Origin of the sequence: Porphyromonas sp. COT-108 OH1349 (genome assembly GCF_000768755.1) — a bacterium.
Taxonomy (GTDB): domain Bacteria; phylum Bacteroidota; class Bacteroidia; order Bacteroidales; family Porphyromonadaceae; genus Porphyromonas_A; species Porphyromonas_A canoris.
The window spans coordinates 1-41157 of the sequence record NZ_JRAH01000008.1 but is presented as its reverse complement, the minus strand read 5'-3'; the positions used below and the strand labels follow the sequence as shown (position 1 = coordinate 41157).

Here is a 41157-nt window from a genome sequence, read left to right as displayed (position 1 = left end):
ATGATCTCGTATTCCTCACAGGAGATCCGCTCTCCCGTTTCGTGGGTGCAAAGTTAGAAAGAGTTTTTCATTCTACCAAACTTTACTAACAAAAGATAGACAAACATATCAAACAGCACTCCCAAAACAGCACTTAATCCGCTTGTTTTCAAGACTGAAGAGAATCAAACATTTTATCGAAAACCGCTATTTCCACTCTCCAACAGCTCTCGCCTATATATATAAATAATGTATCCCCCTCTTCGGACACATTTCTCTCCAACCCTGAAGGTCATTTTTATATATTCCATACCGATGCTCTCCCCGATTTTTACGGCTCTCTATTTTGATCGGAGGGGTCGTTTCCGGAGGGGTGGCGGACTTGTTAAACCAGCCCGTTTTATTAACACAAATTTTAATACCTGTTCACCAAAAACGCTAAACGAGCATATTCTTTCGGCTTAACGTGTTTAATTTTTCAATGAACACGTTTACCGATTTCATTAAACACGTTTACCAGATTCGATTAACGTGTTTAGCCAAAATCATTAAAACGCTATACATCAGCATTTTATGTATTTTCATCCTAAAATGTACCCAAAAAGGCAAATTTCTTTATTAGGAAACATTTACAGGTAAAGGTGTTAAATTTCACACCTATTAACGCGAAAAAGCCCCATCAAACGGACTGAGAAAATTTTTTCTCCGAAGATGAGATTTTCCCATATCGCTTTCATTCAAAACATTTTACTCTAAAACGACTTGACAAATTCGCCTTCTCCAAACCCAAAATTGCCTCTTTTTCCCTCCGTTTTCCGCATGACGTTTTTATATAAAAAGACCGATGCGCTCCTCCAAAAGCACATCGGTCTTCTTCCTTGTTCCTAAAATAATTCTGCCGAACTAAACCAGCTGTTTTGAGTCTTGGATAAACTTTGACAAGCCGGGGTGTAGAAACCGGAGACATGACATTTCTTCCGAGCAAAATGGATTTTAGTATCTTTACAAACTAAACAAAAAGAGACTTTCTATCATGAATCAAAAGCGACACAGGCAAGAGATATGGAAAACGTCTTTTGGCTATATGATACCGACATTCGATGGCGATACCATTATTTCTCTTTCTGTTTCGGAGTATGTTACCATTTGGATTAGAGAAAGAATTATTCCCAAATCCGACTCTTTCATTCTGTCTTTAATTCATGAGTCTCCCATTCCAAAGACGGCGAATTTACCCGGGACACCGTTCATGCATAAGGTTTGGAGCGCTCTTTTGGAGATACCATTGGGAGAGACCCGCAGCTACAGCGATATAGCTGAACGTGCAGGACATCCGAAAGCTGTACGAGCAACCGGGACTGCCATAGGGCGTAATCCGATAGCTTTCCTCATCCCATGCCATAGAGTTCTGGCTAAAGATGGTTCGATAGGAGGTTTTGCCTGGGGAGTCAGGATAAAAAGAAAGATTCTAAAGTGGGAAAAAGAAATGAGTAAACAGACTGAAAAATGAGCATATCCATATATCAATTACTTCCAAGAATTTGGGGCAATACGTCTCAAAACAGAGAACCGAACGGAGATATCCGAACTAACGGATGCGGAAAGTTCAATGATATTTCTGCCATCGACTTACAATCCATAAAGGAGCTTGGCATCACGCATATTTGGTACACCGGCATTTTGGAACATGCAACCCAAACATCTTACGCCGAATTCGGCATAGCAGAAGACAATCCATGTATCGTAAAGGGAAAAGCAGGCTCTCCCTATGCGGTAAAAGACTATTACGATGTAGATCCTGACCTTGCAGAAAAAGTTCCTCAACGTATGCAGGAGTTTGAGTCTTTGGTATCCCGGACACATGATGCCGGACTTAAAGTGATAATAGATTTTGTTCCAAATCATGTCGCAAGGCAATATGTATCGGATGCCAAACCGGAAAATTGTTCCGATTTTGGAAAAAAAGATGATACCGATTTGGCATTCTCTCCCCAAAACAACTTTTACTACATTCCGGGGCAGCCACTATCTTTGCAACACATATCGGGAGAAAACGACTCTTCTTATTCTGAATTTCCGGCAAAGGCAACGGGGAATGATTGTTTTGTAAATGCGCCATCTTCCGGAGATTGGTACGAGACAGTAAAGTTGAACTATGGTGTAGACTATGCCAACGGAAGGTGTTCACACTTCTCTCCGATCCCGGATACATGGAGCAAGATGCTGGAAATCCTTCTTTTCTGGAGTAGTAAAGGAGTAGATGGTTTCAGGTGTGACATGGCAGAAATGGTACCTTTAGAGTTCTGGAAATGGTGTATAGAAAGAGTAAAATCAAGGTATCCCAATATCATTTTTATCGCAGAAATCTATTCCGAAAACAGGTATGAAGAGTTTATTCAAGAGGGAGGATTCGACTACCTATACGACAAAGTGGGGTTATACGACTGTCTCATATCCATCCTCAAAAAAGGGGCAAATACATCTTCAATAAAAGATATTGTTTCTCGTCAGCATATCATCTCTTCTCACCTGCTACGATTTATGGAAAATCATGACGAGCAACGGCTTGCTTCCGCTTTCGTATCAAGCTGTGGGGAAAAGGCTTTTCCAGCAATGGTTGTAAGCACATTGGCAGACAGCTCTGCGGTAATGACCTATTTTGTACAAGAGTTGGGAGAACAAGGCATGGACGCAGAAGGATTTAGCGGACAGGATGGTCGCACCACGATATTCGACTATTGGAGTCTCCCTAAACTCCAGAAATGGAAAGCTGACAGAGATGGTGAAGATCAGAATACAGACAAGATATTGAGAGAGAAGTATAAGATCCTTCTCAATGCGAAGACGGATAGAAAGGTTTTCAGCTCTCCTCATTACTATGATTTGAATCATATTTTGCCTCTTCCGGCGCAAGAGAAAAACGAAGTGGCTCTATTCTTGAGATGGGATCAGTCCAATCCCCCAAAGATAGCCATTGTAGCGGCAAACTTTTCCCATTCTCCTATAAGCACAAAGTACGAAATACCTAAGGATGCACTGGATATGATGGGGCTTCAAAACCGGTCAATCTGGAGCGTAGAAATGCTGCTTAGCGGTAAGAAAACAACTTATTCCATATCTGAATCCATATACCTGCCTTTACAATTGCAACCTTATGAGGCAAATATCATTGTGATGTCTCGCATTATGGATAAAAACTAACTATCTTTGTAAGGATATAGAATAGAGTTAATAACAAACAGACGAAATAATAGAAAAACATATGAGCACTCCGGAACATACAGAAGCTCCATTGATGCTATATAATACCCTTATAAGAGATAAAGAACGCTTTGTGCCATCTCACTTTCCACACGTTGGAATGTACGTTTGCGGTCCGACCGTTTATGGCGATGCGCATCTCGGACATGCGAGACCGGCTGTTACTTTCGACCTCCTGTTTCGTTATCTGAAGCATATCGGCTATAAGGTGAGGTATGTCCGTAATATTACGGATGTGGGTCATTTGGAGCATGATGCCGATGAGGGAGAAGACAAAATAGCGAAGAAGGCACGATTGGAACAGATAGAACCGATGGAGGTTGTGCAATACTATCTCACCCAATACCATAGAGTAATGGATGCTTTGAATGTTCTTCCTCCAAGTATAGAGCCTTTGGCAAGTGGGCATATTATGGAGCAGATAGACCTTACTCAGGAGATCTTGAACAACGGATTTGCTTATGAGAGTGAAGGTTCTATCTATTTCGATGTAGAGAAATATCATAAGACTTACAAATATGGAGTTCTGTCTCGACGTAACATCGAGGATATGATGTCTAATACTCGTGAACTGGACGGGCAGGGAGAGAAAAGACAGAGTATAGATTTCGCTCTCTGGAAAAAGGCTCAACCGGAACACATCATGAGATGGAAAGCTCCATGGAGTATCGGATTCCCCGGATGGCATTGCGAGTGTACCGCTATGGGACGCAAATATCTGGGGGAAACTTTCGATATACATGGGGGTGGAATGGACTTGATATTCCCTCACCATGAGTGTGAGATAGCCCAAGCTGTTGCTGCACAAGGCAAGCCGATGGTTCGCTACTGGGTACACAATAATATGGTTACCATAAATGGGCAGAAAATGGGCAAAAGTCTTGGCAACTTCATTACTCTTGAGCAGTTTTTTGCTGGTTCTCACGAGCTGCTTGAACAGCCATACGATGCAATGACCATTCGTTTCTTCATGCTGCAAGCCCATTACAGAAGCACTGTGGACTTTAGCAATGAAGCCCTTCAAGCCTCCTCGAAAGGATTGGAACGCCTGTTGGACGCTTATCTTGCTTTGGAGTCTCTTAAAGCAATAAGCAGTAAGAGTGTGGATCTTCCCAGCTACAAGGAGCTTTGTTATGAGGCTCTTAACGATGACTTGAACAGTCCGGTCGTCATTGCTCACCTGTTTGATGCAACAAAGGTAATCAATACAGCAAAAGCAGAGCCCGGCAAATCTTTAACCGCAGAGCAGATAGAGTCTCTCAAAGAGCTGTTTGATACTTTCCTCTTTGATATGCTTGGAATGAAGAAGCCGGGAAGTGAGGTTTCAAAGGCACATACGGATGCTTTTGCCGGAGCTATGGAACTTTTGCTCCAAATACGGGCAAAAGCGAAGTCTGAAAAGGACTGGGCAACTTCCGATAAGATACGAGACGAGCTGGCTAAGCTGGGATTTGAGATCAAGGATACTAAAGACGGGGCAGAATGGAAGCTCCCCGGAATGTAGCAGATACAGATGAACAATATTACGTCTTCGGAATTTGATATCCGTCGTTCAGCAAGTCCAATGGGAAGAGACGATGCAGACCATGCGTTGAGACCTCTTTCTTTTGAAGGCTTTAAGGGACAGGATAATGTGGTTGAGAATCTGAAGGTCTTTGTCATGGCGGCAAAGATGCGGAATGAAGCTCTCGACCATGTTTTGCTGCACGGGCCTCCCGGATTGGGAAAGACAACACTTTCCCAGATTATCGCCAACGAACTTGGTGTAGGTTTCAAAGTAACATCAGGTCCGGTACTCGATAAACCCGGAGATTTGGCAGGTGTGCTTACCTCCTTGGAGGCTCACGATGTCCTGTTTATTGATGAAATACATCGGCTCTCCCCTATCGTTGAGGAGTATTTATACTCCGCCATGGAAGATTACCGGATAGATATCATGATAGATAAAGGCCCCGGAGCACGGAGTATTCAGATAGACCTTAATCCGTTTACTCTCATTGGAGCTACTACAAGGAGCGGACTTCTAACTGCTCCCCTAAGAGCAAGATTCGGGATAAATATGCACTTGGAGTATTATGATACCAATACTCTTTGTGGTATAGTGGAAAGGAGTGCCAATATCCTTGATGTGCCTTGTGATCATGAAGCTGCAATAGAGATAGCATCCCGTAGCAGATGTACTCCACGTATTGCCAATGCTTTGCTGCGTAGGGTAAGGGATTTTGCTCAAGTTCGTGGGACAGGTGCGATAGATAAAGAGATTGCTCACATTGCTCTTGAAGCACTCAATATAGACAAGCACGGACTTGATCATATAGACCACAAAATACTCACATGTATTATGGATAAGTTTTCCGGTGGTCCTGTGGGACTTACCACGATAGCTACTGCAATAGGCGAAGATCCGGGAACGGTTGAAGAGGTGTACGAGCCTTTTCTCATAAAAGAAGGATTCCTAAAACGGACACCTCGTGGACGAGAAGTTACCAAAATGGCATACGGACATTTTGGTCGTATAGTCTCGCCTAAAGAGATGCCCCTATTTAACGAATTATAGAAAGAAAGATTCTATGAGCAGCCTCGGTATGAAGTCTTTGGTTAAGGATACCGTAATATATGGTATGACCAATATCATCGGGCGTTTTCTTAATTGGTTATTGGCTCCATTCTATATACGCGTCCTCTCCACTACGGCAGAATATGGTATGGTAACCAATTTATACGCATGGATAAGCGTTATCTTGGTTGTTCTTACTTATGGCATGGAAACGGGGCTTTTCCGTTTCATGCAGACTTATCCGAGACAACAGGAAGTCTATGCAACTGCCTTTAAGAGTGTTTTTGGAACGACCATATTCTTCACGATTCTTTCTCTGATCTTTGTTCAAGACATTGCAGGAGTCTTGGGATACGCATCACACACGGATTTTATTGCGATTTTCTGTGTGATAGCAGCGATGGATGCTATCTTATCTATCCCTTTTGCTTATTTGAGACAGCAGCACAGACCTAAGCTTTTTGCTTTCTACAAGCTGGCTTTTATAGCTTTCAATATCTTTTTCAACCTGTTTTTCTTTTTGGCTTGTCCATATCTTTTGGAGCATAATCCGGGTCTTGTAGATTGGTTTTATCGTCCGGAATATGGGGTGGGATACATCTTTGTATCTAATCTTCTCTCCACATCATTGCAAACACTGCTGATGCTTCCTATACTTAGACCTGCAATAAAAGGTTTTAATAAGATACTTTGGAAAGGGATGATACATTACTGCTTCCCTTTAATGCTGTTAGGTTTGGCCGGGAACTTTAATAAAATGGCCGGTCCGATACTGCTTCCCTACATGATAGAGGATAGAGATATTGCCATGACACAGCTCGGGATATACGGAGGGTGTCTTAAGATATGCGTTGTCATGGTGATGTTTATTCAGGCTTTTCGCTTTGCTTACGACCCTTTTGTCTTCTCAAAGATGAAGAAGAAAGACGAGTATGGGGCTTACAGAGTAGCTATGAACTTCTTCGTTCTATTCACTTCTTGTATTTTTCTGGGGGTTACTTTCTATATCGATATATTCAAGCATATCGTTACACCCCAATACTATGAAGGGCTTAGAATTGTTCCTCTTGTTCTTTTAGGTGAACTCTTTTTTGGAGTATACTATAATCTTTCCATTTGGTATAAGCTTAGTGATAAAACATATTTCGGAGCCATCTTCTCCTTTATCGGACTTATTGTAACCGTCGGTATCATAGTCTTATTTACTCCAATGTATGGGTATATGGCTTGTGCGTGGGCATCATTGGCTTGTAATACACTGATGATGATTCTTTCCTATCTGATAGGACGAAAAGTTTACAGGATAGAGTATGACGTAAAAAAGCTACTCATTATCGGCTTAGTCTGTACCGCCATCTATCTCATAGGTTTCTCTTTCCCGGGTGAAACCAATAATATCTTCGTTCTGTCTGTAAGGACTATTCTCTTATTAGCCTATGCTGCAATAGGTTTAACTCTCGAATATAAACAAGTTCAAAAAGTCTTATAATAACGATTGACATGAACACTGAAAAGCAGTCTTTTATACAATATATACGCTCATACTTTGACATAAAGGGAGAAAGAGAAAATGAATACGAAACCATAGAGTCTCTCAAAAATGATGTAGACTTTAAGGGAACAAAAATGTGGATTCTAATCTGTGCTATTTTTATAGCTTCATTGGGGCTTAACACCAATTCTACCGCTGTGATTATAGGAGCCATGCTTATTTCTCCTTTAATGGGACCAATAGTCGGTTTAGGACTGGGATTAGGTATTTCTGACTTTGATCTTGTTAGAAGAAGCATCAGGAACTTCCTTATGGCTACTGTGTTTAGCATTCTGACTTCTACAATCTTCTTTTTTATTTCTCCCATCTCTTCAGTTCAAAGTGAACTTCTTGCAAGGACCCAACCCAATATCTACGATGTTTTGATAGCTTTTGTAGGAGGTATTGCAGGGCTAATAGCAGGTGCAACAAAATCGAAAGGGAATGTTATCCCCGGAGTTGCCATTGCGACAGCTCTTATGCCTCCACTCTGTACTGCCGGATATGGTATCGGGACAGGTCAGCTAAATTTCTTTTTCGGAGCATTTTACCTCTATATCATAAATACTGTTTTCATCGGTCTTGCTACTTTTTTGGGTGTGAGGATTATGAACTATCCTCGCAAAACGTTTGTAGATAAAGCAAGAGAAACTCGAGTAAACAGGATGGTTCTAAGCATCGTAATATGTACCATTGTTCCAAGTGTGGTTTTAGGATACCAACTCATTCAGCGGAACTATTATGAAGAGTCGCAAGTGAAGTTTATAAAAAATGAATTTCAGTTTGATGGCACTTACCTTCTAAGCTATGAATCCTCTAAGAAGAAGGATGGAAATGTTCTTTCTGTGTCTCTCTTGGGAAATGAGCTTTCGGAACAAACCATTGCAGAACTTCGTGATAAACTGAGTGAGTATGGACTTCGTAATACAACTCTCGTCGTACGTCAAGGATTTGGTAAGGCTGATATGGCAGGTCTCAAGAGTAGTATCATAGATGACGTAAAGCAAGATAACTCTTCTGTAATAAAATATCAACAACTTAGAATAGACTCTTTAGAATATCAACTTGCTTCTGCAGAGCAGTTGGCTAAAGATATTGATCAAATATCACGAGATCTCCGAACACTTTATCCGGAAGTTACCAGGGCAACATTCGGTAAAATGTATCATATCAGCTTGGACTCCTTAAAAAGATCTCAAATAGTAAGAATAGGTCTCTATACAAATGGCAACAAAATTTCTGATGAGAATAGACAAAGACTAAAAAGCTGGCTCAATGAAAGATTGCCCGGAGCAGAAATAGAGATCTCATCTAAAGAATAACAAACGTAAAAACTATTTTCTAACTACTTAATACTAACTCAGCATGAAAAGAACATTTCTTCTCTTAGCGGCTCTATTCCTTTTAGCTCCTGCTGCAAAAGCAGACAAGGGTATGTGGATTCTGAAAGAGCTGAACAAAGAGAATCGAGACAGAATGCGTCAGCTTGGTTTTACCATGGCATTCGACAAGCTTTACAATGAAAACGCTCCTGCGCTACACAATTCGGTGGTAATATTCGGTCGTGGATGTACCGGTATTACTGTATCTAATCAGGGGCTAATATTTACAAACCATCACTGTGGGTACTCTTCCATTCAGCAACTCAGCTCGGTAGAACATGATTATCTTCGGGATGGATTTGTTTCTCATGCCCTAAATCAAGAACTTCCTGTTCCGGGTCTTACAGTCCAGTATCTTAGAGGAACAGAGGATATTACCGACAAGATCTTGAAAGCAGTTGAAGGCATCACAGATGAGATGGCTCGTATCAAAGCTATTCAAGCGGAGATTGCAAAAATTGAAAAGGAGGTAGAAAAGGAGCCAAACACTACGGCAAAAGTATATCCTTTCTACAACAACAATAAGTACTATCTCATATCATACGATGTTTTCAAGGATGTTCGTATGGTATTTGCTCCACCTTCTTCAATCGGTAAGTTTGGAGGTGATACAGACAACTGGATGTGGCCTCGCCATACAGGAGACTTCTCGGTCTTCAGAGTGTATGCTGATGCCAATAATCGCCCTGCAGCATACAATGCCAACAACAAACCTTTCAAGCCAAAAGCATTTGCAAAGATCTCTTTGTCCGGTGTTAGCGAAAAAGATTATGCCATGACTATTGGCTTTCCGGGAAGAACCAACAGATATCTCAGCTCTTGGGGAGTAGAAAATCTTATTAAGAATGAAAATACTCCGAGAATAGAAGTTCGTGGTTTGAAACAGGATGTTTGGAAAAGCTTCATGGAAAAAGAACAAGCTATCCGTATTCAATACTCAGATAAGTACGCACTCAGTTCAAACTATTGGAAAAACTCTATCGGTATGAATAAAGGACTTCGTCGTCTTAATGTCATAACTGAAAAACAAAAGATAGAAAAAGACTTTGCTCGCTTTGCAGCATCTACTCCTGAACGCAAAGCAAAATATGGATTCGTTTTGGATAGCCTTCGCATTCCTATTGAGAAGATGGGAGAATACACCAGAAATCTACAATATATAAGCGAAGCATACAGTGGTTTTGAAGTGGTTAGATTCGCTATCAAACCGGAAGCTGCTCGCAAGGCCAATCTTGATGCTATGTATAAAGATTTCTCTCCAAAAGTGGCGAAAGCAACGCTGCCTGTCATGCTTAGAGTCGTGAAAGAGAATGTCGCTCCTGAATATCTGCCAAGTATCTACAAAACCATAGATGCAGACTTTGGAGGAGATTTGGATAAGTATACAGCTTTCATCTATGGTAACTCTGTCTTTGTGAGCAAAGAACGTTTCCAACAAGCACTTGCCAATCCAGAGTTTAATGATGAAGCTTATCAAAAAGATCCGGTGGTAGCTCTTCGTACAAGCTTTATAGATGAGATGCATAAACTTTCTGATATGATGGCTCCTTATAGAGGATCTCTTCTTAAAGGGGAAAGACTATTCTTTGCAGGATTGAGAGAAAAAGATCCTAAGAAGGCTCTGCCATCTGATGCCAACTTTACCATGAGAATGAGCTATGGTAGTGTATCCGGATACAAACCTTATGATGCAGGATGGTACGACTACTACACAACATCAGCAGGAATTTTTGAAAAACAAGATCCTTCTGTATCCGAGTTTAGAGTACAGCCTGAAATCTTAGACCTTCTTTCAAAGAAAAGCTTCGGACGCTATGCTGATAAGAAGGGTAATCTCCGACTATGCTTCTTGTCCGATAATGATATAACCGGAGGTAACTCAGGTAGCCCTGTCTTCAATAAAAATGGAGATCTTATCGGTCTTGCTTTTGACGGCAACTGGGAAGCAATGAGTGGTGATATCGAGTTTGAAGCCAATATGCAACGTACTATATCTGTTGATATCCGCTATGTTATGTGGGTAATAGACATGTGGGGCAAGAGTAAATATCTTGTGGATGAAGTCTCTTTTGTGAAATAAAGCATATAAGATTCGTTATCTAAAGACGTTTGTCATCTCTCGGATGGCAGACGTCTTTTCTTTATAAATGATATTTCTCGGCACTTTGTTAGAAGAATGTAACCAGAATAGCTTTTATTGAAACTATCTACTTTTGTAATACAATCTTAGCAAAGTATTCATCTTTTCTTGGATCTTAATGCGAATAAAATGCCTAAATTTGGTGAGTAACTGAAATAAAACAATCAAAATCTATGAATACAAACACCCAAATCATATTGGCTATTTTCAGTGGAAAGGACAGACCAGGAGTTACAGCAGGATTTACTTCTATTCTGGCAAGCCATGAAGCTACAATTCTCGATATTGGTCAGGCAGATATTCACAGTCATCTCAGTTTAGGGATAATGTTTCTTACCGAAGAGCATCGTTCCGGGGATATACTGAAAGATCTTTTGTTTAAAGCCAATGAGATGAACATCCACGTCAACTTTACTCCCGTGAAAATTGAAGACTACAATCACTGGGTTGGCATGCAAGGCAAAAACCGATATATCATCACCATCCTGGCAAAAAGAATTACAGCGGACATGGTAGCTAAGATTACGGATGCTATCGCGCTACAAGGCATGAACATAGATAATATAAAGCGTCTAACAGGTCGTATCCCTCTTGAAGAGAAAGAACGAGTACCGAAAGCTAGTATAGAAATCTCTGTTCGAGGAACACCTAAAGACCTTGGAGCTCTTCAGAAAGAGTTTATGAATATCTCAGCAAATCTTGGTATAGATGTCTCTTTTCAGCAAGAGAGCATGTTCCGAAGAATGCGCCGCCTAATCTGCTTCGATATGGATTCTACTTTGATAGAGACTGAAGTAATAGACGAACTTGCCGATCGTGCCGGTGTTGGAGAGGAAGTCCGAGCAATTACGGAATCAGCCATGCGTGGTGAGATAGATTTCAACGAAAGTTTTATCAGAAGAGTGGCCTTGTTGAAAGGTCTTGATGTATCTGTAATGGCAGATATCGCAGAAAATCTACCTATCACGGAAGGTGTGGACAGAGTAATGAAAATACTAAAAAAGGTCGGATTTAAGATTGCAATACTCTCCGGAGGATTTACTTACTTCGGGCAATACCTTGCCAATAAATATCAGATAGATTATGTCTATGCGAATGAGCTTGAAATAAAAGATGGTAAGCTCACAGGCAGACATCTTGGAGACATTATTGATGGAAAGAGAAAAGCCGAACTAATGAAGCTTATAGCTCAAGTAGAAAAGGTAGATATCAGACAAACAGTAGCGGTGGGAGATGGAGCTAATGACCTCCCGATGATTGCTACAGCCGGTCTCGGTATTGCATTTCATGCTAAACCAAAAGTAAAAGCGACCGCCAAACAGTCTATCTCTACCATAGGATTGGATGGTATCCTCTATTTCTTGGGGTATAAAGATTCTATAATTGATGAAGCAGAGTTTATGTAAATATTCATAGATAAACAGTATAGATATGGCTCTAAAACACTATGTACTCTTTGGATTTCAAACCGAAATATCAGAGGAAAAGAAACGAGGACTACTGAAAGATATTCAGAAAGACTTTCATAATCTACCTGAACAAATAGTGGAACTACAGGATCTTAGGATAGAAATCAATATCAATCCCAATGAACAATACGATTTCATCCTAATTGCCACAGTTGCGGATCTTAGTGCTCTCTCCATCTATGCAAAACATGAAGCTCATCAAATCTTGGTACAGAAGTATATCAAGCCCTACTGCTCCCTTCGAGCCTGTGTAGATACACAAGAATAAATAGAAAACACAAAAAGAAAACGTTCTCTTGCAACATATCACAAGAGAACGTTTTTTGTTATTGCCCCAGGAAAATTTCTCTTTCTTATTCGCCTGCGACACTATTTGCTTTACGAAGAGCCTTGTCGGCCTCCCAACCAAGAGCACTTGCACCAAGTACAGCCGCATCACTCTCTTTAAGCTCTGACGTTAAAAGCTTTGTCTTTCCTTTATATATCTGAAGCATATTAAGCTCCATGTGCCGCTTTATAGGATCCATAAGTAGATCTCCCGCCTTAGTAAGACCACCAAAGAGAATAATCGCTTCAGGTGAAGAAAATGCCACAAAGTCTGCAAATGCCTCTCCAAGAATTGCTCCGGTAGCTTCAAAGATTTCGAGAGAAAGTTTATCTCCTTTCATTGCTGCGTCATATACATCTTTAGAGGTAATATCTTCGATATCGAGCTCTCTTAACAGAGAGTCTTCTTTACGAATTTCAAGATATTCACGAGCAGTTCTTGCAACTCCCGTTGCCGATGTATATGTTTCCAAACAACCTTTGCGTCCACAGCCACAAATACGACCATTACGTCTGATAATGGTATGCCCCAATTCTCCTGCAAAACCATCGTGCCCGTATACAAGTGTTCCATTCACGACAATACCGCTGCCCACACCGGTCCCCAATGTAATCACAATAAAGTTTTTCATTCCACGAGCAACACCATAAGTCATCTCTCCAATGGCTGCTGCATTGGCATCATTGGTTAGGGCTACCGGTATTCCCATCTTTTCAGAGATAATATCTGCAAGCATAATTCTCCCTTTCCACGGAAGATTGGGGGCAAAGTCTATGGAGCCGGTAAAGAAATTTCCATTAGGAGCTCCTATACCTATACCTTTAATCATATCTCTACCTCCGACTTGGTCTATCAAGAGTTGCATTCCTGCAGTTAGGTCTCGGATATAATCATTGATATCTAAGTGTGTGGCAGTCTTTATGGAGCCATTTAGCACAATATTGCCTCTTGCATCTACTATTCCATAAACGGTGTTGGTGCCACCTATATCAACACCGAGCACGTAAGGCTTTATAACATCTTGTTTAATCATATTCTTTTGTGTGTTACGTATAGTTATAACTCTTTGTGGATCATTCTAGAATCGGCTTGAGATTTAGGGAGGATTGTCATATCCGCGATATTGACGTGATCCGGTGCTGTGAGAATAAACAGAATACACTCTGCAATATCTTCGGCATAAAGTGGATCAAAACCGATGTAAACTTTATCCGCCTTATCTTTATCTCCATCGAATCGTACTTGAGAAAACTCTGTATTAACGGCTCCCGGAGCTATGGAAGACACTTTAATATGATAAGGGACCAATTCTTGGCGCATCGCTCTGGTAATAGCCTCTACTCCAAACTTGGTTGCACAATACACCGCGGCACCGGTATAAGCATCTTTCCCGGCAACAGAAGAGAGATTGATTATGTGTCCCGTTCTCTTTTTCTTCATGGCAGAAACGATCGGCTTTGATACGTAAAGAAGCCCCTTTACATTTGTATCTATCATTCTCTCCCAATGATCTATAGAACCTTCATCTACTGTGGAAAGCCCGGCTGCAAGACCTGCATTATTGATCAGGATGTCTATATCTTCCAACTTAAACTCCTTGTTTGAAGAGAGTTTTTCCTCTACATCTTTCTGATTTCGGACATCTAAACTCAACGTAATACATCGAGAAGATGTTTCGGACTCTATTGTCTGCTTCAACTCTTGCAGACGCTCCTCCCTTCTTCCGGCTGCAATGATGGTGCACTCCGGTATTCTTCGAGCCAACAATATGCAGGTAGCTCTGCCGATTCCTGATGTTGCTCCCGTTACAAGTATTGTAGGTTTGTTCATACTTAGATTACAAATAAATTGAGTACTGTGATTGTAAAGATAATAAATTTATGCTTCGGGAGTCAGGCTGTTAGGCATCGTTCCGATTACCTTATTACTTGTTACGACAGCATTGTATTCTTTGAGATAATTCGGTGTCCAGTAGGCAAGATCCACAAAAGAACCACTATCCCAACACTTAAGAGCTGCAGAAGCCATATCCGAGGCATGAAGCTTAACGGAGTCTACATAGACTGCTTTGTCTGCAAATAAGTTGTTAAACAGTGGTCTGATCTTTTCTGCTCCGTCTCCTCCATAGAAGATCATCGAAGCTTCTTTCACCAATCTTTGAAATCGGTTGATATCCTCCTCTTTGTCCATCACAAAGCTTTGAGGAGTAGCATCCTCTTCTTCCCGATAGAGAGCCGAATAGATTTCCATGCGTCTGGCATCCAGCATGGGAGTTATAGCATAACCGGAGGGTAGTTCCAAACATTTAGAACGAATGTTCTCCTCCAAGATCTTAAGAGAAGAGATCGCAATGAGAGGCACATTCAGGCTGAATGCAAGACCTTTAGCCAAAGAAGCAGATATACGCAATCCGGTATATGACCCCGGACCATCTCCAACAGCAATGGCACTTAACTGCTCACCTTCAGGGATCAAAGCGATGAGTTCATCTGCAAAAGTAGAGAGATTGGCATTGTGCCCGCCCTCTGCTGCTTCCCTGCTTACCACGACATCTTTTCCGCACAACAAAGCCATCGAACACTCCTTGGCGGCAGATTCTATACATAATATATATGGTATCATCCGTTTTTCTTACTACTCTTCTTAGAAGATTTTTTCTTTGAGCCTTCTTCCACCAGTTCCAGACAAGCTTCAAGAGAAAGCTCTTCGGGCTTATATCCCTTAGGTATCTTATAGTTTTTCTTGGAGTACTCTATGTAAGGACCGTATCTGCCGTTTAAGATGAGCAACTCTCCTTGAGGAGTATCAAAAGAGGCTATTCTTTTATTCTTCTCGGACTCTATCTTCTGCTCGATGAGAGCCACAGCCTCTTCCATTGTTATGGTGTACAGATCCATGTCTTTCGGGATGGAAACAAACAGCTTATCCCACCGGACATAAGGGCCAAATCTGCCGTTGTTTGCTTGTACTTCTTTCTCGTTCCACTCACCAAGAGTGCGAGGAAGTCTGAACAGCTCCAGTGCTTCTTCCAAAGATATTGTCTCAATAGACAGAGAAGAAGGTATCGAAGTGAATGTCGGCTTTTCCCCTTCAGGCTGAGCATCACCCAGCTGCAATAGAGGGCCAAATCTTCCGATCTTAGCATAGATCGGTCTGCCTGTTTTAGGATCATCTCCTATGTAACGCTCTCCGACTCTGCGTTCTGTCTTCGCTTCCATGACTTCCACCACATTGGGATGGAATATCGAGTAAAACTGTTCTATGACGCCTATCCACGGCTTCTCTCCTTCGGCGATGGCGTCAAACTCCTGTTCGACATTTGCCGTAAAGTCGTAAGAGAGAATCTTAGGGAAAGCCTCCACAAGGAAGTCGTTCACCACTATTCCTATATCCGTAGGGACAAGCTTGCCCTTATCTGCTCCGTAGGACTCCTGCTTGGTCTTGGCGGATATTTTATTGCCTTTCAGAGTGAGCACACAGTACTCTCTCTCTACACCCGGTATGGTACGCTTATCCACGTACTCTCTCTTTTGGATGGTCTGAATGGTTGGGGCATAGGTACTTGGTCTTCCTATACCCAACTCCTCCAGCTTCTTCACCAGAGCCGCTTCGGAATATCTTGCCGGACGTTGTGTAAACTTCTGGGTTGCTTCCACGGAGGTTGCCGAGAGTGCATCGCCGACACTCATCGCCGGGAGCAGAGCATCTGTCTCTTCCCTATCGGCGGATGTGCCGTTATCGTCATCTGTTCCTGCGAGATATACCTTCAGGAATCCATCGAATCTCACCTGTTCTCCGCGTATATAGAAAAGGTATGGAGACGCTGTCTTCACCGCCACTACGGTACGTTCAAGCTCTGCATCCTTCATCTGCGTGGCCATTGTCCGTTTGCGTATAAGGTCGTAGAGCTTCTTTTCCGCACTTGTTCCGGAGATGGTATCGTGTTCTATGTTTGTAGGTCTGATGGCTTCGTGTGCCTCTTGTGCTCCTTTTGTTTTGGTCGTAAAGTTTCTCTTCTTGACATAGCTCTTGCCATAGAGCTTTTCGATGGTCTCTGCCGTTGTTGCGATGGCAAAAGAAGAGAGATTCACCGAGTCCGTACGCATATAAGTGATATGACCATTCTCGTACAGACTTTGTGCCACGACCATTGTCTGAGTAACGGAAAATCCGAGCAGACGAGAAGCTTCCTGCTGCAATGTGGAGGTCGTAAAGGGGGGAGGCGGTGTCCGTTTGCCCGGTTTCACCTGAATATCGCTCACCACGTAGCTCGATCCGATCAGATCACTCAGCACCGCTTCCGCCTGTTCGGGCTGCGACGGTCTGTGCTCCATTACTGCTTTCACGCTTTGCCCCGATGCGTTTTTCAGCTCTGCCACTATTCGGAATCCGCTCTCCGGCTTGAATGCCTGAATCTCGCGCTCTCTTTCGACAAGGATTCTCACGGCGGCACTCTGCACACGTCCTGCGCTGAGAGCCGGACGCACCTTATGCCACAGGATCGGAGAGAGTTCAAAGCCGACGATTCGGTCCAACACCCGTCTTGCCTGCTGGGCATCCACACGGTCATAATCTATATCTCTTGGCGACTCCAAGGCTTCAAGAATAGCCTTTCGCGTGATTTCGTGGAAAGCGATTCGCTTCGTCTGTTTGTCCTTCAGCCCCAATATCTGATACAGATGCCAGGCGATGGCTTCTCCCTCGCGGTCTTCATCGGAAGCGAGCCAGACCGTTTCTGCCTCCTGCACGGCTTTTTGCAGCTCCTTCACCACTTTGACCTTATCCTCCGACACCTCGTATTGCGGAGCGAACCGATGCTCAATATCTATCCCCAGTCCTTTCTTCTTCAGGTCTCTGACGTGTCCGTAGCTGGACATCACCTTATAATCTTCTCCCAGTATTTTACTTATAGTCTTCGACTTTGCGGGCGACTCCACTATCACCAGGTTTCTTGCCATAGAATTGATCCTTACTTAATATCTGTTTTTCGTCCAAAAGAAAACACAACGAGAGGCTGCGAAAAGCCCTTCGAGTTGGCAAAATTAAACATAATCTACTCACGAGCAAAATCTTCGCCCGCCCTGAGGAATATCAGGCTCGGTCCTTTTCCTCTCCGAAAGATTCGCTTATCGCTCTCCCACTCTCCCAGCTCCTTTCTTGCCGACCGCTTCGACATCCTCGTCATCACCGCATACTGCTGCAGCGAGATGCAGGAATGTCTCTCCAGAAAACCGAGCAACATCTCCAGCCGCTCCTCCTTACCCGCCGTCGGATCCGCATACTTCTGCCCCTTTGTGCGCACCAGCCGGCACCGGTTGTTGGCTCTCCGGAGCAGCTCCTTGTCCGCCCTGAAGTTCAGCCCCGCTATCTCGATGCTCGCCGCATTGGGCATGCTGCCGCTTTGTCGCCGAAGCTCTGCGCCCTTCTTCAAGCCGAGCTTTGCCGAAAACGACCCCAATCCGTCTATCTTGACAGAATAACCATCGGCGATCCGCCCCGCGAGAGCATCCGCCACAGAGAGCATCAAACCCTCCACTTCGCCCACCGAAAACGTCGATCTCTTGGCGATCTCCTCCGCCAAATCTCGCAGCGAGTATTGGTGTTCGACCACCATTTTCGGGACCTTTCTCCTTGCTCCCTCTCCCAAAAGTCCGGGATTTTCTCTCATCACATACTTAGCCATAGTAAAGGAGTGATTTGGTACAGATAAAAAAATGAGTGAATATAAATTCTGTTACAACCGACCCAAAGTCAAGAAACAACCGACCCAAAGTCAAGAAATAACCGACCCGAAGTCAAGAAATAACCGACCCGAAGTCAAGAAATAACCGACCCGAAGTCAAGAAACAACCGACCCGAAGTCAAGAAATAACCGACCCGAAGTCAAGAAACAACCGACCCGAAGTCAAGAAACAACCGACCCGAAGTCAAGAAACAACCGACCNGAAGTCAAGAAACAACCGACCCGAAGTCAAGAAACAACCGACCCGAAGTCAAGAAACAACCGACCCGAAGTCAAGAAACAACCGACCCAAAGTCAAGAAATAACCGACCTAAAGTTAATAAATAACTTACATAAAATTGATTTCTTACCAACCAATTCTATATTTCTCGCCGTGAAATATTCGTTTCTCGCCGTGAAATATTCGTTTCTCGCCGTGAAATATTCGTTTCTCGCCGTAAAATATAGAATTAATCAATAATAACAGAACTATTACTCATTATCTTTCAAACTTTTACTCAATAACTTTCAATTTAATGTTCAGGTGCTTTCATATTGATGTTCAGGAACTTTCAAGGAAATCCTTAAGAGCTTTCAAGGGAATCCTCAAGAGCTTTTGCCTGAAACCTTTAGTGCTTTCCTACCAATCTTCCGTTACTTTTCAGCCAATTCTCAAGAACTTTCAAGGGAATCCTCAAGAGCTTTTGCCTGAAACCTTTAGTGCTTTCCTACCAATCTTCTGTTACTTTTCAGCCAATCCTTTACCACTTCCCAGCCAATTCTCAAGAGCTTTCAAGGAAATCCTAAAGAGCTTTTGCCTGAAACCTTTAGTGCTTTCCTACCAATTTTCCGTTACTTTTCTGCCAATTTTCAAGAACTTTCAAGGGAATCCTCAAGAGCTTTTGCCTGAAACCTTTAGTGCTTCCCTACCAATCCTCCCTTACTCTCCTGCTAATCCTTTACTACTTCCCTGATAATCCTCCGCCACTTTTCCGATAATCCTTTACTGCTTTCCCGACAATCTTCTGATACATCCCAAGCAATCCTTTAGATTTTTTTCTGTGCCTACACGCAAGTTTTTTTCGTACGTACGCAAGTTTTCTCCCTCTTATCCACGAAAAAAAATTCCATGCACATAGACTTCTCTATGCGCATGGAATTTTCATGGTTGGCGGAAGGTGTTTCGGATGCTTCCGCAAGGATGTTCTGGTGAGTGAAGGCGACGGAGCGATAGGATCCACAGAAGATTGCTCACGCGAATTGGGACTCCTCCCCCCCTACTTGGTGGTCATGATGTCGAGCACGACCTTGTCCACCTGCTGCATCGCATCGGCACCGATGAGGGTGAGGTTACGGATGGTTTTGTCCACGTCATTGTCGATGATGCCCTCGGTGGAGGTTACCACTCGCTGCTCTATTGCCATCATCGCAGCCAGCATGGCGGACGATACTCCGGTGGCTACCTTGAGGGCGCATCCGGGCTTGGCTCCGTCGCACATCATACCGGTGATGTTGGCTATCATGTTTTTGATGGCATACCCGATCTGCTCTTTGGTGCCTCCCATGAGGTAGGTGATGCCGCAGGCGGATCCGGTGGCTGCCACGACGCATCCGCAAAGGGCGGAGAGCCTGCCGAGAGACTGCTTGATGTAGATGACCATGAGGCTGCTGAGCATGATGGCTCTCGCCATCTGTTCTTCAGAGGCTCCGATCTCTTTGGCGTAGCTGTAGACGGGGAGCGAGGAGGCTATACCTTGGTTGCCGCTGCCGCTGTTGCTCATGACGGGGATGGGCATGCCACCCATGCGGCCGTCGCAGGCATTCGCGGTCATGGAGAGTACCCGGGTGTAGACGGTGTCGCCCATGAGGTGGTGCGCCTGTGGGGAGGTCAGCATCTTGCCGATGCCGTGCCCGAAGTCGCCCTGTGAGGACTCCTCGGATGCTTTCTTGTTCATCTCGGCGGCTCCTATGATGTAGCGGATCTCTTCGAGGGGCGCTTCCATGGCGTAGCGGTAGACGAGGTCGTAGTCGAGCATGATGTGTCCGTCTGTCTCTTCTTCTCTCCCGCCGGAGGTCTCTTCGGAAGATCGGGAGAGGAGCGTCTCGCCGTTTCTGGTGAGTTTTATGATGTTGGTATGGAGATGCTCCACCACGGCGGAAGCTGTTCCGCTCGGCGTGGTGATGACGGTCTCGATGTAGAGCTTGTCCACGGGCTCTTGTTTCAGCCCGATTTTAATGGATATGTTATCAAGGAGCTGCTTGCCTTTTTCGACCAGCTCCGGAGAGATGCCGCCAAGGATGTTGAGCCCCATGGAAGAGTCTCTTATTATGGCTCCGAGCGCAATGGCAATGGGAAGACCTATCATGCCCGTGCCGGGAATGCCCACTCCCATCGCATTCTTGAGGACATTCGTGCTGAGATAAACGTCTATCTGCGTGGGGGCATCGTCCAACAGCTCGGCTGCAGCAGCGGTGGTGAAGGCTACGGCAATGGGTTCCGTACAGCCCGTTGCCGGCACTATCTCACTCTGTATGAGAGCATCTATCTCTTTTCTTGTCTCTGCTTTCATAAATAGTAATAGCTTCGTTTAAGAAAAAATATACCCACCTTCTTCCGAAAAAGAGATGGGTATATCTTTCTGATGGTATATCATATAATGTATAAATACAAGCGCGGTTATCTTGTGTAGTCTGCCCACTTGACATTCTTCATGCTGCCGGTCTTTGCAAACTGTTCGTGGAAGGCAAATGCGGCACTCAGGCACTGAGGTGTGTGTCCCTTTACGCCCAGCTGCAGATACTCGCGCAAAACGGGACGATAGTCCGGATGTACACAGTTTTCGATGATCGCTTCAGCTCTTTCTCTCGGTGCTTTCCCTCTAAGATCGGCAACGCCATACTCGGAAATAATGATGTTCACCGAGTGCTCGGAGTGATCCAGGTGAGAAACCATCGGAACGAACGCGCTGATGTCTCCGTCCTTTGCCGTAGATGGTGTGGTAAAGATGGAAAGATATGCGGAACGGGTAAAGTCTCCCGACCCTCCGATACCGTTCATCATCTTTGTGCCCAGAACGTGAGTGGAGTTTACGTTACCGAAAATATCCGCTTCGAGAGCAGTATTGATGGTGATGAGTCCTAAACGACGAACGATTTCGGGATTGTTGGAAATCTCCTGCGGACGAAGAACGATCTTGTCCTTGAAGAAGTCGAGATTGGCATAGATCTCCTGTATCACATCGCGGGAAACGGTAAGAGAGCATCCGCTCGCATACGTTACGCGCCCTTTCTTCATAAGGCTGATCACGGAGTCTTGAATCACTTCGGTGTAGACCTCAAAGTTTGGAACATCAGGGTTGTCTCCCAAAGCTCCAAGCACGGCATTGGCTACGTTGCCCACACCGCTCTGAAGAGGCAGGAAACTCTTAGGCATACGACCCTCGCGCATCTCTTTCACAAGAAAGTCTGCAACATTCTTTCCGATGGCTCTTGTTACATCGTCAAGAGGAGCAAAGCCTCCTTCGTCATTCGGCTCGGATGTCTTGACCACTGCAACGATCTTTTCCGGATCTACCTTTATGGTGGTCGTTCCGATCCTGTCTCTTACATTATATATGGGTATCTCTTTGCGAACGGGAGGGTCTGCCGGCTCATAAAGGTCGTGCAAGCCGCGAATCTCTTTCGGGTGTTTGTCGTTGAGCTCCACGATGATCTTGTCTGCCAAACGACAGATAGTAGGAAGGATTCCCACCGCAGAAGTCGGAACAATCTCCCCTTCTTCTGTTACGTCGCAGGCTTCCACGATGGCAACATTGACCTTTCCCAGATAACCATAACGAAGATATTGAGGGAGCATTGAAAGGTGCATATCGACGTAAGATGTGCCGTTGCTGTTGAGTAGATTGCGAAGATCCTTATTGCTTTGGTAAGGAGTTCTGAACTTTATCGCATTTGCTCGTGCCAACTCTCCATCCATTCGGTCTCCCGATGACGCTCCGGTAAACATTCCTATGCGGAAAGGACGTCCTTCTTCATGCTCTTTTCTTGCATGGTCCGCTATTGCCTTAGTAACAACCTTAGGACAACCGGCTGCAGTGAATCCGCTAAAACCTACGTTGTCGTTGTCTTTTACCAATACCGCAGCCTCTTCTGCGGTCATGAATTTCAATGCCATAAGCTAATTTAATAATTGATATATGGTTATGTCTATGTATTATTCTTCTACTCTATGAGGATCCGTCTCTCCTCTCTTAGTCTTTCTGTGGTTTTGTTGAGCTAAAATCTGCGCTTCAACAACTCGGAAAAGATAATGGCGCGTCTCCACTCCTCAATGTTGTCAGGGATATAATCCTCTCTCTCCAATCGGGCTTGAAGACTTTCCGGTCGCTTCTCTTCCTCCGGCTCGAATCTGTATTCTGCTCGAAAACTTTTCCCTTCTGTCTCCGCCTTGAAGTCATACTTTTGCCGGATCGAATGAGATGGAACTACATCCAAAGGGGGTTGCTGAAAAACCTCTTTCGTATTGCCTGCAATATCAAGACTTGGCTTTACACTCTTCTCTTTGAGTCTAAAGATCTCATCAGACAAGCCCTTTACGCTCTTTTGACCGAAGAAATTCCAGTCAAAGACATCGTCCGTTCCGATCTCTTCGTCCTGTGCATTCTCTTTCTGTTTAGAAACTTGCTTCACGAAGAATCCGATCAGCCCGAAGATTGTAGCCAACATTATAAAAGCACCCATACTTTATTATCTTATAGGAGTTTATTCGTACATTTGCCCCAAATGTATGAATTGTTTTATCCTCTCGCAAATAATTCTATTTATTTCCCTACAAAGATAAAGAAAAAAGGGCTCAAACCTCACGGTCTAAGCCCTTCATGTAATTAACCAAAACCTTAACTATGAAAAATCTTATGCGTTTGCCTGCAAAGGTAATAATAATATTTTGATCCAACAAATACTTTGAATATTTTTATTTCGCAAATAGAGATAAGACAAAAAATTTAATTTCATCCCATGATTAATACAAAAAACAAAGACTATAAAAATTCAAACAACGTAAAATTACTATACATAGAAACCTATGGATGCCAGATGAACATCGCAGACAGTGAGGTTGTGGCATCTATTATGGAGACAGACGGATATGATTTAACAGAGAACATGGACGAAGCAGATGCCATATTCATCAACACTTGTTCGGTCAGAGAAAATGCCGAAACCAAAGTATTGAACAAATTGGAGCAGCTACACCACATGAGAAAGAAGTCCGGGAGGAAAGTTGTACTTGGTGTGCTTGGATGTATGGCAGAGCGTGTCAAGGAAGATCTCATCAATAATCATAACGCGGATCTCGTAGTAGGTCCTGACTCTTATATGGATCTCCCGAACCTTGTCGGTGCTGCGGAGAAAGGAGAGAAAGCAATAAACGTAGAGCTTTCCACTCAAGAGACATACAAGGATGTAATCCCTCTGAAAATGAGCGGGCTTCACATCAGCGGATTTCTCTCTATCATGAGAGGGTGCAACAACTTCTGTACTTACTGCATCGTACCTTATACTCGCGGCAGAGAGCGAAGCAGATCTATCCAAAGCATACTGAATGAGATAGATCACATGAAAGAAAAAGGATATAGAGAGGTTACTCTTTTGGGACAGAATGTCAACTCTTATCTCTATACCACTCCGGAGGGAGAAGAGATCAACTTTGCAAAGTTGTTGGAATTGATTGCACTGCGAGCTCCCAATATGAGAATCCGATTTACTTCTCCTCATCCCAAAGACATGAGCGACGAGACACTGCTTGTCATGAGCAAGTACCATAATATATGTAAGCATATACACTTGCCGGCTCAGAGCGGGAGCAACAAGATCTTAAAGGTAATGAATCGGAACTATACCAGAGAATGGTATCTGGACAGAGTAAGTAAAATAAGATCCATAATGCCGGACTGTGGAATTTCTACAGATATGTTTTGTGGCTTCCATTCGGAGACAGAAGAAGACTTTCAAGAGACTCTCGACCTCATGAGAGAGGTAGGATACGACTCTGCTTTTATGTTCAAATACTCCGAAAGACCAGGTACTTATGCAGCAAAAAGGCTTCCGGACGATGTCCCGGAAGAGGTGAAGTTGGATCGTCTTCAGAGGATGATCAATCTGCAAAACGAACTTTCCGAAAAAAGCAACAAGCAAGACATCGGAAAAGTCTTTGAAGTACTCATAGAGGGATTCTCAAAAAAGTCGAGAGATCAACTCTTCGGACGTACCCAACAAAACAAAGTGGTCGTATTCGATAAAGGCTCCTACCGGATAGGTCAGCTTGCCCAGGTACGCATAACAGAAGCAACATCCGCAACCCTGAAAGGTGAAGCCATAGAAGTTTAACACCAAATAAATTCCGTATGAAACACTCTTACATTCTTTGCTTCATAATACTTCTACTCGCGTCCTGCTCTGCTCCCAGACAGGTTGCTCCCCCACCAACACCGCAAGGGACAAGAGGTATCAACTCCAAATATGACGCCTACATACAACGCTATGCGCCTTTAGCCTACAAGCATCAGCGTCAATACCGCATTCCGGCGAGCATAACTTTGGCACAAGGACTCTTGGAAAGCGGAGCCGGACAGTCTACATTGGCAAGGAAAGCCAATAATCATTTCGGTATCAAATGCCACAACTCCTGGAGAGGAGCCAAAACATTTCATACGGACGACAGACCCAACGAGTGTTTCAGAGCCTACAACTCTCCGGAAGAGTCCTTTGCAGACCATGCGGAGTTTCTAAAAAAGAAAAGGTACGCTCCCCTATTCCAGCTTGATGTCAGCGACTATAAAGGCTGGGCTAAAGGCCTGCAAAGAGCGGGATATGCCACGGATAAAGCATACGCCAACAAGCTTATCAAGATTATAGAAGACTATCGGCTGTATCTTGTAGACCAAGGAAATGTGAGCAGGTATTACGAATACAACAGACCTCAAAAGGGGGTAGAGAGAGTCAATCCATATCTTCCGGAGCAGAAGACAAGCAGACCTGTGATTGAAGAAAAAACGAGAAATGAAAAAGGAGAACGTCAGCCCTATCTCAACGGCAATCTTCTCTACATCATTGCAGAAAGAGGAGACAACTTGGCTTTCATTGCTCAAGAGTATGAGATCTCCGAACAAAAGCTCTCCGCTTACAACGATTTTCCGGCGGGTTATCCACTTGCTGCCGGAGACATTGTGTATCTTCAACCGAAGCTTTCCAGAGCACAACCTCCGCATTTTGAACATATTGTATCCGTTGGAGAAAGCATCCATACCATTTCGCAAAGATATGGCATCAAGCTAAGCAGCTTATACAAGCTAAACAAGCTGAACGACGAATACCTGCCGACAGAAGGAGATATTCTGAAGCTGAGATAAGATCAGACAAAAGGCATTAGAGCATTACGAACGTGTAGATACTCTAATGCCTTTATGTCATTATCGCAGACAAAGAAATAGTCTATCCTGACATCTCTATACTCTATGGTAGAAGAGTGCAAATAGAGATCCACGGCAGATAAGATGTGGCGCTGCTTACCGGGAGGTATAATCTCTTCGATCCCAAGAGCCGAAGGCAGACTGTTTCTGGACTTCACCTCTATAAAGACAAGCACATCCCCTTCCATTGCGATAATGTCTATCTCATACCGCCCGATCTTAACATTGGTATCGAGGATATTGAACCCTATATCCGTCAAAGTATCTATTGCATACTTCTCACCGATGCTGCCATATTGATTGTGCCTTGCCATTATCCTAAATCTTATTCCGAAAGGCAAATGTAAATATAAAACGTATAAAATATGCAAGACAACTTACTTTCCGATGAGTTTTTTATGCGTGCGGCTCTGCGAGAAGCCACTGTCGCATACGAAGAGAATGAAGTTCCTATTGGAGCAGTGATAGTCTCCAACGGAAAGATCATTGCATCCGAACACAACAGAACGGAGCAGCTATGCGACGTAACGGCACATGCAGAGATTCTTGCCATCACTGCTGCCCAAATGCATTTAGGAGCAAAGTTTCTTACGGATTGTACTCTATACATTACCATAGAGCCTTGCGTCATGTGTGCCGGAGCCATCAAATGGGGCAGACTTGGCAGAGTGGTTTTTGGCGCTCCTGAGGCTAAATTCGGATTTCGTGCCGTTTCAGATAAAATTCTTCACCCCAAAACGGAGCTTACAACAGGCATTCTTGAGGAGGAGTGTGCTGCTCTGATGAAAAGTTTTTTTGCCAAGCGTCGGTAAGCGTATTACTCTCGTGGCTCTTCTGTTGTCCGTTCTCTCTTTTTCGGCAACCGCTTTTCTTTCTCATCTTAACCCATTCATAAAATGTTGTTATCACGCTAAAAAAGGGAGATAAAGCTTAACAATTCTGCAAATCAAGGTTCGGTCTGCAACCATCGCAGCTTGATTGCCGGAAACCAAAGCATGATTTGAGGGATTCGCACCTTGATTTCAGATTCTATAAAGGTTCATGCAAAGAAGTAAACGTGTACAACAAATAAAATAGATATGGCTACGACAAGAAAGATAAGAGTTGGAAAAAATCAAGGGAGGTAAAATTCAGAAAAAGAATTTACCTCCCTTTTTATTTATGATCAAGCTGATCTTTCTATCCTAAAGTTTTACTCTTCTCAAGCGGAGACTATTGGCAACGACAATAATCGAACTCATCGCCATGGCTCCGGCTGACCAGAGAGGAGAGATATAGAGTTTCGGATAGAACACTCCCGCAGCCATCGGAATGGCAACAAGGTTATAGAGAAATGCCCAAGCGAAGTTTTCATATATGATTCTCTTCGTTCTCTTGGAGAGATTGATGAATGTAGATATCGGTGTAAGAGTAGTACCTATGACCGTAAGATCGGAAACCTCTTTGGCAATATCACTTCCGGTGGCCATGGCTATGCTGATATCCGCAACAGCCATAGAGGGAGAGTCGTTGACACCATCGCCAATCATCGCCACTTTTTTACCTTTTCCTTTTAAGGCTCGAAGATATTCCGCCTTATCCTCCGGTGTTAAACCTCCTTTATATTTATCTATCCCCAGCTTAAGCGCAAGTGCTTTTACAGCTTCTTCTCTGTCTCCGGAAAGAAGATGAGGCGTGATGTTACCGGACTTCAAATCCTGTATAAATGACGTTGCGGTAGATTTCAAACAGTCTTCAATAGCCCATACAGCCGTAAGATAGCCGTTTCGGGAAAGATAGATAAAGGTGGCATTGGGATGCGAAAGCAGAAAACCCGAAAGGACGGACTTCTCCGATGGATTCTTCGTAGGAGCATCGGCATACTCCGCACTGCCGATCTTGTATCTTATTCCTTGTACATCTTCAAACTCAAGTCCCTTGCCGATCTTTTCTTCAAAGCCGACAAGAGAGATCTCTTTTCTCTCTGTGAGTCCTACGGAGAGCCGTTCTATAATTGCTTCTGCCAATGGATGAGTGCTTCTCCGTTCGGCTTCTATCACCACTCTCTTTATTGCTTCTTTTTCTCCCCACCACAGAGAAGCCACGACCTGAGGACGTCCCAAGGTCAGTGTGCCTGTCTTATCCAACACAACATCAGTAACTCCGGACATATTTTCCAATGCGACCACGTTTGAGATTAGCAAGTGTTCTTTGGCAGCTCTTCCCACTGCAACCGTAATCGCCGTAGGTGTTGCCAATCCCATTGCACAAGGGCAAGCAATGGCAAGTACCGAAACTGCAAAAAAGAGTCCTAAGGATACAGAGCCGGGGATAGAGGATACACTCCATAGCACAAAGGTGAGTAGAGCCAAAAGAAGAATTACGGGAACAAAGTAAGAAGCAATCTTATCCGCAATGCGTTGAATAGGTGCCTGCATGCCTTGAACCCTTTTAACCGCCTCCAATATCTTGCCGAAAAGAGTCTCTTTCCCTACTGCTTCTGCCCGATACTCCAGTAATCCGGATGTGGAAACCGTTGCTGCAAACAGAGCATCACCGGCATCCTTCAGCTTTGGAATGGGTTCGCCCGTTATGGTGCTCTCATCCACTGTGGCAGTTCCTTCCATGACAACACCATCGACAGCCACATATTCTCCTTGTCTAAGACGTAGAATATCTCCTACCACCACTTCGGAAATTGGAACAGAAACAAACTCTCCATCCCTTTTTACAGAAGCCTGTTGCGGCACTCTACCCATAAGCTCTCTATAAGCCACGGTAGTCTGCTGCTTTGCTCTCTCTTCCAATCTTTTCCCGACAAGCACAAAAGCCACAATCATACCCACAGCATCAAAATAGTGCATCGTATCATGAGAGACCTCTTCCCGTAAGTGAGAAGAGAGTATGATATATATACTAAAGAAGTATGCCACGGAGATGCTCAGACTTATGAGTGTATCCATGTTGGTCGTCTTTAACTTGAGCATCTTTAAGGCTCGTTGATGATATGGCAATGCGCAGTAAGCAAACGAAACAGATGCAAAGAGAAGAGCTGCTATATCTTCTACCACTTTTGGAAGAGGGTGCCAGTGAAAACCATGCATCAGATGAATCCCCATAAGTAATACTGCCATAACAATGGCGGTAATCATTCTGATCAGAATACTTTTATCTTCAAGAAGCTCTTCTTGAGGCTGACCATCCCATGTTACATCATAACCTGCCTCGTGGAGTACACTCTTTACGGTATCTGCCTGCTCATGTTTGGCAACGGAAATCTCTATGGTTTTATGAAGCAGAGAGATGTTTACCTCCTCTACTCCCTCTATTTCCTGTGCTGTTTTTGTAGCAAAGGCTACACAGCCTGCGCAGTGTAGCCCTTCTATATGACCTTTGTGAATTTTATTTTGTTTCCGACTCATATCAATATCTTTTACAATTCTTCATATTCGGCGTACTCAGCATTTTTTTTGTCCATACCGGCACTTCGAATCACAGAAACAGAGTCTTTCGGCTTCTGTGTCTCTGTGTTCTGCTGCCTTCGTCCTCTTTTTTGAGACTCTCCTGCTTGAGAATATCTGGAGGCTTGCTCTGCAAATCGTTTTGCCAGACGGCTGATAAAAAATCCCTGTATAGATCCATATTTCTTTTCTATGATATATCTTACAAGGTAGTACAAGCATAGTGCTATGAATATGCCTAATATTATCTCCATAATCTTTGTCTTATTCGTATATGTGTTTACATAGTGCCAACGAAAGAAGAATGTACAAGAATATTGCCAGAGAGAATCCAAGCATACCAAATACAGAAATCAAAGCGACAGATATGACAAGTAAGGCATAAATCCAGACATTTCTTTTCTTTAGAGACAGCATCGGTATCTCAGAAACCAAAAGGTAGCTGAACAATACTGCTATACCAATGACCAAATATGGCATATAACCTAATGTAAGCCACTGGCTGTTATTCTTCAAAAACATAACCATACCAATCCAAAACATCGCATTGGCAGGGGTAGGAAGTCCAATAAAAGTAGAAGTCTGGCGAGGATCGTTATTGAACTTTGCCAGTCTGTAAACAGAAGCGACAACAAGTACCATAACCGACAATGCTGTCCACCCTACATACGGTTGTAATACCATGAATAGCATAAAGGCAGGAGCTATTCCGAAAGAGAGAAGATCGGCAAGAGAGTCGAGATCTTTACCCAAAGGAGAAAAAGCCTTTAGCATCCTGGCAGCGAAGCCATCCAGAAAATCCAATACGGCTGCAATGGCAATGAGTCCGACAGCACAATGGAAAAGTTCTGCAGCAGCCATAGCCACCGCCATCGCTCCACATAGAGCATTACAGAGTGTAAGCAGATTCGGAATGTGTTTCTTCATGGGTTCTTCAATTGAATATTAAGACAACTCTGCCAAAAGAGTCTGATTACCCGTTACGACTTGTCCTATTTCCACTTTTACGGTACTGTCCAACGGGACATAAACATCCACACGAGAGCCAAACTTAATAAAGCCCATGTGTTCGTCTATATAGCACTCCTCTCCCTCTTTGGCGTAGGTTATGATTCTCTTGGCTACCGCCCCTGCAATCTGCCGAGCAAGAATCATCCGTCCGCATTCAGTCTCTATCACTACCGTAGAACGCTCATTCTCAACACTGCTCTTAGGGAGATAAGCAGCCATAAATCTACCTTGATGATGACGGACCAATCTGACAAAACCATCGACCGGATACCAGTTGGCATGAACGTTAAATACAGACATAAAAACCGATATCTGAATACAGTTGCACTTCAATACTTCAGGTTCATAAACTTCTTCCACAGCAACAATTTTACCATCAGCAGGCGCTACAATCTTTTTGGCTGTATCCTGACCATATTTTCTCAATGGAGAACGAAAAAAGTTGACCTCCAAGAGAAATAAAATAAGAGCTATGGGAGTAACAATATAGAATGCCAGCTTATTCTCTACAAAGGCATACAGATATGCCACAACAAAGAAAAATAGAACAAACGTGCCTGCAAGAAGTCCAACTCCTTCTCTATGCAGTTTTATTTTTTTATTGCGTCTAAGCTTCATGATGATATATTACGTCTCTTAATTGTGGTACAGCAGGATTTTTCCTACTAAATACAAAGATACATTTTTTGAGAGAATTACGTGGCAGCCGAGATATTTAAGAAAAAAGCAGGTATATCTTTCTTCCTTTTTTATTCCGATCAGCAGCTTTTTTCAAAACCTACTTCTACAAAAAAGTCATCCCGTAAGAGATGACTTTTCTTCTTTTGGAGAGTAGAGCCTAACGCTTGAACTTTCGGGACACAAGCTGTACCACGTTATAGATCTCTCTGATGTCATTCATCTCTATCTTGATGTCTTCAAACATCGGATTGAGAGATGAGAGTACAAAGTATCCTTTATCTATGTTTTGTTCTTTAATAGATTTAAGTACCAATCCCTCTGAAACAGTTACAAAAAGAAAGTAGGGCCAATGATGCGTGTGCAGCTTCGATAGCCAATATTCCGGTTTGATGCTTCGGCAAAGTAAAATATCTTTATCGAGGATGGAGTTCATAGATCCATCCGTCATAGAGTCGCCCTTGACCTCAAATAAGAGATAATGCCCAAAATACTTCTGATCCGCCAATACAGGTTTATGCTCCAAACTTTCCAAAAAAACTTCGTCTTCATACGAATTGAGTTTTCCGGCATAGGCGTGAATAGGGACAAAAGGGACATACATCTGATGTACATTGTCATAGAAAGTGGCATTGCTCCTCAGGTATTCTCGTTTAGAGTCGTCGATGTTAGGGATAGCATCATTCCACTGAGCGTTATAGATAGGTCCGCTGCCATGCAGCAGCCATAGTCTGCTATAGTATGGATAAGCCTCCAGAAGCTTGTCGCAGGTCTTTTCGTGTGGGATACTCTGCCTTTTTGAGATACGATAAAGCGTTGTTTGAGAAATACCTGAAAGTTTTTGAGCTAATGTTTGATAATTCTCCCCTTCCTGCTTCATAATGTAGGTAAAACGCTCACTACGTGTGGCTCCTTCCTTAAAATGTTTTGTGGTATAAGGCTGTGGAGTTTGTGCCAAAAGCATCTCTCCCACTCCTTCCATAACCCATGCCTTAGAGAATATGCCCGGAAAAACACTCAAAAAAGAGTCTATAAACTTTTCACTAAGGAAACGGGAAGAGTCGTGAAAAGCAGAACGCACACTACCTGGAGGCAGAGAAAGCCTGTCTGCCAACTCCCTAAGGCTGGGAACTTTCCCTTCTTCTTTAAGGTAAGTAAGGCAGGCCCGCATACGCTCTTTTCGTTGTAGGATATGTTCGGGGATAGAATTAAGCACTTTTTGTTCCACTATTAAAAAATTTTTTCTCTGCTCTATTGAGCAAGACAAATATAGCTATTTATTCTATAAAGTATTATCAATCAAAGCTATTACATTCTTTTAGGTTTTAATATCTAAACTAATAAGAGTACAAAGTATTACTAATGTAATAAAAATATATCCGTACTATGTATTGCATAATTCATTATGATATTATACCTTTGCATCAAATACCAAACATCATGATACAGATAAAAGATCTACACAAAACCTATCCGGGAGTTCAACCACTACATGTACTTAAAGGTGTCAGCCTTGAAGTGGAAAAAGGAGAGATGGTTGCCATAATGGGCGCGAGCGGTTCAGGCAAAAGTACATTGCTGAATATACTCGGTATCCTGGACACTTACGATGAGGGATATTACAGACTCAATGGAAAACTTATCCAAAACTTATCCGAAAAAGAAGCTGCAGCCATACGAGGGAAAGATGTAGGATTTGTATTTCAGAGTTTTAATCTCATTCCGTTTAAGACTGCTGCGGAAAATGTTGCACTGCCTCTGTTTTATCAAGGAATCGGGCGAAAAGAAAGAATAAAAAGAGCACACGAATACTTGGATAAAGTAGGCTTGCTGGACTGGAGTCATCACAAACCGAATGAAATGTCCGGAGGACAGAAGCAACGTGTAGCTATCGCAAGAGCTTTGATCTCCAAACCATCTGTCATCTTAGCGGATGAGCCGACAGGTGCATTGGATAGCACTACGACCACAGAGGTGATCAACTTACTGAAAGAGATCAATGCTTCGGAAAATATGACCATGATCATTGTAACGCACGAACGAAGCGTGGCAGAAGAAACCCAACGTACCATATATATACGTGACGGGCTTATCATCTAATCTTAAACAATACAAGATATGATCTCTTTCTTTCAAGAGTTATTCCACTCTCTACGGAACAATAAGCTAAGAAGTGCTCTTACCGCATTCTCTATTGCTTGGGGAATCATCATATTGATTCTTCTCTTGGGTTCCGGAAAAGGAGTTGAAAATGGAATTCGCAAAACAGCGGGAGAGTTAGGACAGCTTGAAGCAAATGTCAAAGTCTATCTATGGAGTACGGAAGAGCCTTATGCCGGTTATCAGGCAGGCAGGTCTCTTTCTCTCAAACCGGCACAACTGGATCTCCTGAGAGAGATGAATAAAAATATTTTCTATGCCATAGAACCGGTGCAAGATAACTTTACAAGAATAAGTACAACCTATGGTGTTTGCGATGCGAAGATAACAACCCTCTCAGTCGCAGAGCACGAAAAGAACTCCGAAACAATAGTAATGGGGCGAACGTTCACTCCTCAAGAAATGAAAGAGGGACAAAAGGTGATTCTTTTATCCGAAAAGGATATTCTTAAAATCTTTGCCAATAAGGACGAGTGTCTAAACAGCTCTGTTCTTATAAATGGTATAATGTTTAAGGTTATCGGAGTAAGACAAGACATAGATGTTTACAGCAGAGGAACTCATAAGATCCCTTTTGCCACCTATGCCAATATGTATCCGAACGATGTCCTCTCTTTCTCAACCCTTATGGCTTATCCACATCCTCACATATCATCAGAAAAGTTGGCAGATTACGAGGATGAGTTTCGATCTCAGATTTGTAGGATTGTGAAAGCATCCCCTGACGATTACGGAGCCATGTTTATAGACAATCCGTCTCAAAATGCCAAAACGATCCAGAAAATCTTTTCCGGCATTCAGATGTTGCTTTGGATTATAGGTATAGGTACGCTGACAATAGGAGTTGTAGGGGTATCAAATATTATGCAGGTAACTGTACAGGAACGCTTCAAAGAGATTGGAATTCGGAAAGCACTCGGAGCAAAACCCTATAATATACTGGCTCTTGTCTTGGGAGAGTCTATTATACTCTCTGTCTTTTCGGGGATGATCGGGCTTCTTGCAGGAGTTGGGTTATTAGACCTGATCGGAGATCTTTTTGAGCGAAATGGTTGGGGTAAACAAATCATTCCCAATGACAATAATGATATGTCAATGTACATATTTTCCGACCCTCAAGTGGATCTTCAAATAGCATTCGGAGCACTCATTGTTCTCATTATTGCCGGTATCGTAGCTGGGTATGCTCCTGCAAGAAAAGCGATCAAAATACCTGCTATTGTGGCAATGAGAGATATGAAATAATGGTGTGAGATATAAAGATATACAGTTATGATACACTTTTTAGACAAAGAAAGACAGACCGAAATATGGTACACCATACGCACCAATAAGCGTAGAAGTGTAATGACTTCCATGGGTGTCTTCTTCGGGATGTTCATCTTTACAGTACTGCTAAGCATAGGTATCGGGATGGAGAATGGGATGAACAGACAGATAGAGTCCGTTTCGAGCAACCTCACAGCTTATATGCTCTCCACCACCACTCGCCCCTATCAAGGATATAAAAACAATAGAAGGCTGGAGACAACCTATGATGATTATTTGCAAATCAAAAAACAGAGCAAGACACTAAGCAACGTGGTCTGCTCCATGATCTGGGAAAATCAGAACGGAGGCTGGATGAGTACGATAAACTCTACTCAAAAGAAAGGCAGAGGCTATATGATGGGTGTCTCAACAGGATACTTGGAACAAAACCGCCCGGCATTGATTGCGGGCAGGCTTCTATCGGATAGAGACATAGTGGATAAGAAGAATGTCTGCGTCATTGGAATGAATGTCTTAAAATCTCTCTTCGACTCTCCGGAAGATGCTTTAGGCAAACACATTTTTGTTTCAGGAATGTCTTTTCGGGTGATTGGAGTAACAGGGGAAGCGAACATGCAGGTTTTCGGCCCTAATTCGGCATACTCTGCTTATATTCCCCTTCCATTCGTGGCAAATGATAACCCCGAAGCAAATGTTCTTTTATTGGGAACGCCCAAACAGGATATTTCGGAAGAGGAAGTAAAAGAGGAGCTTTTCTCTTATTTCTCAAGAAAGTACCACATCCATCCGGAAGATAAAGATGTGCTTATCTCTGCCGGGATGAGAATCATCTTTGGTCTCTTCGGCATGATTACGGGAGGCGTAAAGATCTTAGTCTGGCTTATAGGGATGGGAACTCTCATTACCGGTATCATCAGTGTTTCCAACATTCTTTTGGTAACGGTAAGAGAAAGACAGAGAGAGATCGGAGTGCGCCGAGCTTTGGGAGCCAAGCCGAGAGATATATTCGAGCAGTTTATCTTGGAATCTGTTTTTATCATCTCTCTTGCAGGCTTTACCGGCTTATTCCTTGGTCTGCTTGTAGCTCTCGGCATCGGAAGTGTGGTAGAAAATATAAACGGTATCAGAGAGTTTATCGTCTCGCCTTATCCTCAGCTTCATATCCTGATCATTTCAATACTTATTGTCTTGGTCTCCGGTATTCTTGCCGGCCTTCTTCCGGTTTACAAAGCCCTTGAGGTGAAAGCCATAGATGCAATAAGAGATGAATAAAACAAATCACATACTATTATAATCCGAATACATTAAACACAAAAACATAAACCATCATGAGCAAGAAAAAAAGAGTATTAAAAGTGATACTGGGCGTTGTGATTGCCTTAGTAGTAATCTCTGTTGTAGGAACCATTATTTCCAAAACCGGGAACAAGACTGTTGCCTACGAAACCCTAAACCCAACCACCAATGACACTGTGGAGCTGAACACGATCCTTACAGGAAGTATCGAGCCACGAGATCTTGTCCTCATCAAACCTCAAATGACCGGTATCGTTGCCGAGCTTTTGAAGCAACCCGGAGAGATGGTACAAGCCGGCGAACTTGTAGCCCGTATAGCGATGGTTCCGGATATTGCCACCGTACAAAATGCACAAGCCAGAGTCGAGACAGCGCTTATACAGCTGAATCAGGTAAGAGAAGTTTACGAGAGAGACAAGTCCCTTTACGAGCAAAAAGTACTTGCCACAGAACGATTCCAAGAGAGCAAAGCTGCTTTTGATCGTGCAACCATCGACTACAACTCTGCCAAAGAGACTCTCGAACTGGTAAGCAAAGGATCCAGTGCATCCACCAAAAGCTCCAACAACACCCTTGTACGCGCCACCGTTTCGGGTCTTATCTTGGAACAACCCGTAAAGGTCGGTCAGAGCGTCATACAGTCCAACAACTTCAACGAAGGTACCACCATCGTAAGCATTGCAGACCTCAAAGATCTTCTCTTCATAGGTAATGTGAACGAAAGCGATGTGGCAAAGATCAAGGTGGGCGCCGATGTTACCATCAGAATAGGAGCAATGCCGAAGAAGACATTCCCTGCGACAGTAGAGTATGTATCTCCCAAAGGTGTGCAGACATCCGGCTCTGTAATGTTTGAAGTAAAAGCTGCTCTGGACAAAACAGACCTGACAGGCATACGTGCCGGTTTCAGCAGCAATGCCGAAATCATTTTGGACAGGAAAGAAAACGTGATGACCATCCCGGAAAAATGTGTTTACTACGAAGGCGACAAAAGCTTTGTCTACGTCTCCAAAGGGGGTAGCAAAGAAGAAGACTTTGAAAAGAAAGAAGTTCAGCTCGGAATATCGGACGGACTCAAAGTGGAAGTCCTTTCCGGTCTGACCGAAAATGAGATCATAAGAGGCAATAAGAAATAAAGATTTTAAGCACAAGTCATGAAACCGACATACCTTTTCAGAGAGACCAACGCTCCTTTTTCCAAAAACCCTCGCCCCCTTTTCAAGAGCTCTTTATTGCTTTCCTCAAAAAGCTTTAGAGCTTTCTCCAAAAAGCTTTATTGCTTTCTTCAAAAACCTTTAGTGCTTTTTCGAGAAACCTTTAGTGCTTTTTCAAGAAACCTTTATTGCTTTTTTGAGAGACCTTTATACCTGCCATTTTTCTCCCTTATTTTGGCTCTGTTTTTACCCCTGAATCGGGCAGAGGCTCAGGAGAAAAAGCTGTCGGAATGTATCGAATATGCCAAGCTGCACAGCCCGATGTTGATAAACCTTCAAAACAGGATAGATGCTATCGAGATCGAACTGAAAGACTCCAAGATGGCTTTTACTCCTAATCTTGGTGGGTCTGTGGGAGAATCCCTCTCCTTCGGACGCTCTCAAGATAAATCGGGAGTGTTCAGAGATGTCAGCTCCGGTAACACGTCATTCTCCATAGGAGCCGGTCTGTCGCTGTTTGAAGGTGGAGCCAAATGGTATCACTACAAGAAAAGCAAGCTCGCACACGAGCAGACACCATTCATCATACGAGAAGCAGAAGACAGAGTTGCCCTAAAAATAGTGGAAGGCTACATCAACCTGCTTCTTGCCAAAGAGATCGTACAGGTTGCGGAAGAACGCCTTGCACTGACAATGAAAAACCTGAACGAAACAGAAGCTCGCGTGAAGGCAGGAAAGCTCCCGGAATCCAAGCTGATGGAACTCCAAACCCAAGCAGGATCGGACAAGTTGAGCGTAGCAGAAACCAAAGCCGATGCAGAAAGAGCTAAAGCCAACCTTCTCTTCGATATGGGAGCAGGCAAAGATCTCGACATCGACATCGCGACCACTTCTGCCGAAGAAATCCTCGGACGTCTCCTCCTGAGCGATGCAGAGACAAAAAACGTCAACTGGGTCTCCCCCACCATCGCTCTAGCACAAGGAGAAGTAGACAAAGCCGAATATGACATCAAACGCGCAAAAGCCGCTCTTTGGCCCTCACTCTCCATGAATGCCGGATACAGCAACGGATACTACTTCTCTCTCGATAAGAATCTCAAAGGAGTGAACATCCCGTTTGCAGATCAGATGAAAAGCAACGGACGTACATACATAGGACTGTCTCTAAACATCCCGATATTCTCGAAAGGACAGATCAGAAGCGGTATCAAGCGTGCAACTCTGCAAAAACGGCAGATGGAGAACGACCTGAAGATAAAGCAGGCAGAAGAAGAGCAAAACATATCTCTGGCAAAAATAGACCTGAACAAATCCATCGAACAGCACAAGCAAGCCAAATCCAACGAAGAATATGCCAAAGAGAGTCTTCGCCTTGCAGGATTGGAGTTTGATGCGGGGAGGATTAGCAGCTACGAATGGGAGATCGTCAAGAATAAATATGCCGAAGCAAAAGCCACGCATATCCGAGCTATCTACAACCGCTTGATGCGTACCATCACCCTTAAATACTTCAATACGGGAGTGATAGATCTTTCTCTTGCAGAATAAAAATTAAAAACGTACCTTTGTGCCTGATTTCCTCCGAGTTACGCGTAGCTCACGGGAGGAAGCCGTACAAATCAATTATTCACATTCTTAATTTTCAAAATTAATGGCAACTAAGATTAGATTGCAAAGACACGGTCGCAAGGGTTATCCCTTCTACAGAATCGTGGTGGCAGATAGCAGAGCACCGCGCGACGGTAAATTCATTGAGCGTTTGGGTACTTACAACCCAAATACCAATCCTGCTACAGTGGATTTGAACTTTGAAAGAGCATTGTATTGGCTGAACGTAGGCGCACAACCTACAGACACTACAAGAAACATCCTCTCAAGAGAAGGTGTTCTGCTCATGAAGCACCTCCTTGGTGGTGTTAAGAAAGAGAAGTTTACTCTCGAAGAAGCACAAAGACGTTTTGACGCTTGGAAAGAAGCAAAGGTAAAAGGCTTCCAAGCAGAGCGACAAAAGCTTGTGGAAGCAAAGAACGCTGAAGCAAAACAACGTCTTGAAGCAGAAAAAGAAGTAAACAAGGCTAAAGCCGAAGCTCTAAGAGAAAAGAAGGCTGCAGAAGAAAAGGCTAAACAAGAAGCAGCAAAAGCTGCTGCTGAAGAAGCCGCAGCTGAAGCAGAAGGCACAGCAGAAGAAGTGGCTGCTGCTGAAGAAGAAGCTCCTGCAGAAGCTTAATCTCAGAGTTTATCTCTCAACACTCGAAGCTATTTAGAGAATAGAAGCTATTCTAAATAAATAGAGCCACAAAGAGGCTGTATCAAATGCAAGTTTGGTGCAGCCTCTTTTTTTTTATTCTAAAAAGATTAGGTACTTTCCCCGAAACCTTTAGTGCTTTTCCTCAAAACCTTTAGTGCTTTTCCCCGAAACCTTTAGTGCTTTTCCTCAAAACCTTTAGTGCTTTTTCCAGAAACCTTTAGTGCTTTTCCTCAAAACCTTTAGTGCTTTTCTCCAAAACCTTTAGTGCTTTTCTCCAAAACCTTTAGTGCTTTTCTCCAAAACCTTTAGTGCTTTTTCCAGAAACCTTTAGTGCTTTTTCCTGAAACCTTTAGTGCTTTTCCCCGAAACCTTTAGTGCTTTTCCTCAAAACCTTTAGTGCTTTTTCCCGAAACCTTTAGTGCTTTCTTCCAAAACCTTTAGTGCTTTTCAAAGAAAATCTATCCCAAAAGGTCTAAAAAAAGCAGAATGGTGAAAATGAGTTGTGACACAGTAAGTTAGGGGCTTTAAGCCATCTGGCAGAAAACCTTGAAAGGACAGGTTTATGCCACCTCCGGACAGAGTAGCGTTACCAAAACATTACCACCTCATTTGAATATGAGATTTGGGAAAAGCGGTAACGAATAGGGCAAAATCCGACTTGCATTTTGGGGATTATCTTTGACAAAGATATTTTGATGGTAGAAAAGAAGCCTTTTAATTGTCTGTGGTTTCTTTACCATTGAAAGACAATACTTTGCATAGCAATGAATAACCTGACAATAAATAGTTTTGTAAACCATAAAAGTCAGAGTTATGCGTAGTACATTTAAGGTTTTGTTCTACCTCAAAAAGAATGCTCCCAAGAAGAACGGTTCTGTTCCCATTATGTGTCGTATCACCATTGACGGTACGATAGCCCAGTTCAGTTGCAAATGTGATATTCACCCCGATTTATGGGACATCAAAAGTAATCGTGCATTGGGAAAAAGTAGCGTGGCATTGGAGACAAACCGCTTCTTGGACAAGATACGTGTCGGCATCAATGCCAAATACAAGGAAATTGCCGAGAGGGACAACTATGTCACTGCAGAGAAAGTGAAGAACGCCTTTTTAGGTTTGGAAATGCGACATGAAACCCTGCTGAAAGTCTTCGCCCAGCACAATGAAGACTTCGTCAAACAGGTTGATGCAGGCTTACGAAGCCCATCTACCTATAGTAAGTATTGTATGGTCTATAAGCATTTGGAGGAGTTCATCAAGACCCGCTATCGTGTCAGCGACATTGCGCTAAAAGAACTAACTCCGGCTTTCATCACCGATTTCGAAATCTTTCTACGCACCGAAAAGCAATGCTCCCATAATACAGTATGGATTTATATGATGCCCTTGCGTCGTATGATTACTATTGCCCAAAATCACGGATGGATAATCCGTGACCCGTTTGTGGATTACAGTATATCCGCTGAAAGTACCGACCGAGATTATCTGACCAAAGATGAGATCCGCCAACTCTTGGATTTAAAGTTCCGTCGCAAATCAATCGAACTTGCTCGGGATTTGTACGTATTCTGTTGCTTTACGGGCTTATCCTTTACTGATATGAAGAACTTGACTAAAGACAATATCCGAACATCTTTTGATGGGAAACTCTGGATTATGACCAAGCGACAGAAGACGGGTGTGGAGTCCAATATCATGCTTTTGGACATTCCCCTAAAAATCATCGAGAAGTACGAGGGACTAGCAAAGGATAACTTCCTTTTTCCCGCTCCGCACTATATAACTGCTTGTAAGAATATCAAGAAAATCATCCGACAATGTGGTATCGAAAAGGCTATTACATGGCATACCAGTCGCCATACTATGGCAACAGAAGTCTGTTTGACCAATGGAGTCCCTATTGAGACCCTTTCTAAAATACTTGGACATACGAATATCCGAACTACCCAAATCTATGCTAAGATTACCCATGAAAAAGAGAGTCGAGATATGGAAGCCCTTTCTGATAAGTTGAGCAAAATAGAACAATTCAACGGTATCACCATATAATGAGGAGAACG

33 protein-coding genes are annotated in these 41157 nt (G+C 43.3%); 19 read left to right on the top strand and 14 right to left on the bottom strand.

Annotated features, from left to right (window positions below; all coding sequences use genetic code 11):
• Nucleotides 1-1012 precede the first annotated feature (1012 nt).
• The 9 genes from JT26_RS10055 (at nt 1013) to JT26_RS01445 (ending at nt 12587) form a co-directional block, all read left to right on the top strand.
• On the top strand, nt 1013-1489 hold the full coding sequence (locus JT26_RS10055) for a methylated-DNA--[protein]-cysteine S-methyltransferase (protein WP_052110282.1): 477 nt from the start codon (nt 1013-1015) through the stop codon (nt 1487-1489).
• On the top strand, nt 1486-3180 hold the full coding sequence (locus tag JT26_RS01480) for an alpha-amylase family protein (RefSeq protein WP_036845120.1): 1695 nt from the start codon (nt 1486-1488) through the stop codon (nt 3178-3180). The genes JT26_RS10055 and JT26_RS01480 overlap by 4 nt, the downstream gene beginning before the upstream one ends.
• A 61-nt stretch (nt 3181-3241) precedes the next feature.
• Entirely contained in the window at nt 3242-4744 is a 1503-nt protein-coding gene (cysS, locus tag JT26_RS10585) for a cysteine--tRNA ligase (protein WP_036845117.1), read from the top strand.
• 9 nt (nt 4745-4753) lie between these two features.
• A complete protein-coding gene (gene ruvB, locus JT26_RS10580; RefSeq protein ID WP_369793997.1) occupies nt 4754-5797 on the top strand; it encodes a Holliday junction branch migration DNA helicase RuvB in 1044 nt (347 codons plus the stop codon).
• 13 nt (nt 5798-5810) lie between these two features.
• Nucleotides 5811-7286: an oligosaccharide flippase family protein gene (locus JT26_RS01465; RefSeq protein ID WP_036845115.1), complete on the top strand. Its 1476-nt coding sequence runs from the start codon at nt 5811-5813 to the stop codon at nt 7284-7286.
• Nucleotides 7287-7297: 11 nt separating this feature from the next.
• The gene (locus tag JT26_RS01460; protein WP_036845111.1) at nt 7298-8650 is read left to right on the top strand and encodes a TIGR00341 family protein; all 1353 of its coding nucleotides are present in this window, start codon (nt 7298-7300) and stop codon (nt 8648-8650) included.
• A 43-nt stretch (nt 8651-8693) separates the two neighbouring features.
• Entirely contained in the window at nt 8694-10790 is a 2097-nt protein-coding gene (locus tag JT26_RS01455; protein ID WP_036845108.1) for a S46 family peptidase, read from the top strand.
• Between the two features lie 233 nt (nt 10791-11023).
• Nucleotides 11024-12256, top strand: a complete 1233-nt coding sequence (gene serB, locus JT26_RS01450; protein WP_036845105.1) for a phosphoserine phosphatase SerB — start codon at nt 11024-11026, stop codon at nt 12254-12256.
• Between the two features lie 25 nt (nt 12257-12281).
• Nucleotides 12282-12587, top strand: a complete 306-nt coding sequence (locus tag JT26_RS01445; RefSeq protein WP_036788990.1) for a Dabb family protein — start codon at nt 12282-12284, stop codon at nt 12585-12587.
• Nucleotides 12588-12672: 85 nt separating this feature from the next.
• On the opposite strand, the gene JT26_RS01440 is transcribed toward JT26_RS01445, so the two are convergent.
• The 8 genes from JT26_RS01440 to JT26_RS01405 all read right to left on the bottom strand — a co-directional run bounded on the left by JT26_RS01440 (nt 12673) and on the right by JT26_RS01405 (nt 23109).
• On the bottom strand, nt 12673-13680 hold the full coding sequence (locus tag JT26_RS01440) for an ROK family protein (protein ID WP_036845102.1): 1008 nt from the start codon (nt 13678-13680) through the stop codon (nt 12673-12675).
• 23 nt (nt 13681-13703) lie between these two features.
• Nucleotides 13704-14477 carry an SDR family NAD(P)-dependent oxidoreductase gene (locus JT26_RS01435; protein WP_036845099.1) on the bottom strand — a complete coding sequence of 258 codons (774 nt, stop codon included), beginning with the start codon at nt 14475-14477 and terminating at the stop codon, nt 13704-13706.
• Between the two features lie 48 nt (nt 14478-14525).
• Nucleotides 14526-15269: a tRNA (adenosine(37)-N6)-threonylcarbamoyltransferase complex dimerization subunit type 1 TsaB gene (tsaB, locus tag JT26_RS01430; protein ID WP_052110281.1), complete on the bottom strand. Its 744-nt coding sequence runs from the start codon at nt 15267-15269 to the stop codon at nt 14526-14528.
• Nucleotides 15266-17605, bottom strand: a complete 2340-nt coding sequence (topA, locus tag JT26_RS01425) for a type I DNA topoisomerase (protein WP_036845096.1) — start codon at nt 17603-17605, stop codon at nt 15266-15268. Before topA ends, tsaB begins: the two co-directional genes overlap by 4 nt.
• Nucleotides 17606-17700: 95 nt before the next feature.
• Nucleotides 17701-18330, bottom strand: coding sequence for an HU family DNA-binding protein (locus JT26_RS01420; protein WP_036845093.1), 630 nt, complete (start codon nt 18328-18330; stop codon nt 17701-17703).
• A 1316-nt stretch (nt 18331-19646) separates the two neighbouring features.
• Entirely contained in the window at nt 19647-20939 is a 1293-nt protein-coding gene (locus JT26_RS01415; RefSeq protein ID WP_036845089.1) for a serine dehydratase subunit alpha family protein, read from the bottom strand.
• Nucleotides 20940-21046: 107 nt separating this feature from the next.
• Complete coding sequence (locus JT26_RS01410) at nt 21047-22543, bottom strand: acetyl-CoA hydrolase/transferase family protein (protein ID WP_036845087.1); 1497 nt, start codon at nt 22541-22543, stop codon at nt 21047-21049.
• Between the two features lie 101 nt (nt 22544-22644).
• Complete coding sequence (locus tag JT26_RS01405) at nt 22645-23109, bottom strand: hypothetical protein (RefSeq protein WP_036845084.1); 465 nt, start codon at nt 23107-23109, stop codon at nt 22645-22647.
• Nucleotides 23110-23385: 276 nt separating this feature from the next.
• Between JT26_RS01405 and miaB the strand changes: the two genes are divergently transcribed.
• Nucleotides 23386-24756: a tRNA (N6-isopentenyl adenosine(37)-C2)-methylthiotransferase MiaB gene (gene miaB, locus JT26_RS01400; protein ID WP_036845082.1), complete on the top strand. Its 1371-nt coding sequence runs from the start codon at nt 23386-23388 to the stop codon at nt 24754-24756.
• 17 nt (nt 24757-24773) lie between these two features.
• On the top strand, nt 24774-25778 hold the full coding sequence (locus tag JT26_RS01395; RefSeq protein WP_036845079.1) for a glucosaminidase domain-containing protein: 1005 nt from the start codon (nt 24774-24776) through the stop codon (nt 25776-25778).
• Nucleotides 25779-25780: 2 nt separating this feature from the next.
• Here JT26_RS01395 and JT26_RS01390 read toward each other — a convergent pair whose 3' ends face one another.
• Complete coding sequence (locus JT26_RS01390; RefSeq protein ID WP_052110280.1) at nt 25781-26152, bottom strand: YraN family protein; 372 nt, start codon at nt 26150-26152, stop codon at nt 25781-25783.
• Nucleotides 26153-26203: 51 nt separating this feature from the next.
• Between JT26_RS01390 and JT26_RS01385 the strand changes: the two genes are divergently transcribed.
• Entirely contained in the window at nt 26204-26650 is a 447-nt protein-coding gene (locus JT26_RS01385; RefSeq protein WP_036788970.1) for a nucleoside deaminase, read from the top strand.
• Nucleotides 26651-27022: 372 nt separating this feature from the next.
• Here the strand turns inward: JT26_RS01385 and JT26_RS01380 are convergent, their stop codons facing one another.
• From JT26_RS01380 to JT26_RS01360, 5 genes are all read right to left on the bottom strand, one after another.
• Complete coding sequence (locus JT26_RS01380) at nt 27023-29239, bottom strand: cation-translocating P-type ATPase (RefSeq protein WP_052110279.1); 2217 nt, start codon at nt 29237-29239, stop codon at nt 27023-27025.
• A gap of 11 nt (nt 29240-29250) precedes the next feature.
• Nucleotides 29251-29532, bottom strand: coding sequence for a hypothetical protein (locus tag JT26_RS01375; protein ID WP_036845076.1), 282 nt, complete (start codon nt 29530-29532; stop codon nt 29251-29253).
• Nucleotides 29533-29542: 10 nt separating this feature from the next.
• A complete protein-coding gene (pssA, locus tag JT26_RS01370; protein ID WP_036845073.1) occupies nt 29543-30205 on the bottom strand; it encodes a CDP-diacylglycerol--serine O-phosphatidyltransferase in 663 nt (220 codons plus the stop codon).
• Between the two features lie 18 nt (nt 30206-30223).
• Complete coding sequence (locus JT26_RS01365) at nt 30224-30910, bottom strand: phosphatidylserine decarboxylase family protein (RefSeq protein ID WP_036788964.1); 687 nt, start codon at nt 30908-30910, stop codon at nt 30224-30226.
• 217 nt (nt 30911-31127) lie between these two features.
• Nucleotides 31128-32195, bottom strand: a complete 1068-nt coding sequence (locus JT26_RS01360; protein WP_152566956.1) for a S24 family peptidase — start codon at nt 32193-32195, stop codon at nt 31128-31130.
• A gap of 212 nt (nt 32196-32407) precedes the next feature.
• Here JT26_RS01360 and JT26_RS01355 point away from each other — a divergent pair, with 212 nt between their 5' ends.
• The 7 genes from JT26_RS01355 to JT26_RS01325 all read left to right on the top strand — a co-directional run bounded on the left by JT26_RS01355 (nt 32408) and on the right by JT26_RS01325 (nt 41146).
• A complete protein-coding gene (locus JT26_RS01355) occupies nt 32408-33067 on the top strand; it encodes an ABC transporter ATP-binding protein (protein ID WP_036788960.1) in 660 nt (219 codons plus the stop codon).
• A gap of 18 nt (nt 33068-33085) precedes the next feature.
• The gene (locus tag JT26_RS01350) at nt 33086-34372 is read left to right on the top strand and encodes an ABC transporter permease (RefSeq protein ID WP_036845067.1); all 1287 of its coding nucleotides are present in this window, start codon (nt 33086-33088) and stop codon (nt 34370-34372) included.
• A gap of 27 nt (nt 34373-34399) precedes the next feature.
• Complete coding sequence (locus JT26_RS01345; protein ID WP_052110278.1) at nt 34400-35671, top strand: ABC transporter permease; 1272 nt, start codon at nt 34400-34402, stop codon at nt 35669-35671.
• Between the two features lie 56 nt (nt 35672-35727).
• On the top strand, nt 35728-36831 hold the full coding sequence (locus JT26_RS01340; protein WP_036845063.1) for an efflux RND transporter periplasmic adaptor subunit: 1104 nt from the start codon (nt 35728-35730) through the stop codon (nt 36829-36831).
• A gap of 252 nt (nt 36832-37083) precedes the next feature.
• Complete coding sequence (locus JT26_RS01335; RefSeq protein ID WP_160217621.1) at nt 37084-38397, top strand: TolC family protein; 1314 nt, start codon at nt 37084-37086, stop codon at nt 38395-38397.
• A gap of 103 nt (nt 38398-38500) precedes the next feature.
• The gene (locus JT26_RS01330) at nt 38501-39076 is read left to right on the top strand and encodes a 30S ribosomal protein S16 (protein ID WP_036845060.1); all 576 of its coding nucleotides are present in this window, start codon (nt 38501-38503) and stop codon (nt 39074-39076) included.
• An 834-nt stretch (nt 39077-39910) separates the two neighbouring features.
• The gene (locus JT26_RS01325) at nt 39911-41146 is read left to right on the top strand and encodes a site-specific integrase (protein WP_036845057.1); all 1236 of its coding nucleotides are present in this window, start codon (nt 39911-39913) and stop codon (nt 41144-41146) included.
• The last annotated feature ends 11 nt before the right edge of the window (nt 41147-41157 follow it).

Coding starts and splice junctions, on each gene's coding strand:
- JT26_RS10055 (WP_052110282.1), top strand. CDS start 1,013: ATGAATCAAAAGCGACACAGGCAAGAGATATGGAAAACGTCTTTTGGC.
- JT26_RS01480 (WP_036845120.1), top strand. CDS start 1,486: ATGAGCATATCCATATATCAATTACTTCCAAGAATTTGGGGCAATACG.
- cysS (WP_036845117.1), top strand. CDS start 3,242: ATGAGCACTCCGGAACATACAGAAGCTCCATTGATGCTATATAATACC.
- ruvB (WP_369793997.1), top strand. CDS start 4,754: ATGAACAATATTACGTCTTCGGAATTTGATATCCGTCGTTCAGCAAGT.
- JT26_RS01465 (WP_036845115.1), top strand. CDS start 5,811: ATGAGCAGCCTCGGTATGAAGTCTTTGGTTAAGGATACCGTAATATAT.
- JT26_RS01460 (WP_036845111.1), top strand. CDS start 7,298: ATGAACACTGAAAAGCAGTCTTTTATACAATATATACGCTCATACTTT.
- JT26_RS01455 (WP_036845108.1), top strand. CDS start 8,694: ATGAAAAGAACATTTCTTCTCTTAGCGGCTCTATTCCTTTTAGCTCCT.
- serB (WP_036845105.1), top strand. CDS start 11,024: ATGAATACAAACACCCAAATCATATTGGCTATTTTCAGTGGAAAGGAC.
- JT26_RS01445 (WP_036788990.1), top strand. CDS start 12,282: ATGGCTCTAAAACACTATGTACTCTTTGGATTTCAAACCGAAATATCA.
- JT26_RS01440 (WP_036845102.1), bottom strand. CDS start 13,680: ATGATTAAACAAGATGTTATAAAGCCTTACGTGCTCGGTGTTGATATA.
- JT26_RS01435 (WP_036845099.1), bottom strand. CDS start 14,477: ATGAACAAACCTACAATACTTGTAACGGGAGCAACATCAGGAATCGGC.
- tsaB (WP_052110281.1), bottom strand. CDS start 15,269: ATGATACCATATATATTATGTATAGAATCTGCCGCCAAGGAGTGTTCG.
- topA (WP_036845096.1), bottom strand. CDS start 17,605: ATGGCAAGAAACCTGGTGATAGTGGAGTCGCCCGCAAAGTCGAAGACT.
- JT26_RS01420 (WP_036845093.1), bottom strand. CDS start 18,330: ATGGCTAAGTATGTGATGAGAGAAAATCCCGGACTTTTGGGAGAGGGA.
- JT26_RS01415 (WP_036845089.1), bottom strand. CDS start 20,939: ATGAAAGCAGAGACAAGAAAAGAGATAGATGCTCTCATACAGAGTGAG.
- JT26_RS01410 (WP_036845087.1), bottom strand. CDS start 22,543: ATGGCATTGAAATTCATGACCGCAGAAGAGGCTGCGGTATTGGTAAAA.
- JT26_RS01405 (WP_036845084.1), bottom strand. CDS start 23,109: ATGGGTGCTTTTATAATGTTGGCTACAATCTTCGGGCTGATCGGATTC.
- miaB (WP_036845082.1), top strand. CDS start 23,386: ATGATTAATACAAAAAACAAAGACTATAAAAATTCAAACAACGTAAAA.
- JT26_RS01395 (WP_036845079.1), top strand. CDS start 24,774: ATGAAACACTCTTACATTCTTTGCTTCATAATACTTCTACTCGCGTCC.
- JT26_RS01390 (WP_052110280.1), bottom strand. CDS start 26,152: ATGGCAAGGCACAATCAATATGGCAGCATCGGTGAGAAGTATGCAATA.
- JT26_RS01385 (WP_036788970.1), top strand. CDS start 26,204: ATGCAAGACAACTTACTTTCCGATGAGTTTTTTATGCGTGCGGCTCTG.
- JT26_RS01380 (WP_052110279.1), bottom strand. CDS start 29,239: ATGAGTCGGAAACAAAATAAAATTCACAAAGGTCATATAGAAGGGCTA.
- JT26_RS01375 (WP_036845076.1), bottom strand. CDS start 29,532: ATGGAGATAATATTAGGCATATTCATAGCACTATGCTTGTACTACCTT.
- pssA (WP_036845073.1), bottom strand. CDS start 30,205: ATGAAGAAACACATTCCGAATCTGCTTACACTCTGTAATGCTCTATGT.
- JT26_RS01355 (WP_036788960.1), top strand. CDS start 32,408: ATGATACAGATAAAAGATCTACACAAAACCTATCCGGGAGTTCAACCA.
- JT26_RS01350 (WP_036845067.1), top strand. CDS start 33,086: ATGATCTCTTTCTTTCAAGAGTTATTCCACTCTCTACGGAACAATAAG.
- JT26_RS01345 (WP_052110278.1), top strand. CDS start 34,400: ATGATACACTTTTTAGACAAAGAAAGACAGACCGAAATATGGTACACC.
- JT26_RS01340 (WP_036845063.1), top strand. CDS start 35,728: ATGAGCAAGAAAAAAAGAGTATTAAAAGTGATACTGGGCGTTGTGATT.
- JT26_RS01330 (WP_036845060.1), top strand. CDS start 38,501: ATGGCAACTAAGATTAGATTGCAAAGACACGGTCGCAAGGGTTATCCC.
- JT26_RS01325 (WP_036845057.1), top strand. CDS start 39,911: ATGCGTAGTACATTTAAGGTTTTGTTCTACCTCAAAAAGAATGCTCCC.